Genomic DNA, 57,671 nt, shown 5'->3' with positions numbered 1-57,671 from the left:
ATTCGTCTACTAATTGGGTGCCACGCATCGTTGTAACCATCTCACGTACTTCCTTGAGAGCTGTGCTTGCCGTCTGTCTCAGATCATTCAGTTCAATTTCAGCTTGATCTGGATTCATGCGAAGCAGCCGTTTCGCCAAATCGGTTTTGAGACCGATTAGGGAGAGCTTTTGCCCAAGGGTATCATGCAGATCACGTGCGATCCGTTGGCGTTCTTCCATTTTGACCAGATCATCCAGACGTTTATTGGCATTCTCCAATTGGCCTTCCAGTTGTTCACGTTTATTTTTGTTATACGTACTTACCGGAAGAAGGATAGAGGCCATGAGACAGATGAAGACAAACGGGAATTGACTAAGCAGCAATGAGCTCTGATTGATAAAGCCGTAGTTAATCGTGAGAAAACTGGTTCCTAGATTCACCGAATATAGTGTAACGAATCCTGCTTTATTTTTAATATTTCCAATAAAGAAAGCAAGGAACAGAGAGAAGTAAGCATAGTCATAGGCAATGGTCATCGTAATGGAGATGGCAATTAGAAATCCGATCCACATGTAGACCTGCCAGCCCTTGGTGATGAAGGCGAGTAGGTAGCAAACAAAGAACACTAGGATGATGACAATGCCAGTAACCAAAGTCCACAATTTAGAATATTGGGAAATATAATAGAATGGTAGAATGAAGAAAACAAGCCATACATAGGGGTTTAATCCTGTATTTTTATAAAAGAGTTGCGACCACTTCTGAATGAAATTCTCCTCCTTGGAACTATAGGGACTGCTCAAACTCAATGATTATTTGAACAACGTCTATAGTGTACTCAAACTTAGCCTGACTGTAGCACGACTTCGGTCTGAATACAAGAAAACGAATCTGACAGAGTTAAGGCTTCTCTGTCAGACCCGCTTGGTTAGTTACACGAATCGGTGGTTGAACATAAGGCTTGCGGGGAAGGCTCTTGATCTGTCTGAAACTAATAAATTGTTTAGAATCTTCATCCCACAGGCGGAAACGCAAAGCAGCTAGACTTGAACGCAGGGTAATCGTCGTCGCTTTTTGCAAAGGTGGTGTTGAATTATGTGCCTCTTCAAGGTAATAGTTCGGGACACGAGGACTCAGATGATGCACATGGTGGAAACCGATGTTGCCACTGATCCATTGAAGCAATTTGGGCAGCTTGTAGTATGAGCTTCCTTCGACAGCAGCTTTGACATAACTCCACTCATCTTCATGCTCGAAGTATGTTTCTTCAAACTGATGTTGCACGTAGAACAACCAGATACCGAAGAAACCAGAGAAGAAGAAAACAGGTGTCTGCACCAGAACAAAAGCTTGCCAGCCAATCAACCAACACATGAATGCATAAAGACCAATGATCAGTACAGTTGTAAGGTGTGTATTGATGCGTTCTTTGCGTCTTGCTGCCTTACGATTAAATCGGTAAGCAACGAGGAACACATAGAAGGGACCAATGCCGAACATCACTAGTGGGTTACGATAAACACGATAGAACAGGCGAACCCAAGGGGAAGCAGCTTGATATTCCTCCACGGTCATAATCCATATATCTCCTACACCGCGCTTATCCAGATTACTGCTGGTAGCGTGATGAATGGCGTGCTCGTTCTTCCATTGCAGATAAGGTGTCAGGGTCAATACACCAGTAATCGTTCCCAAAATGTCATTGGCGCGTTTACTCTTAAAGAATGAACCATGGCAGCAGTCATGGAAAATGATAAACGTCCGGAGTACAAATCCCGAAGCTACAAGAGCGATCGGTAATGTCAGCCAGTAGGATACAGATAAGCTATAGTATGCTGCAGCCCACAGCAATAATAATGGGATCAACGTATTCATCATTTGTTGGATACTTAATTTGAGATTGTTTTTTTCATAAGGGGTGACTTCTTTTTTTAACGCCATTTCTTTCGTTCTGCTCATTAGCGAATGTCCTCCTTCAATCATTACAACTTATCGAGCACGAACTCGAACTTTAAGTTGCAACTCTCGGTTCCCTGTTAGATTCTGTTTGGGAAGCGTTTTTATTATTGTAAGAGAATCAGTTCGTGACGGTAAGTCATAAACGTCATGTGTCATAATGATAAATATCAAGGATCAACCATGACATTTATCATATACAGATACGCTGAAAACACGATGTATTGGGCGGAAGTAAGCACGATTTGTAAATCCTTTGTACAATTTGTGCAACAGTTTGTATTTTGTATACAAATTTTGGCGGTGACATGGTAGAATCTATTTTGGAGTAAATCATGACAACTTATGAGATTGGAAGTATAGGTTGAATTTTTGATGGATTGGATGGAGTGCATGATGAAAAAGAGAATAACGGATATTTTATTTATTATGGCTGGTGCATTTCTGTTTGCGCTGGCTGTTAACCTGTTTGTCATCCCCAATGATCTGGCTGAGGGCGGCGTAACAGGGATTACAATTATTTTGTATTATCTCTTTGAGTGGTCACCTGGCTTAATGAACTTACTACTTAATGGGGTATTATTAATTGTTGGTTATAAATTTCTGGATAGAACAACGACGATATATACGATTGTTGCCGTCGTATTTAACTCATTATTCCTACATTTAACAGAGAGCTGGACGATTGATTCACATGAGCTCTGGATTAATACGATTTTTGGTGGACTATTTGCCGGTCTAGGGATTGGATTAATTGTAAGAGTAGGAGGAACTACAGCAGGTACTGTAATATTAGCTCGTCTAGCTAATAAGTACTTGGACTGGAATATCAGTTACGGGTTATTATTCTTCGATCTAATTGTAGCGTTCTCGTCTTTCTTCATTATAGGACCACAAGGATTGATGTGCACGATCGTAATGCTCTTTGTAGGTACCAAAACGATGGAGTTTATTATTGAAGGTTTGAATCCGAAAAAAGCAGTCACGATTATATCGACCAAGCAGGATGCAATTGCGAAGCAAGTGATTGAGAAGATGGATCGTGGGGTTACCGTGTTGTCCGGCCATGGTTATTATACGAAAAACCCAAAAGAAATCTTGTACATTGTCATTAGCAAACAAGAGGTATCCATGTTGAAGAAAATCGTGCGTGCAGAGGACGAGATCGCTTTTATTACGATTCACGATGTACGTGACGTATTTGGTGAAGGGTTTATTGAATTGTCTAAGTCATAATAGGATAAATATGAAAAATATAAGAGCTGTGGTGACTATACACCGCAGCTTTTGCTATGCATAAAGTGAAATAAATAGTATAAAATCTCAGACTAAATACCTAACAAAACGCTGTACACACCCCAATCTCGATGCTATATTGAATACAATTAGTTAATAAACTTAACTAACTATGATAAGGGGGGGGTTCAAGTCGCTGGTACACCGCAATACATACGCAATCTGAACGAGAATCTGATTATTGATGCACTGATTGCTCATGGGATGTTGTCTAGAGCGGATATCAGCCGGCAGACCGGACTGAGTAAACCTACGGTATCGTCGGCAGTTGAACATCTAATTGCACGAAATCTCGTGTTGGAAACGGGAAGAGCGGATAATGCACAAGGACGCAAAGCCACGCTCATTCGTTTCAATGAACAAGCCTATTACATCTGCGGGGTTGATATTGGAGCTAGTCGAATTCGTATCGCTCTATCCAACCTGAATGGTGAACTCTTAGATTACCAAACCTATCCAATGTCTGTTCAGCAGTCAGAGTCTGGGCAAGGGGAACGCATACTCCAGACTCTTCGGAAACATTTGGATGAACTATTGAGACAGAATCATCTGAACTGGGACGAGATTCAATGTATAGGATTTGGTATTCCTGGTGTTGTCCTGCCTGGCTCAGGGGAGATCAGTCGAATTGTGGCTCCTCTAGCTGGGCTGGAACAAGCGTTGTCTCTAGAATCTCTATCTGCCGCTTTTCCCTGTGAAGTGATCTTGGATAATGACGTCAATCTAGCTGCGCTAGGAGAATACAGAGATGGGTCAGCATCTGATTCAGAACTATTTGTGTTTATTTCCCTTGGCGTGGGTACTGGTGCTGGCATTATGGTGAATGGTCAATTGCTGCGTGGCATGAGAGGGCTAACTGGAGAAGTAGCCGAGATGATGCAGGAGGGTCGAAGACTAGAGGACGTGCTGTCTGCTGGTGGTTTGATAGAGATGGCGGCCAATCTACTAAATGAAGCTCAGCTTCAGCATAACGACTCAAGAATCCTAGAGCTACGTAGCCAGCTGACTCCCGAGAAACTGTTTGAAGCTGCGCGTCTTGGTAACAGCTATGCAGTGGAGATTATCAGAAAGTACTGTCACATGCTGGCATTAGCGTTGCGAAATATCAGCGTGCTTCTTGCGCCACATTTAATTGTGCTTGGTGGAGGCATCGGAGGTAATGGAGATGTGTTGTTGCCTTACCTAGAAGAGATGATTAACAAACCATATCCTGCACAACCTGAACTAATCTGCTCCAAGCTTGGTGAACGGGCAGTTGTGACTGGAGCAGTGCATATCGCTTTGCAGCAAACGATGCTAAGGCTTCAACAAGAGACTGCAGAATGATTGACTGACAACAAGGATGAGAGGTAGGGACAGAGAATGAATATTTTTGACGGTAATACCCAAGGAAATAGACTCGAAGAACCTCTTCGCGCAACAGAGAGAGTACGTTCTCTTGATCAAACGGATGTATTAGATCGTTGGATCATAGGGATTGATATTGGTGGTACAAAAACATTGATGTTATTGTCATCGGAGAAACCGGGCAGTGAAGTACGGGAGCGGAAGGTTCCAACCTGTGCAACAGAGCAACCGGACGTGTTTTTCAAGTGGTTATTTGATGAAGTAGCAAAATTCTGTAGGGATAGTGGAATTGGAATAGAGCTGGTATCTGGAATAGGGATGGGTTTTCCTGGCGTTATCCTTGATGATGAAGGGATTCTGCGCAGTGCGCCAGCTTTCCAGTGGACAGAGCAAGATATTAGACCTGTGATTGCTGCATATTTTGCAGGCGAAGTTTATCTTGATAACGATGTGAACATGGCAGCTATGGGTGAATATGATCGCGGTGCAGCTCAGGGGCATCGACATTGTGTAATGGTGACGGTGGGGACAGGAATCGGTTCGGCGCTTATTCTTAACGGACAATTATATAGTGGACAAGACGGAGCTGCAGGAGAAATTGGACATTTTATTGTTGGAGACGAAGGAATTGATCGTCAGTACAAGGCATCTTCAGATACATTTGGTGCATTCGAGCTGAATACGTCAGGCACAGGCATTACGCAACAGGCAAGGCGTTATTTTACAGATGGACCTGGCAATACACACTCGTTACTTCATAGCCTTGCTGATGGAGACATAAGCCAGATTGAAGCTCGGCATGTGTTCAAAGCTGCTGAAGCGGGCGATGTTGCCGCTCTTGAGATTCTGGAGGTGCCATTACAATATATGGCGAGAGGGCTGGCTAATATCGTCGCATTACTTAATCCATCTATTATTGTTGTTGGCGGCGGTGTAGCTGCTTCGAATCCTGATTATTACCTAAATGAGGTTCGCAGTCGTCTAAGTCGATATACCGCGCTGGCTACAAAAATCGTTGTCGCTGAACTTGGCAATACGGCAGGAGCCAATGGTGCATTGGCAGCCATCCGTTTGAAAGTGCTACAGCGATAATGGATGAATCTACTAAATATGGATCGTAATGTTATTCTGTCATTGGAGTGGTCAGATAAACGTTCTTATATTGAACTTATATAGAAAGAGATGCCATTACAGGATTAAAGGATGGAGATCCGGATGAGAAGACATATGAAGGCATACAGAGAAAGAGAAAAAGCCGATTCCAATGAAGCAAGGCATGTATTATTGAAGCTGCAAGGTCTGTATTTGTTTATGGGGCTTGCTGGAGGGATATTTAATCCTTATATTAATCCTATTTTGGTTGCACAAGGCTTCTCTAGTAAAGAGACCGGATTTATTATGGCGTTCGGTACACTTATATCCATAATCCTCCAACCGATATGGGGGATTATGGTAGATAAGTTTAAAAAAACTCGCTTTGTATTAGTGCTAAGTTTGCTTGTTCCTGCGTTGTTAGCATATTTCTACAATATAGAAGTGTACATTATATTAATATTGATTTATACTTTATGCACTATATTTCAAGTGACTCAGATCCCTGTAGCTGACTCTTATGCAGTTACTGCGGCTAAGGCAGCCAATACTTCCTATGGTATGATTCGATTGTTTGGAAGTTTAGGTACAGGGCTTGGAGGATTCGCAGCCGGGATATATCTGTCCCAATTCTCCATTCATATGTTGTGGCTGCCTTTTCTAGTATTTAACGTGCTAAGTGCCGTTATGGCCAGCACACTTCCCCGGCAAACCAGTATTTCTTCTTCCTCGGTGACCTTCTCCGTAGGATTAGCAAGATTGTTGCGTAACCGAACATTCCTTCTATTTTTAATCGGCTGTTTCCTAGTGAATCAAACGTTAACGGCGTTTAACTCTTTCTTTGTCATTTCATTTCAAATGGCAGGCGGCTCTGTAGCGATGACAGGTACAGCACTGCTTCTGGCCTCTATAACGAATGTGCCCTCGATGCTCGTTGCTGCATTCATTCTCCGCAAATGGGGACATGAACGAACCATGCTTTTGGCTGCAGGCGCGTATATGCTTCGTTGGGGTATTCAATGGCTCTGGCCAACACCCGAAGTGATGATCGGCATTCAGGTTTTACATGGGCTATCTTTTGGATTCTTTTATATCGCAGCCGTTGAATATGTAGCTTCTGTTACAGGACGGGAAATGCAAGCGACGGGTCAAAGTTTATTTAATATGGTATTTGCAGGACTTGGTGGCATTGTAGGTAATATGTTAAATGGTTATTTATTGGATTCAGGTGGGCCTTCGCTCATGTATTTGGCTTGTACAATCAGCGCAGCGCTGGGAGCATTTATTTTGTTAATCGTTAGCAGGCAGGCAAGGACTCAGCAATCGTTGAACTGATGTAGAGGAAGAGAGCCCAACAATGGAGCAAAACCAACGGTTAGAAGCATGATCTACTTTTGTATTTAGAGCATGAAGTGGAAGGAGAGGATGCGTTTGAAAATACATCTGAAGCGGAACTGGTATTCTAAATGGTTATATTCGTATTTTCCTATTTTTTTGCTGACCATCTCCGTCTTAATTTTTCTCTCCTTCCTGATCGTTAATGAGCTCTCGCGCAACGAAACCAAAAAAGCCGATCTGATCTCAACCCGCTATATTGTGGATACATTGGAACGTCAACTTGGGGATATTGAACTTCGTTTACTTGAGGATATCGGCTCGAATAAACTATATAGTCGTTTTCTGGAAGCTGGACAAGGGCAACTATCAACTCAATATATTTACGACGCCGCAAGTGGACTAGCCAAAATGATGGATCAGCAGGATATGATTCAATCCATTTATCTATATCGCACATCTGATTCTCAGATTTTGACCGCAAGAGGTTTGGTTCGTGTGGAGGACTTCGAAGATCGTGCATATATCGAGCAATCGTTGAACAGCCGCCAAAATCTAAGCTGGAATCTGCCCCGAGATTATAAAGAACGTTCGTTTGATACGCCAACCCAGGTCATTAGCATGAATAAGTGGTTACCTCTGCCTTGGGGTGGTGAAGGTTTACTCGTTATTTCAGTGAAAATGTATGCCGTAGAGCGTCAGATTGAAACCATGACGAATGATAAATTATCTTTTATTCAGTTAAAAGATCCTAGTGAGCGCATCATCTATAAGACTCATTCAACAGATGGCTCTGTCGGTGACGTTTTGAATCGAGTTTCATCTGACAATCTTGGCTTGGTCTTTGAGAGTGGTATTCAATCTGGGCAATTGTATGCTTGGGTATCCTTAATCTCTTATGTGTGGATTGGCATCGGTGTGTTCACCATAGTTGGCTCTGTCGCTGGGATCATCTACATTACTCGCCGTAACTATAAACCTATTCAATTGATGATGAATCGTATTCAGGCATTGCAACCACGCGCAGAAGAAGATGAGGCGGCGCCTTCGGTCAAGGATGAATTGGCTCTGATTGATCGGGCATTGGAACATCTTATAGCTCAGACGGTGGATTATGAGAAACAGCATCATGAAAATCTGCTCATACATCGCAGGCAACTTCTCGTTGATCTGATGGAAGGCGAGCGAATGGATTCATTTCGCCAGAGGTTACGTCATCTGGGGCCACTTGATGAACGATTCATGGAACCAGCGAGCGTTGCCGTATTGATTGCCGAAATGAATAGCGAGGATCTGTCGTCGAATCAGAGCATATTGAAGCTCGCTATTATGAATGTCGTGGAGGAGTTGGTTCACAACGAGTCCAATTTAGGTGCGTGGGCAGAATGGTTTGGCAATCGTAGACTCGTTGTGGTCATTACCTCGGATGAAAGTGAAGGGTTAGACCGTGAGATGTTGATGGAGCTGGCGAAACAGCTGCATATGTGGATTGCGGAACACTTTCGCATTCGATTCACCTTTGGAATTGGGCGTACTGTTGCGGGATGGTCGCAGATTACGCAATCTTATGCGAGCGCGGATGCTGGTTTGCAACATCGACTTACTTTAGGGAAGGATGCAATCGTGTTAAGTGAGCAATTGCCAGATCGTGCGGAACTGCAATCCTACAAGTATTTGCAAATGCAGGCCGACATTGTTCGGGAATTCAGATTAACCGGTGATGGTTGGCGGGCAAAATTAGACGAAATGTTTATTGCCTTTAGTGAAGATCAAACCAAAGATAATGAGATTCGTATGATGATTCAAGCTCTGATTCAGATGTTATCCCGTGAATTTGGCGATTGGTCTGAACGATTACAGGGGCAGTTTAATGAGGAAGTCCTAAATACGCTGCGTAGTGATATTCAACAGGCTGATACGTTAGTTCATATCCGAGAAGTTTTACTAGGTTGGCTGAAAGAGCTTTATCGTAACTACGTGTCTGTGCATGAGACGAAAAGCCATCGAGCGATGATCAACGAGCTTCGAACCTATATTGAAGAACATTTTGATGATCCTGATCTGTCGCTTAAACATCTTAGTGATCGTTTTCAAATTTCCGGTAAGTATGCAAGTTATCTGTTCAAAGAAGAATTTGATATGAAATTTGTTGATTTTCTAATGAAGTTGAGAGTTGAAAAGGCATGTCGACTGTTAACTGCGTCTGATACAACCATTCAGGACATTGCTCAGCAAGTGGGATACGCAAATGCCATCTCATTCGGGAGAGTTTTCAAACGTATTACAGGGGTTACGCCTGGAGATTACCGCAAGCAGCATGGCAAACATGAAGATTAAGGCCTCTCAAACCTATGTTACCAATTCATTTACAAGATCATATACAAGAACAATTACAGAGGTTAAATTACAACGCAGTAAGAATTACTGGCAAAGCATATTTTAAGAACGGAGACCACGGTCATAGGTGGTCTTTTTTTGTCTAGATAAATGCAATTGTTCTAAACCGAATATGACGAAGGTAGAAAATATCAGGGATATATATAACATTTATATGTCATTAAATTGTATTATAAAGTAACATATACATTACAATAAACTCTAGAAAATTGTATAAACACAGGATTTCAGTTTATTTTCAGCGTAAATGAACATTTTGGAAGCGTTTGCTTACATTTGAAAATAGTTTATTGTGCTTTTCATAGTTTCGATGTAATAATTAGTGACATTCACAGGTGCAACAAAACGGGAGTGAACGTCGAAGCTGGCATGCTAATCCTGTGAATCTAATCAGAGTGTGTGCGAAAGGGGAAAGGTCAGATGAAGTTATTTCAAAAACGTTGGGGTAGAAAATCAAGTTCGGTTCTTGCAGTAGTCACAGCATTCTCTCTATTATTATCCGCGTGTTCGTCAGGCAGTGAATCTGCATCATCAACAGGTGGAACAGGCACGGGGGATAAATCAACGTTAAAAGTAGAAATATTTGACCGGGGTAACACACCTGCGGGTTACACAATCTCAGATAGTTATCTAACCCGTTTCATTCAAGAGAAGTTTGGCGATCCGAACAATATTGATGTTCAATTCGTTCCGGTTCCTCGCTCTGAAGAAGTACAGAAGCTTAATGTTCTCATGGCGAGTGGTTCAGAAGTTCCTGATATTGTATTCACGTACGATTCCGGGACATTTAATCGCTACGCTCAACAAGGTGGATTAACCGAGCTTACTGATCTAATTGACAAGAATGGCACGAATCTGAAAAAGCTTCTCGGGGATGAAACGCTGGCTTATGGTCAATACGATGGTCAGCAGTTCGCCGTTCCAGGCAAACGTCTAGTATTAGGTAAATATGCTTCATATGTCCGTCAGGACTGGTTAGACAAATTGGGTTTGCCTGCTCCACAAACGGCAGAAGAATTGCATACAACGTTGAAGGCATTTAAAGAAAAAGACCCAGGCAATATGGGATCAAGTCTGATTCCATTCGGGATGTCGATTGCCTCTGCGCAATATGAGCCGTTACTCTGGTCTTTCATTGAACCATTGTCCGAAGAGCAGAAGTATACGTTAACGCAACAACTTGGTTCTAATGATTATCCAACCTTGTTACCGGGTTTCAAAGAAGGTCTGCAATATATGAATACACTTTATAACGAAGGATTAATGAGTAAAGACTTCGGACTCGACAAAGACAAGAAGAAACTGTGGGAAGATGTATCGAACGGGAAAGTTGGTTTTTACTCTGAAGATGCAGGGGAAATTTATATCTCTGGTACTTACAAGAACCTGCAAACCAATCAGTCCGATGCTGTAATGACCCCAATCGATGCATTCCAAAACTCAGAAGGTAAATTTGCTAAACCGGCATATGCGCCCAATGCAATGTATGTCATGATTCCAAAATCAAGCCAAAATGCAGAAAATGCGATGAAGTATCTGGATTGGATGGCTTCAGGCAACAATCTGTTTGATCTGCAATTTGGTGTTGAAAATGAAAACTATGAACTCGTAGACGGTGTACCATTGATCAAAGACGACGCTTCACCAGAAATCTCCGGTCGTATCTACAATTCAGGTGATATTGCCATTATCGTTAACGGAAAGTATGTCGGAGATGACAAGAAAAATGAAGAAGCTTACGTTGTTCAGGTGGAATCGAAGTATCGTGATGATATGCGTAAGTCAGTGGCGATCTCGAACACAGATACGATTCAGCCTGTGCGTTTCCCTAAACCTATTGAAGCCGAAGCAAAGTATGGTAATGGACTAAGAGATAAGTTCCAAGAGTTTATTGTAAAAACAACCATTGCTAAGCCGGCCGATTTTGAAGCGACGTATGACAATATGATGAAGGATTATATGGCAAGTGGTGGTCAGGCTATTCTGGATGAGCGTACAGCAGCCTACAACGAGATGAAATAATTCGAGCAGATTACTGCTCCATCTAGATGAAGAATGACAGAGACAGGATCCGGAGAGCAGTAATCCCACAAGATGCTGACTTTCCGGAACATGTCTGACATGGGGGGAAGAGTTGATGAAGAACGGTACGTATCTCCGTAGAAACTGGCAATTGTATGCTTTGCTCCTGTTGCCCATGATTTACTTTATTGTTTTTAAATACGGGCCTATGTACGGAGTGCAGATCGCTTTTAAAGATTTTAACTTCTTTCAAGGTATTGCTGGCAGTGAGTGGATTGGTTTAGATGCATTTCGAGAAGTGTTCCAGAACCAGGATTTCTACGATGCTCTCCGTAATACCATCATGCTGAACTTTCTAGATCTCATTGTGTCTTTCCCGGCACCATTAATATTGGCGATTCTGCTCTTCGAATTAAAGAAGGCTTGGTTCAAAAAGATGGCTCAAACGTTGCTGTACATTCCGCACTTTATCTCCTGGGTTATTATTGGGGGGATCGTACTTCAAGTATTCGGTACACAGTCAGGGTTCATTAACAACGTGTTAATGAGCTTTGGACTGGATCCGCTACCGTTCTTGAGTGACAAAAACTACTGGCTCATCACGTACCTGGCGGTTGGGGTGTGGCAGAGTGCAGGCTGGGGAACCATTCTGTATTTAGCGTCCTTAACGGGAATTAATCGGGAACTGTTTGAAGCAGCGGAAGTGGACGGTGCGAGTCGTATACGCCGAATCTGGCATATCTCACTCCCTGGTATCAAAACAACCATTGTGACCCTGCTCATTATCAATGTTGGTAACATGATCTCTATCGGTTTTGATCGTCCATTCATTATTGGTAATGTAGCTGTACGGGAATATTCGGATGTACTCAGTACATTTGTATATCGTATTGGACTTCAGTCCGGTCAAGTGACTCTAGCGACTGCAGTAGGTTTGTTCCAAGCGATTGTCGGACTTGTCTTCATTCTGGGAGCTAACTATGCATCGAAGAAACTGACGGATGAGAGCATTATGTAACGAATGAGCAATTCAATTTATTGAATTGAGTGTGAAATTTCATTTTCTTATAGCTGAAGAGTAAGGGGTGGCAGGCATGTCTGAGAACACAGCCAATCGGATTTTTAACACGGTGAACGTTATTCTTATTATCATTGCGATGGTACTGTGTCTTGCGCCATTCATTCACATTATTGCCATCTCACTTAGTTCGAACCGGGCGATCGGTTCGGGGGAGGTTTCATTTTTCCCAAAAGAGTTATCCTTTGAGGCTTACACGAAAGTGTTTGCCGATACGTCGATGATTCGTTCTCTCCTATACACGATATGGTTAACGGTATTGACCACGGTGCTCAGTATGATTATGACGATTGCAGCGGCATACCCGCTTGCTAAGAGCAGTCTAAAAGGACGTAAGTGGTTCATGCTAGTCATCGTCGTTACTATGTTTTTCAGTGGCGGAATTATTCCAGAGTACATTCTGATTAAAAACCTTCACTTGCTGGATAGCACATGGGGACTGGTTCTACCGGGTCTGATTAGTCCATTTTATATGATTATCTTGATTACGTTCTTCAAAGGCATCCCGGAAAGTCTGGAGGAGGCTGCCCAGATCGATGGAAGTACACATTTTGGCACGCTGTTACGCATCATTTTACCTCTGTCCTTGCCGGTGATGGCAACGCTAAGTCTGTTCTATGCCGTAGGACGCTGGAATGGATTCCAGGATGCGCTGATGTATATTACCAAACCTGACCTGTTTCCACTGCAATTAAAAATGTATCAGATGATTCAGCAAAACCAAATTACTGAATTGATGCAGAACGAAGGCATAGGTTCCGTTAAAGTGCTTCCAGAAAGTCTGAAAGCAGCCAGCGTTATCTTCTCCACATTACCGATTTTGCTCGTCTACCCTTGGCTGCAACGGTACTTTATTAGTGGAGTTATGGTAGGGGCTGTAAAAGGCTAAATTCTTGAGGGGGATGCGCATTGAAGATGACAGAGCAAGTGTTAGAGCATATGACCAAAGCGCAGCAACATCTTGTGAATCAATCGATGAGTTACATGGATGGTCTATATATTGATGATGCCAAACTCATTCAAAGTTACGAGAACGCTGGAGAGCTCGACTCACGGGGAAGTGCCCATTACGCCTTGGGGCTCCTTCTTCGGAACCACGATGGGGATGTGCATCGTGCAGAGCATGTGATTCGAAGTGTGCTTGCTCTGCAATATGATGCTCCAGATGAAATATATCATGGGACATTTCGAACTCGCCCAGATGTGACAGATCCACCGAGGGGTAACTACAACTGGAAAGAGTTTGCGCCAGGGACTGCCTATTTTTTGGAGCGTACTTTTGAAAAAGTGTCAGCTGAGTTTATGGATGAACTGTGGAGCGATGAATCCATACTGAACAAATCCGCAGAGCGAAAACATGTGAAGAGATTGTTCCAATCCGCGATTGATCAGGTTTTGCCTCCTGTATGGAAAAGTTATGATCCCAATTGGCGTGAATTTATTGCCTGTGCTTTTGCTGTCATTCTTTCTGAATTCTCTCACAGGTTACCCCAGCAGCTAATAGAGCAAATGGAGTATGCAATGAAACTGGCTGTTGCCGCTTCAATGGATCGCCGTGAATCGGATGTCATTCCGATGAATACGAATATTGAACTGATGCATATCTTTATCACGCATTTCTACGGACATCGATTCAATGATGCAGATTGGATTGCCCATTCGGATCAGCAGGCTGAACGTATGTTGAATGAATTCATGGTCTATGAGAGCTTCGCTGAGTTCAATTCCACCACCTATTATGGCGTCGATCTCACAGTACTTCGGATGTGGAGAAGGTATGGAAGTGCTGCACGGTTTGTTGAAATTGGTCGTATTGTCGAAGCTGGGCTATGGAATAATATCGCTCTGTTCTACAACGCTAATTTGGAAAATCTGTCCGGTCCGTTCGCCCGGGCTTATGATATGGAGATGACAGCACACAGCTCGGTGGGCATGTTCATATATCTCCTATTAGGAGAAGAGTATATGCACTTGGCTGATGTTAACTGTGAAGTGGAGCATGGACCTTTAATTGCATTAGTAGGAGTAGATGCACCGATAGAGGTGATTCCTTTTTTGAAGGAACATCAAGGAAACCGACTTGTGCAGAAGCAATTTATTGAATTATGTGAACGCAATGAACCTGCATCGAATCGTAATCTGTGCACTGCAAAAGCGTGGATTGGTGAGAAGCGAATGATTGGTGCGATGTCGGGTAGTCGCAACACCAATGGACAGATGTTTCCTGCTACGATCCATTGGCAATCGGATCAGGGTCATCGATATGATCTACGATTAACGCGCCGTGAGGTCGGGGAGAGCTGGAATACACATCTCCGGGGAATCACATTTGAAGCTGATCTGACGGAAGATTCCTTAATGATTGAGGTTAGTTTAGAGACAGCGGATGAGATTGATATTTATTTTGAGATCAGAGGTTCATTCATAGGAAAAGACAACATTCAAGATCACCAATGGAGCTTGCCAGGTTTATTGTGTGCAGTGACGGCTGAAGCGCCTGCTCCATCGGTACTTATCTATCCAGATTATGCCGAAATCATCTATCGTTATGTACCAGGAGTTACTTCCAATAAAATGAAATTTGATTTGAAGTTGCAATAGCTAACTATTGCAACGGTGATCACTGTTCAGCTGAACGTTATGTAGTTGAATATGTACGAATGGTTAAATCACATCGATTGGAGGGCAACACATGTATACTGACAAACGGGAATACTCCTTCTCGACGTGCTGGAATATTAAGCGTCATGAGACAGGCTCAAGCATGATTGAGGAGATCAAGTCGATAGGCTTCAGACAAGTCGAGTTAAACTATAATGTTACGAATGATATGCTGCGGACGATTGAACCTATGATTGAGCGGGGAGAGATTGGTATCTCCAGTGTACACAATACGTTTCCTCATGTGGCTGATCCCGATTATGGCACGGATTCTGTACTCCTCGGCTTCGATGATGAACCTCGCCGGAAGCGAGCCATTGAATTATTGCTCCGTTCAGCTGAGTATGCACACCGTTATGGCGCACAGGCTGTCGTGGTTCATCCAGGGGAAGTTCCTTTTGCATATAACGTGGATGAAGAGCTCAAAAAAATCTATCATGAACAGGGGAAAGACTCTCCGGCGTACCAAGCTTTATGGCGAGACATGTTGGACAAGCGGGAAGCGGGTAGTGCTCATTATTTGAAACGAATACAAGAAAGTCTGGAAGAGGTATGTGAAATTTCTGAGCAACGTGGATATGGAGTGAATTTTGGAATTGAGACACGATCACGCTGTTATCAGATGCCGACTTTACAGGAAGCAGCTACCTTAATCAACAATATGAAGGGTGCACCGCTTGGACTCTGGTACGATATTGGTCATGGTATGATGATGGATCGTATGGGACTGTACGATAATGTGCGTGAAGCTAACGCATTGATCCATAACGTCGTTGGTGTGCATATCCATGAAACGGTTGGTTTGTCGGATCACTGGTGTCCATATGTACATAGTAACGATATGACATTCTTTGATTCATTTCTGGATATCATTGAACATTCACCGGTAAAAGTATATGAGCTCAAGTCCGCTTGCACACCGGAAGAGATTGACGCAAGTCATGAGTTAATTACGAATCGGATTGCACAGCGCCAAGCGGAGCGCAAGCTAGGGTAAGGCTTTTGGGTATATTATGCAAGCAGGCTATGGGTGAATTCGAGCTGGAATGCTCGAGAACCCATAGCCTTTTGTAATTCGTTGAAAATTGGAATAAACAATGAACTGAGATATTGTGTAGTTTATTTTGATATCAGGGCTTTACTCATATATCTGTTCTTCGAGTTTTGCAAAAGCAATCCCTGGGTCATCGGCCGAGTTATCAATGTACGTCACGGATTTAGCGGGAAGTGGCCATGCCACTTGTTTCCGCGCGAGGGAGGCTACAAAGGCATCCCAGTTGGCGAGTTTCCAATCATCTAACGGAGACTGCCTTGCGATAATTCGCTCGCGATATAATGCTTCATCCTTCAAATAAATATAAGCTACACGTACATCGGTATCCTGAAGAGAACGGCCGATCTTGGCAAGTTCCTGTTCGATCCAATCAGGTGTATCGGTTTCCTTCGTGAAGGGACCCACTACAACGCTGTCGATACCCAATTGCACATTATCCAGCACAGCATCCATCGTGATGCGGTACCCGAGATCCCGGCAGAGCCGCTTGTACTCAGGTGAGTCACGATCGGAAGGGTCGAGCCCTTGCAGTGTCATGATAGCTTCAGCGGCAGGACGAAGCAGAATATCCATATCGAAGAAAGCGGCTTTATATTTACGAGACAGCGTTTTGGCAAGTGTTGTCTTGCCACTCCCAGCTCCACCTAGGAAGAAAATGAGTTTGCTCACGGACGTTAGCCTCCTTGTAATCCATAACATATGTAATTAGTAGTTAGTAATTAGTAATTAGTTGTTAATGCCGTCTCTATGTTGCTGCTGATGCAGACTCGCCACCACAGACACATCAATTATTTTATCATAAAAGATGGGGTCAAAAGGATCCCCGGCATCTGAGATGAATCTGATCACATAATTATTGTAACCATTATCGTGATATTTTTGGAATACAGAGAAACTTGCTGAATCGCAAGGCTGAAACCAATTTACTATAGATGCTCTGTGTTCCGTCAAATAGAGTGGCTAAACCGTTAACGCCGTTATGACTTTACTGTGACATCGCCTAAACTTGTAGGAAACCAAATGTGACGGAGATCCACCCAGCCTTGGCTATTGAAGGATACACCGCGAACGGATGGTAGATAGGCTGTTTCTATCGGTTTTTCGGTTAAATGCATGAGGAGAGACTGCTCCTGTAAGAACTGTTCGATCTGATCTAAGCCTAACGTTCGATCTGATGGCTGTCTGGAAGAAATCACGTGGGACAGCATATTCCGCACCGTTTCCTTGCTTCGTTCATCCAGATGTTCGGATAAAGTGATGTAGAGGTCATATCTGCGCAACTCCACATCTCGATCCCGGATCAGAGAGAACAGAATGAGATCGGATTGGAGCCGCAAATCCCCCTTGAATTGTTCCATCGTTCCGGTGCGAATCGTACAGGTATATCCGTGACGCTCCAGAGCATTCGCTAAGCGAGCCGCATCTTCACGATACTGAGCAATGGTTGCGATCTGGAGCGTTTTTGGCTTGATAGGCTCAACTCTATCTTGTGAGTCATTAGCATGCTCTCGATTGGTTAATCCGTTCTTTAACTCATGCGAAGAGGTTGCGACAGTGCCTTCTTTGAAATATGAATTACTCTCGCTTGCAACACATGCTTGCACGTGAGCTCTTATCGTCGGATCGCTAAGCGGTCCGACTTTTTGCGTATTACAGGTAATTAATTTCCGCACCGTCACACCAGCGCTAATCTGGCTCCAGTCTGCTCCTGTAGAGGTTAGCGGGTTATGGACAAGATGGAAGAAGGGTGATTCCATTGCCGTATGTTCATTCCAATCCACAGGTGCACTCCACGGAATCTGCAAAATCTCAACCCGATCTAATTGAGCTCTGCCTTGAAAATAAGCCGGATGTGCGTCGAGTCTACACAAATGCTCATCCCACACACTAACTTTGAACGGGCCAGTTCCCACGGGCTTTAATGGCGGATAAGGCTCTTCTTTTACTACTGAATCGGATGAGTCAGACATGGGGTGTAGCCGTGGAGATACAATGGATGCCCGGCTAGTTGTGAGAAAATCGATAAACATCTCATGTGGTTTGGTAAGCCGGAAACATACTGTTAACGAGTCCCATGCCGCAATCGACAGGATGTGTTTGCTCACATCCTTGTATAAATTCCTCCGCTTCGTAGACTGTAATCTCTCGAATGTATAGACCACATCCTCAGCAGTGAGATATTGACCGTCATGGAAGCTCACGCCTTTACGCAAATAAAAAATCCAAGTCATACGATCCTCGCTTACATCCCAAGTGTGCGCTAAACAAGGTTGAATCTCTCCCGTTTCATTGCGTTGAACCAATCCATCAAATACATGGCTAGTAATGAAAGATTCAGCTAACAGATTAATATACATAGGGTCAAGAGCGTGGATTTGCTGTCTAATGGGCAGTCGCAAGGTGTCGATTCTTTCGTTATGGATTCCTTCTTCGGTATGATGTCCGGAATAACCTAGTAACCATTGATTTAGATGATGCTGCATTGTGACAGAGCTGGAGAATGCACCAATGTGCTCTGCCGCTTGCTGGAGTTCACGACGGTTCATCGCTTGCATCATGTATTCTGCCGCAATTTTCTCAGCCGGGACGAGCAAGGTTAGTGTGGATCTTCGCCCACGTCCACGCTGAGACATCCAATTAATCCAGTGGAGTCCAATCATTTTTTTGACAATTGTTAATGTGTTTCGGTGTGTGCAATCAAGCAATTCTCCGAGTTCTGCGAGGGTGACTTCATGTTCAGACAAGTGTCCCAATTGTTTATGTAAGAGCAGATATTGCTGATGTAACTTCAACGTAATTCATTCCCTCCTAAAAATAAGAACTTTTCCGATTCCATATTTCTATTTATCTTCTTATTTTATCATCTAGAATGAAATGTAGAAAGTTTAATGGAGGTTATTCCCATGATTAAGAAAATATTGGATTCACCCAATCGTGCGTTAATTACGCTATGTTCTGCGCTCTTGCTGGCTGTTGTGCATCAGTATCTATTCTTTGACAAAGGGGTAGGCGTATCCTATCCACTGTTCGTTGTGCTTTTCTATGGCTATATTTATGTATTTGCGAGGGATCGTGTAAGAGCATTTGGTTGGATAGATCTGTTCATCGCCAGTGTAGTGCTGCTGTTATCCCTGACATTTGCGTTATTCGATAACGAACTGTTTCATGCGCTCAATTTCCTGGCTGTGCCGGGATTAATCATCTTACATATGGCTTATCTGATTGGCCGGAAGCAGACAAAATGGTGGAAGATTAGTTTGATAGGCTTAGCTGTGGATCATCTGCTGCCTCAGTCTATACGACATTGGCCGACCATCGGAAGAACTCTGATGAAAAAAGGTGGACGCAAGCTGGCTAGCAAGCAGAAAGTTGTGGTTACCAAAGTATTCATTGGTCTAATCGTATCGCTGCCCATCCTGATCGTCGTAGTGGGGTTGCTAACCTCTGCCGATGGAATCTTTAATCAATACTTATCCGGAATTCCAACATGGCTGAATCAGTTAACGTTAGCACCTGGTCTACCGAGGATTATCTGGATCATTATTGCAAGTGTGTTCTTTTTCAGTTACGTATGGGGGTTTGTACAGCCGATGGTGTATGAGTCGGAGAGGCGGGAGAACGCTCATTGGAACAATCAGTCTGTAGCGCTTCCGCTCGCGCAGCGTGATGAAAAGGTTGGAGAGACTACAGATTCTGTGATAGTGAATACATCCAATGAAGAAACAACACCACATTCGAATCTTTCGAAACCTCATATCGTTGAACCGTTGCGACTAGATCCAATCATTATTGGAACCGTACTACTTGTCATTAACTGTGTGTATCTCTTATTTGTCTTTGTTCAATTCTCTTACCTCTTCGGAGCAGGTGTAGGTCATCTTCCTTCTGACTTATCTTATGCGGAGTATGCCAGAAGTGGATTTGTTGAGCTCGTTTTGGTGACAGGCATTAACTTCTTCATTCTCATTATTGCACTGCAATTTACACGTACAGGCGGCAAAATAAGCACGATCGTGCATCAGGTATTGCTCACATTGCTGATACTGTGTTCTGCTGTCATGCTATATTCGGCCTTCATGCGTCTTAGTCTCTATGAAGAGGCGTATGGGTATACGTATATCCGATTCCTTGTGCATGCGTTTATGATCTTCCTCGCACTACTGTTGTTGATCGCGGGCTTACGCATTCGGTACACAACCATCCCGTTAATCCGTTGTTATATCATACTGGGACTCACAGCGTACGTGATGATGAACTATGTCGGGATGGATAACCAGATTGCAGAACGTAACATCGAGCGTTATCACCAATCAGGTCAGATCGATGCAGATTATTTGGCTAATCTATCGGCAGATGCGGTGCCACAATTGAAGCAGTTTGCCGATGAGAGTTATCCGGAACTTCACGAGCTGCTGCTGTTGAACCAATCACAGTATTTATTAGAAGGGAACGACCGCTCGTGGTCTTCTTTTAACGTATCAAGAACCATCGCTTCACGTGAATTAGCAGAGCTTCGGAAGCAGTAAAATAAGGCAATAGTTATTTCCGATCCAGTACATGCAAATTCAATATGTAAGTGTTATAATATAAAAATAAACTTATAAAGGGGGTGAATCCCTTGTTTGAATTACATGAGTTTTTACCTTACATTTTCTCCATCGGGCTTATTTTCACAGTAAGTTATGCATATATTGCACATTTACACTGTGGCATGACCGAGTATTGGATCGAAGATCGAGCTGGTGGCGGACTAGATCCCATTCTTCCAGCACTTTCTCTGCATAGTCAATACAGAACAGAAGATCTAAGTCGCATGGTCAGACGAAGAGAAGCGCCAGATGAAGATGAACCAGATTGTATGTCCTCGTTGATTGAACGTCGTACAAATCAACGAGGAGGATATATATGGATCAACAATCAAACAAGGGATTCACTTTTACATCGGGCAAGGGACGGACGTATGGGCTGATTGCGATTTTGTTCGCAGTCATGTTATTGGCCGGATGTAGCAACAATGTATCGGAGATTAATTCATCGACACCGGGATTTTTTAATCACTATATCGTGTTCCCGCTGTCTTACCTGATTCAACACATCGCAACGGTCTTTAATGGGAGCTACGGAGTTGCCATTATCGCGATTACACTAATCATTCGATTAGCCTTATTGCCTCTGATGATGCGTCAAGCGAAGTCTCAACAAGGCACACGTGTTATCATGAACGCCATGAAGCCAGAGCTTGATGCGATTAAGAAGAAGTATGAGGGCAAGAATGATGCGGCGGATCGTCAGAAGTTATCTCAGGAGACGATGGAGTTATACAAGAAGCATAAGTTCAATCCACTGAATATTGGCTGTCTGCCACTTCTGATCCAGTTGCCGATTCTGTCAGGGATATACACGGCAATTCGGCTCACGCCGGAACTGTCGTCACATTCCTTCTTGTGGTTTAAGCTTGGTGCACCAGACTATGTACTTGCAGTTGTTGTGGCGGTCATTTATCTCATTCAAGCGAAGGTATCTCAAGCCAATATGGCACCTGAACAGCGTAAGCAGTTCGCTATTATGGGTTACCTCTCGCCGGTGATGATGGCGTTCTTCTCCTTATCAGCACCTGCTGCAATGCCGCTGTATTGGACGGTCGGTGGTTCGTTCTTGGTATTACAAACGTTATTGTTCCGCAAGCTGTATCCAGTTGAACATCCGCAGGAGGCACCCGTTGCTTCGGTGAAGAACGTTCATAACAAAAAGGGGAAAGCGACCAAAACCGTTAAACCCGCGAAACCAGCAAAATCATAAATGATGGGGCATGAAGCCCAATGCGTGACTAGAAAGAAGCCTATTCCAAGAGCGGAGTAGGCTTCTTCTTATTTTAATTTATTTGATCATCGCTCAGATGAAAACGGGAAACGAAAAACCAGATTAGCTCACGTCGTGAATAGACCCCTGTTTTCGCAAAGATAGATTTTAGATGATCCTGTACGGTATACGCCGAGATGACCATCGCTGCAGCAATTTCTTTGGAGGAATAACTGCGAAGAACATAGCCGAGCAGCTCTCGTTCGCGATGAGATAATCCGTGACTGTCCGCGAGTAGGGGGAGTAAATCCTGCGGCATCGCTTGTTCCAACCGAATAGCAATCTGTCCAGAGCCGTCTAGTGTGTGCATACGACTAGCATGGAGTACAAGATACCGACCATCCAACAGTTGGATACAGACCTTGGACTGCGAGGTGTAGACTGCACTAGGTTCAGAATTCGGATTGGGACTAGATTGACGAAGCAGTCGACTTAGTAAATGAGAACTGACAGCGCGGACTGGACGGGGGATCACATCATCCTCTAATTGCTCCAATACACGTAATTGTGTAAGCCAATGTTCGGCAGCATCATTAAGTGACAACAATTGAAATGCATCTGATACTACCATAATCCCCGGTTCTTGAGGGCTCCCGCTTAGGATCTCATCCATAAGGCTCTGCTGAGTCTTACGAAGCATTCGTGCAAGAGAGGCTGTCCATTCTTGCAAAAGTACTCGTTCTTCTTCCGTAAATGGAGCAGTTTCCGTCCTACGATATAAGGTTAGGTATCCCCAGCAAGCACCATCACAAATTAAAACAGCACGTAACTCATCACTGAATCCCGCCGGTTTCAGAATCGTTTCGTAGCGTGCGCTTCGTTCCGTTGTTTCATCTAAAGCAGCGCGAAGACTGGCAGTATGCTTACCTAAACGAATCATGTCCGCATATTTATGGAGGTCTTCCTCTGTATATTCATTCAAGAAAAGACGATCATGTATGGCCTCGATACCATCTTCCGTCACGGCACCTGTTGAGAGAAGGGTATAAGGATCAACCGTTGTGAAGCAGTATGCATCATAAGGGATCCGAGTTTTAATATGTTGGAGAGCAGCCTCGCGGTAAGTGCGAGAGGTCCAGGATTCTTTTTCAAGATAGGTGATGGATTGCTCTGCGCGTCCAGTATGTATGTTCATTCTTGTTGCTCCTTTCCCCTAAGAATCCCAATGTTCTGGGATAGGAGTGCGTGGATCACGCTTCTATAATAAAAGTATATCAGTTAACGCCATATTTAACACGGGAACGAAGACGACAGACTCACAATGTGATGAAGCGAACCTAAGGCTCCTCAGATGAGAGGCTACTTCAAAAGCATGCGTTTCTCCTAAACACGCATTGTCAGTAGGCTGTGGCGAATGCAGTGATGTTCTTCGTTTGTTAATTTATAAATTTACAACAAGGAGTGGAAGCACATATGAGAGAAAAAGATGATCCACAACGAATGAGCTGGGATACAGCGGACGAGAACCGTTACGAACAATCGATAGCGATGAAAATTCCAGGCTATGCACACATGCATGATCTAATGGAACGGTTACTTGCTTCATCGCTAATCAATCAACCAAACGCTAGATTGCTTGTTGTTGGGGCTGGCGGAGGGAAAGAGGTGACATTGCTTGGAAGTCGTCATGCTGAATGGTCTTTTACAGGTGTAGATCTATCAGAACCGATGCTTCAACTTGCTGCAAAGCGGGTCGCTGAATTGAATTTGGAAACTAGAGTAGAGCTTCGTATGACATCGGTTGAAGCGATGTCGGAAGAGGAGGTGTATGATGGCGCGACCTGTATGTTAATGCTTCATTTTGTTCAGGGCTTGGAAGCGAAAAAGCGGTTGCTGCATAGTCTTGCAGCTAAACTCAAGCCTGAATCACCACTCCTTATTGCTGCCGTTAATGCTGACCTGCATTCACCAGCCTATACAACGATAATGAAAGCTTGGCGAGAGCATATGCTTCACGTTGGAATAACAGTGGACGAGTGGGAGCGATTCGCTGATTCCTTGGGGCGAGAGTCTGATCCTATATCATCTGAGGTGATGGTTCAGTTGCTGAAGGAATGCGGGTTTGCCGATATTACACGCTATTTTGGGTCTTTCTGGGTGGAGGGTTATTATGCAAGAGGCATCTAAGGTTGAAACGGTTAAGGATCAAATCTGGGTAGTAGGTGGGTATGGACAGGTTGGTCAGATGATATGTATTCAGTTAGGGAAAACGTTTCCTGGAAAAGTGTGGGCTGTGGGTCCGAGGTTGAATCGTGCTGAGGAATTCAGCCAATCTACGAATGGAAGTGTGCTCCCGCTCCAGCTTGATGTAAGAAAGCATATTGATCCAGTGATGTTATCTACGGTTAAGCTTGTAGTGATGTGTGTGGATCAGATGGATACTCGTTTTGTCGAAGCGTGTGCTGAGGCCGGAACAGATTATATCGATATTACAGCGAAATACGATTTCTTGGCACAGGTGGAGCGATTACATGAACATATGCAAACTACACAAGCGACGGCGATGTTAAGTGTTGGGTTATCTCCAGGAGTGACCAACCTACTCGTTCGTGAAGCTGTAGATGGTATGGATGAGACGGAGGAAGTCGATATTACGGTGATGTTAGGCCTTGGAGAAAAACATGGAAAAGCCGCGGTGGAGTGGACGGTAGATCAGATGAATACAACATATCAGGTTACCCAGAAGGGAAAGTATGCGGAGGTAGCCAGCTTTGATGATGGCAGATGGATTGATTTTGGAGAGCAACTTGGACGCAGAAAAGCGTATCGATTCAACTTCTCCGATCAGCATGTCGTAGCACGTACATTACAGATTCCAACGGTTTCTACCCGGCTGTGTCTGGACTCTCGTTGGATTACAAGAGCGATGTCGGTTGCGAAGCGTGTAGGGATATTTCGCTTGTTACGTATTTCATGGATTCGTAATGCTACGGTTAAGGCATTTGGTCTGATTCCAGGCGGTGAAGAGATGTATGCTGTTAAGGTAGACGCAAAAGGATGGAAGAAAGGAAAACCTATTGTAATCGAGCAGTTTATTGTTGGACAGCGCGAAGCGGATGTGACGGCAGCGGTTGCAGCAGCTACGGCGGAAAAGATGTATCGAGAAGAGCTTCCAAGCGGCGTCTTTCATATTGAGCAGTCGTTCTCTATTCATGATATCCAGCGAGTACTTCATACCCCCCTCCAGATTACAACGAAGATTAATTAAGCATAGAGGCTGATTTTGCTCAACCCCTTCGACTTCTGTTATCATAACTTCATGATGATGCGAGGACGGAGGGAGATCATGAGCACGATTGCTGTATTGCCTTATTACAAAATACAGAGAGAATTGACGGGTCTCGCACAGGAAATCGTATCCAGTGACCGTTCGATGATCCTATACGCGGACAAGATTGTAACTCAGTATCGAGAGTTTAGAATAACAGAAGTGTTCGACATGTCCTTTCGCAGAATGGGGAATGAGGGTGGTTTCTTTTATCTGCATACAAGCACCGGGGTTTATCCATATATGGTCAAAATTGATCCCAAGCCCTTCATTCAGAAATTTCGGACAATGACTTCTCAGCGATTAACATAAGCAAGTGTCTATCGACATACTTTCACAGAAGACAGTTTCACATAAGACAGCAAAGCGAGGACTCGTCTATGGCTTCTCGTACTCCATTTCACGCTTGACCTTCACGTTACGTTAAGGCTTATCCTCAGTTTGGAAGAAAGAAACCAAACCAAGAGGAGCTGTGAATAGAATGAGTATATTAATTCAGCAAGCGATGATTATGACGATGAACGATAACGATGCCCCCTTTAAGGGGGATATTCGTGTTGAAGGAGACCGGATCGTGGAGATTGCGACTCACATTGAGAGTCAACCGGGAGATGAAGTGATTCATGGGAAAGACATGCTCGCTATGCCTGGCCTAATTAATGCGCATCAACATTCCCCAATGAGTTTATTGCGAGGTTTCTCGGATGATCTGAAGCTTATGGACTGGTTAGATCGCAAAATGCTGCCTGCAGAGGCTAATATGACGCCAGAAGATATTTACTGGGGGGCACAGTTGTCCCATGCTGAGATGATAAGATCAGGCACGACGACGTATGCTGATATGTATGTACACATGAATGAAATAGCAGAGGCTGTGACGTTAACCGGGATGCGAGCTTCGTTAACTCGTGGCATGGTCTTTATGGAAGATGATGGTGGGCGCAGGTTACAGGAAGCTATTGATCTTGTACAGCGTTGGTCGGGTATGGCAGAGGGACGAATTACAACGATGTACGGACCGCACTCCCCTTATACCTGTGCACCGGAACCGCTGCGGGATGTGATCGCCATGGCGGAGAAGGAAAATGTCCCCATCCACATTCATCTGGCTGAGACAAGAGAAGAAGTGATCAAGATTCAGGAACGATACGGGGTGACACCGACAGAATATCTTGAGAATCTAGGGATGTTCGAACAAGCTCATGTGCTGCTAGCTCATGCTGTTCATCTGGATCGGCAAGATGTTGAACGTTTAAAAGGAATGCGCGGAGGGGTATCTCATAACCCGGTAAGTAATCTGAAGCTCGGCTGTGGCATTGCCCCTATTACCGAGATGATGGCGCAAGGGATTCAAGTTGGACTTGGCACGGATGGGGCAGGAAGTGCAACAACGGTCGACATGTTCGAGGAGATCAAGGCAGCAACCTGGCTGCAAAAACTGGATTATGGTGATCCTACGCGTTTACCAGCACGAAAGGTGCTGCAGATGGCTACCCGTGGGAGTGCAGGATTGTTAAATCTTCAAGAGCAGGTGGGCGTATTGGAAGTAGGACGTAAAGCGGATATCATTCTAATTGATCTGTCAAAACCACATCTTCAGCCTGTGCATAATCTGGAGTCTCTAGTAGCCTACAGTGTGAATGGTGCAGATGTAGATACAACCATGGTGAACGGTAAAATCTTGATGAAGGGCAGAGAGCTGCTTACGATTGATGAAGAATTACTATTTCACGAAACTCGTACACGCGCTAAACGGATTGTTGAAGGCATCTAAAAGATCTACTGGAAAAATAAATTATTGGAAATAAAAACCTTTTATAGCATTTGAATTATAAATTATGCGTCACGAACTTAATGTTCGTGGCGCTTTTTGTCGTTATTACTTGGAAAATGAAGAAATTTGATGTTCAGAATTGGTCCAGAATTGCTCACTATACTGAGCATATAGTTGTTCAAAATTGAAGTTTAATCAAGGAGGAACATGGACGTGAAGGGGAAAACAGACAAAAAACAACTTGCTCCGTTGATGAGAAAGAGCATGCTAACTGTGCTCGGATTGAGTATAGCTTTACCGCTGGGTGGATCACTTCCTCAGGCTACTGCTGATGCTGGTGGAAACGGAATCATTATTTCTCAACCGGTTCTAAACGATGATATTAGCTGGCTTAATACATCATCTAAAGTTTTGAATAATACGGACTATATCATGAACAATATTCCCATCAATGTTATCAATAATGAAGTTATTTCTATTGATCTGTCTAGTCATTTTCCAGATGATTTGTTTAGCAACATAAGCGTTTCTACCGAAGACTCACATGTAGCAAGAGTATTTGAATCCTCTGGTAATTTAATTGTGGAGCCCTTACAGGACGGTGTGATCACGATTTCACTAAATGCAAATTATATTGAATCAGAAGAAACAGTAACAGATCAAATTAAGCTGTATATCAGTAAAAAAGGCGATGCCAATGATGATGGAAAGGTTAACTCAACCGATGCAGCACAAATTCTCTCTCACATTCGTAATGAGATATACAGACGTTCTTATAACCATGTCGAGTTGAATCGGATGGATGTTAACCGAGATGGAAAAGTAAAAACAGATGATGCACATGCATTGATGCAAGGTTACACGAAGCAGGAGCTTGGTGCAAAAGATAACCATTATATCCTTACATTCCAGCAGATTGAAGATGGGCCATATGCACTTCATGCTAAACTTTCAGGTGATCTGAAAGTAGGAAGCACAGTAACTGCAAACTATGAATATTGGGATTTAGAGAATAGTGATGCTGAGGAGTATGGTACAGCGTTTCAGTGGTATTGGACGGATGATCAGGGAGTAGAGCATGCGATTGCTGAAGCTACATCGAGAGCGTATCTGATTGGACCAGAAGATGAAGGCAGACAACTTTCGTTAAAAATCACCCCTAGGTCGAATTATGGTGTAGTCGGAAAGCCTGTGACCGTAACGGCATCTACTACGGTAAGTAAGCCTAAGTCAAGCGTTAAAGTGCAAAGTTTATCGCCTGGAGATGGTGCGGAAGGTGTGAGCACCGTTGGAAAAATAGAGGTGACGTTTGACAAGATGATATATAGTGATCAATCTCAAATTGGATTCGAAATTAAAGATGCAACAACAGGTGATGTAGTAGCAAGCTATAACTCTTCCGAAGAGTATGAGATATCTGGGAATAAGTTGATTATTACCCTAAAGAACTTGTCTCCTTACACAAAATATTCAGTAGAAATTCCTGGAGACTTTCTATCCTTTGACAACGGAGATGGTCAACTTGTTGACGGTCCGACGATCGGGATGGGATCAGGCAAGGAACCATGGACGTTTAGAACGTGGGCACCAAGCTAAACAGACTATACATTTCTTTCAATTCATAAAATCATTACGGAGGTTATCATATGGGTCAACCGAAAAAAAAGCGTGTTAGATTCAAAAGAACAATGTCTAGTTTGATCGCTTTATCGCTCCTATCCTCACTCGCATTGCCGAGTATCGCGGGAGCAGCACCATCAGAGACGTTCAAGATTCAAATTGATAGTGTCAGTGTACAAGCAGGACAATCCGTTCATGTGCCTGTAACTTTGAAAAAACCAGAACGTAATGAGGTAACCAGCTACAATATGCAGGTTGACTATGATTCAACCGCTTTGGAAATTGTTCGCATCACCCCGAAATATGGGAAGACGGAATACCCTGGCTGTGCGGAAAATACAGAAGGCTGCTTCCAGTATCATTTCGATAATGAATCCGGTTGGGTTCGTATTATCTGGGCAGATTTTACGGCTGGAGATCACAACATTTCATCTGAACAGCAACTATTTGATATTGAGTTTAAGGCGAAGAGTAATGCCACTTCAGGTGTCAAACAGCTCACCATTCAAAATGACTCCGAACATTGGAACTTCAGTAACTCAATCTATCAACAACCTGCTGAATGGTCTGGCGGAGCAATTACGATTACAGGTGGAAGTTCCTCTGGTGGTGGGAATTCGGGCACGAACCCGTCTACTCCACCTACATCCTCTACAGGTGGAACACCTTCTACAAGTACAACTTCGCCGGCGGCTACAACACCTTCTGCAACTCCAGCAGTAACCAAAGGCGTAGATATTTATGTCAATGGACAGAAACAGGAGCAGTCAGCAACGGCTTCCACATCGACCATTGGCAATCAGGTGACGACTACCGTGAAGGTGGATAATGAGAAGGTTATTACTCAAATCGGCAGTGGCCTAAGATCGGTCATGCTCCCAATTACCGGCACAGGTGCGGACAAAGTAGTTGGTGAACTGAATGGTAAACTGGTGAAAGCGATGGATGGAAAAGATGCTGAGCTTATTCTCCAAACGGATTTTGGTACGTACACACTTCCGGCTAACCAGCTGCAAATTGATCGACTTGCGTCTGAGCTGGGAGCGGGTTCTTCGCTAGAGAATATCGTAATTCAGCTGACGGTTTCCAAGAGCTCTGATACAACCAAAGCCACTGTGGAAGCTGCTGCAGCCAAACAAAGTAACACTAGTATCGTTGGTTCACCTATCGATTTTGAAGTTAGAGCAACTGTAGGTGAGAAGCAATTTCAAGTAAATCAGTTCGACACGTATGTTGAACGTACGATTACACTACCAGATGATATTGACCCTACCAAAATCACGACAGGTGTGGTGCTTCTATCTGACGGAAGTGTGCTACATGTACCTACCAAAGTAAGGAATACAGACGGTCACTACTCGGCTGTTATTAACAGTCTGACCAATAGCACATACGCATTAGTTTATCATCAGGCAACGTTCGATGATATCGTATCACATTGGAGTCGTAACGATGTGGAGGATCTTGCTTCCCGTATGATTATCCAAGGGACAAGCGAAGGCACTTTTGCGCCAGATCGCAGCATTACACGTGCAGAGTTCACGGCAGTTCTTCTGCGTAGTCTTGGACTACATACTCCAAAAGGAACGGAATCAATTGCATTCTCGGATGTTTCAGACAGTAGTTGGTATGCGGATGAAGTGAAGACGGCGGTTTCCTATGGTCTAGTGAACGGTTATTCAGATGATAGCTTCCGTCCAAGTGGTGTGATTACACGTGCAGAAGCGTTAACGATTATATCCCGTGCCATGAATCTAGTGGAACTGGAGCAAGCTTCTTCATCTGAGACGGCTGCTCTGTTGAATTCCTATTCCGATGGAAATAACGTACAGACATGGGCTGCAGATCCGGTGGCATCAGCTATTAAACAAGGCTTGGTAGAGGGCAGTGACGGCAAATTAATGGCGAATTCATCCATTAGTCGTTCTCAAACCGTAGCTATTGTCAAACGTCTCTTGAGCAAGGCAGGACTTATCTAAGTAAGAGGATATATTCAATATACTTGATGGAATCCAAAAAGAGTGCTCGTCCCGATAGGGGCGAGGCTTTTTTTGTTCCGATGTAGCAAAGATCCGCAGTTACACAGATACACAGTTGCTCAATCATATTGCGTTTGTCGAAGCAGCAGGACATCTGATAATATAGAGTAGATGAATCCATTTCACAACTCGCTTACGTAATTTGTATGGAAAGAGATAGATAGAATCATTCCCCATAATATCTAGCCCTAATGTATGTGAATAGTTGAACATAACAATACTTATATATTCTTATTTGATAATCTATTGAAGAATGGAGCCGTCCGATGAAATATCGCAATATGGAAGATTGTATTAACGATCTGGAACAGCATGGACATCTGATTCGTGTAAAAGAAGAGGTTGATCCGGATCTAGAGATGGCAGCGATTCATATGAAAGTGTTTGAAGCTCAAGGCCCTGCGTTGTTATTTGAACGGGTAAAAGGTTCTAAATTCCGGGCACTTTCCAACCTGTTCGGCAATATGGAACGAAGTAAATTTCTATTCCGTGAAACGCTTGAAGGTGTACAACGTGTCATGGAGGTGCGGGGAGATCCGATGAAAGCACTGAAAAGACCTTTTGCCCATGTAGGGACAGGTCTTGCTGCCTGGCAGGCTTTGCCTAAGCAAAAATCGATTAGCTTGCCGGTGTCTGCTCAGGAAATTCAAATTTCGGATTTGCCCTTGATTAAGCACTGGCCGATGGATGGAGGCGCATTCGTAACACTGCCTCAAGTGTATTCGGAAGATCCGGACAAACCAGGCATTATGAACTCCAACTTAGGGATGTACCGCGTACAGCTTAGTGGTAATGACTATGAAATGAACAAGGAGATCGGTTTGCATTACCAGATTCATCGGGGAATTGGAGTGCATCAGGCGAAAGCAGTCAAAAAGGGTGAGCCGTTAAAAGTTAGTATTTTCATCGGTGGACCGCCTGCTCATACCTTGTCTGCTGTAATGCCGCTACCGGAAGGACTCAGTGAGATGACCTTTGCCGGACTGCTTGCCGGACGTCGGTTCCGGTATAGTTATAAGGATGGTTATTGCATCAGTAACGATGCTGATTTTGTTATTACAGGAGATATTTATCCTGGGGAAACGAAACCGGAAGGTCCCTTCGGTGACCATCTCGGATACTACAGTCTTACACATGAATTCCCGCTAATGAGAGTGCACAAGGTGTATGCCAAACCTAATGCCATTTGGCCATTTACTGTCGTTGGTCGTCCACCGCAGGAGGATACGGCATTTGGTGACTTGATCCACGAAATAACAGGTGATGCGATCAAGCAAGAGATTCCAGGTGTGAAAGAAGTCCATGCCGTCGATGCTGCGGGTGTGCACCCGCTCTTGTTTGCGATCGGAAGCGAACGTTATACACCGTACCAAGTGGTCAAGCAACCAACAGAGCTACTAACCATCGCTAACCGCATTTTGGGTACAGGACAGCTTAGTTTAGCGAAGTATCTATTTATTACAGCCGAGGATCAACAACCATTGAGTACTCATCGAGAGGTTGAATTCCTGACTTATATCTTAGAGCGATTAAATCTGAAACGAGATATCCATTTCTATACGAATACAACGATTGATACACTCGATTACTCGGGTACAGGTTTGAATAGCGGAAGCAAGGTTGTTTTTGCAGCTTATGGAGATCCTGTCAGAGAGTTGTGCAAAGAAGTGCCTGAGTCATTGAAGTCAATCCGTGGTTATGAAAATCCTCAATTGGTCATGCCGGGAATTGTGTCCATGCAAACGTCGCCGTTCGTAAGTTATGAAGATACTGCGCAGGAAATGAACGCATTTACGGCAATGCTGAAGGAAAAAGGGGATATGTCTTCGACTCCGATGATTATTCTGTGCGACGATAGCACATTCATCAGCGAGAACCTCAGTAATTTCTTATGGGCAACATTTACTCGCAGCAATCCATCCCATGATATGTATGGGGTTAACAGCGGCTATGAGAACAAGCATTGGGGTTGTGACCAGATTATTATTGATGCACGTGTGAAGCCACATCAAGCTCCGCCACTTATTGCCGATCCAGCAGTAGAGAAGAGAATAGAACGTTTATTTGCCAAAGGTGGAAGCCTGGCTTCCATTAAAATTTAATCCACTTGATTCAACTTCAGAAGCAGTCCAACGTCTTCATTTGGGCTGCTTTCACATACATAAATGGCGCTTAACTTTATAAAGTCAATTCGCTGTGAATGAGCATTTTTATCGCAATGCGCATGAGAATAAAGTCTTAGTTATGCGTGTTTTCCGTTGTGATTAAGGTCATAAGAACTATGGATAAAATGGTCAAAAAATTCGATATAAAGAAGTAGAGGGATTTTTGGAACCCATGTTATGTGGGAGCCATTGACTATAAATGAAACATTCAGGGGGAATACCGAGTTGAGAATCCATATTATGAACCTGCAAGACGGGGATCGTCTAACTGCTGACACGTTTAGCGATGCAGGATTACACGTTTTGGGTCAAGGGACTGTACTAAAAAGTGAGGATATTACCTTGCTGATGCAGCACCGTGTGGACTATGTGGATATCGAACCACGCGAGGAAGAAATTACAGAAGCTGAATTTTTTGCAGCCGCTGCGGTACATTCGACTAGAATGAATGGAGACATACCTCCCGAAGAAGAAATGAAATCGCAATTTGTGCAAACCGTACATAATTATCAATCTGCTTTTCTTGAGGCACTCACTGTGGGTAAATTTAATGCCACGATGGTAGACGATGCGCTACAGCCAATGGTTGAGGGGTTGGATGAGCAGAAGGACGTCGTTCACTTGCTGATGATGCTGGAGCGGGACGATGTAAATAACTACACACATTCCATTCAAGTTGGACTATTGTCCTTCTATATGGCTACCTGGTTGGGATACTCTCCGAAGGAGTGTTATCAAATTAGTCGCGGGGGATACCTGCACGATATTGGAAAATGCAAAGTATCTCATCGCATCCGAAATAAAACGGAACCTTTAACACCAGATGAGCAGTTAGAGTATCAGCGTCATACCATCTACGGGCATGATATTATTAAGAGCTCTATGAGAGACGAGGCAACGGCTCTTGTTGCGCTCCAGCATCATGAACGTGAAGATGGCTCAGGATATCCAATGCAGATCAAGAAAGATGAGATACATCCCTATACCCAAATCGTCTCGGTGGCTGATGTTTACATCAGTATGAGATCTGGGGATTTCGGAAGTAGCAATCCGAACTTGATCAACAATCTGCGCGATATTTATTCCATGGGCTTTGGTAAATTAAATGAGAAGCCAGTTCAGGCGTTAATGCAGCATCTGCTGCCTAACTTCATTGGTAAACAAGTGTTACTTAGCAATGGAGAGAAGGGGGTTATTGTTATGAATAATCCGTCTGATATCTTCAAGCCATTAATTAAAGTAGAATCAGAGCAGTACCGCGATCTGTCCAAGGAGCGCAGTCTCTCGATTGACGACTTAATTATTAATAGCTAGTTTCAGCAAATTAGGAATTTTATATGAGTAGTGAAAGAGTCTCCTGTTATAACGGGAGGCTTTTTTGGCATCATTTATAATGTATTACATTGTTCTTCCAATCAATGAACGGTATACTTGCCGAGAACCCTATGATTCTATCAAACAAGCTCAGCCGGATTCATGCTATGATTGTGAACATGCAAAAGGGGAGATTTACTTGATTCAAGTTGTAACAGAAATAACCATTGACGCGCCAATCGAACGATGCTTCGATGCTGCTCGTGACATTGAGTTACATACACAGACTGTATGGAAGCACACCAGTGAACAAGCGGTTTCGGGGGTGACTACAGGTCTTATTGGGGATGGAGATACGGTAACCTTCGAAGCAACACATCTAGGAGTGCGTCAAAGACTGACCTCTCAGATCGCTGAGTATGAGCGTCCCTATCGGTTTGTTGACCAGATGCTGAACGGGGCTTTCAAAAGCATGCGTCATGAACATAGCTTCACCCAGTTGGATCATCAGACTACAATTATGGTCGACACGCTTACATTTGAAGCGCCTCTTGGTGTATTGGGTTGGATGGCTGAACGAATTGTTTTGAAACGATATATGACGGCATTCTTAGAGAGTCGAAATCAGAAGTTGAAGACCATTGTAGAGTCAGGCTATGAAAGACCTGCTTATAATGACCAGCGTGTGAATATGAATATAGAAATAGATAAAAATGACTAAGGAGCGATTTCTAATGGAAAATGGATATTTTGTCGGCTGGGGAACACTTGCCTTGATTAATGCCGGACTTGCACAAGGGAAAAACAGAAGTGGTTTAAACTGGTTTCTGCTTTCCCTATTGCTTGGTCCGTTAGCAACGTTATTCCTCGTATTATCAAGTAAATATTAGACGTCGAGTAATCAGATCAAGATAAAGCTTGTTAACTCTTATCTTTGAGGATTTTGTCGTGTTACTAGACGATCCCACAGCCAGAATACAAGAGCAGCGGCGCTCACCCCTGCACCTAACCAGCATACACCAATCCAGCCCGTTAAGGCGTATATTTGAGTAGAAGCAATGGAGCCCATGGCACTGCCAACGGAATAAAAGATCATATACGCAGCAGTTAAACGGCTCTGTGCTTCAGGGCGTACTGCGTAGATCAGACTTTGATTGGTTACATGTACGGCTTGCACGGATAAATCTAATAGAACAACACCTAGGATTAGATACCATAACGATTGATGGATATAGCTAATAGGTAGCCAGGATGCAAGCAAAATAAGTAACGAGATTCCAGTGGTCTTTTGTCCAAGACCTCGGTCGGCGAGCTGACCAGCCCGCGTAGCTGCAAGTGCACCGGCTACACCCGCAAGCCCGAATGCGCCAATCGCCGTATGAGAGAGGTTGAACGGTGAATCGCTTAGAGGCAAAACCATGGAAGTCCACAATATACTAAAGGCTGTGAAAATAAGCATGGCAAGCACTCCGCGTACACGCAAGATACGCATTTCACGATACAATTGAAGCACAGACAACAGCAGCGTGCTATAGCGAAGTGAAGTTTTAGCGGGTTGGTGTTTGGGCATCATGAAGCTCAGAGCAACCACTCCCAGTAAAGTTAAACTGGCAGAGACGAGATAGACCGATCGCCACCCGAGCCAATCGTTTAAACCGCCGGCAACCGTTCTAGCTAACAGAATACCAATAACAATTCCGCTCGTAACCAAACCTACAATGTAACCGCGCTCCGAAGGGGCGGCAAGGGAGGCAGCAGAGGCAACGAGAGTTTGTGTAACGACAGCCAGCAGACCAACGATGGCTAGGCCAATAAATAAAACAGAGCTTGATCCAGCTGTTCCAACAACAACTAAAGCGAGGATAGATAGGGACATTTGCATGATGATTAGTTTTCGTCGATTCAGAAGATCTCCTAAAGGCACCAGCAACAATAAATCTATGGCATAACAGATTTGCGTCACAGTGACCACGATGCCTATGGCAGAAGTGGAGATGTGAAACTCTTGAGCCATGGAATCAAGTAAAGGCTGAGCATAGTAGATGTTTGCGACCGCAAGTCCGCTGCATAATGCAAATAATAAAGCGACCATTCGGGAGATACCGGATGGTTGTTGTTTTTGTGATGCAAGCTGCATCGGTTGAGCTGAGGTATTCATAAAAGACTCCTTTTCGAGAGAGTAGAGTATGTAATCAATATAATGTACCGATAGATACAGAATAATTACGTAAAACATACTCCATATTTTAGAAGGAAGTCAATGATTTATTATTTAACTGTGGTTCAACTGTAGTTTAAATTAGAAAATTGAATAACGTAGTTTGACATCAACTACACCGCAAGATATATTTTAATTTGTACCTATCGATATAAAAAGAGGTGTTGAAATGGCAAGACAGCGGGAATTTGATCTTGATCGAGCACTCGACGCTGCAATGCATATTTTTTGGGATAAAGGATACGAGGCTGCGTCACTTCGTGACCTTACAACAGGCATGGGGATTCAGCGTCCGAGCTTGTATGCAGCGTTTGGAGATAAGAAGGAATTGTTTGAATCGACATTACGCAGGTATACGACCATGCACGCAGCCAAAGTTCGAGCGATGCTCCAACAAGAAGAGAGTGTTATTAAGGCGTTTCGGAAACTTTTTGAGCATATTGGGGCTGAGGGAGATGTTAAGGATCCTCGGCATGGTTGCTTTTGCATTAATACGATGGTTGAACTCGCGCCTCATGATCCGAAGTTTGCAGTTCTGACACGTGAGCACCAGATGTATCTGGCTGTCCTTTTTCAGGAATTGATTGAGCGCGGTCAGCATTCCGGGGAGATCTCCAATCATCTACATGCAACTTCCATTGCACAGTCACTCGTTGTGTCGATGATTGGGCTGACCGTCATGATGAAATCGGCACCCGAGCGTTCATTTGTCGAGCAAAGTATTGAGGCTACGTTATTATGTCTGAAGAATAACGAGGTCTGACACTGAAAAGGGTTAAAGGGTTAGTGGAAGGGATATTCCGATGTCTTATGCAGCAATTAACCGAAACTACACCCAAAAATGGAATAATATGAAACCTTATGTATAAATAAACGTAAATATATATATAGACTCGGTTTACTTGTCAAACGATTCAAGAGAGCAATTACATACCAGAGGGAGTGATAAGATGCAGGTGGTCTGGCAACGAAGTTTTCTTGTTGCGTATTATTTGATCTGGGTTCTAGCACTTGCTACAGGCAAAATAGGCTTACTATCATTTATATTAACGACATTTTTCATACTTGCTTTCTATGCAATAGTTGTTTCATTATCTACTACTGACCAATTTGAAGTAGATCAGTTTGTATACAAATTACGTGCACTGATCCAAGTGACGGTAGCCGTAATCCTGACAAGCCTGCTCGTTAAATTAATATTCCTGTTCGTGTGAGAGTCGGAAGCATATTCCGACTCTTTGTTCTGTGGTTATCTTGTGGAGGACTCAGTCGAACGAATCATGGCAAGACTGGATTCTCGCACGATTAGACGTGGTTCAAATTGAATATGTTCATATTCCTCGGTATTGCGATCTCGAATTCGCTTTAACAACAATTCAGTCGCAAGTCTAGCAACTTCTTCACCCATAATGGAAACAGAACTAATCTGCGGTGACGTCACTGTAGTCCATTGGTTATTATCTATACCTACAACAGCAACATCCTCTGGTACACGTACTCCTAGCTCTTTGAACCGATTAACAAGCCCAATGGCAACCATGTCATTAATGGCATACACCGCATCCGGCATATGAGTTAATCCATAGAAATAGTCTGCCGCATTGGCTCCTGTGTTCAAAGAAAAATCTTCTCCGAAGTATACGAGTGAGATATCGACTTGCCCAAGTGCTTGTTCGTAAGCTCGATAACGCTCCTCAATAATATCTTTGGGTGCTCCGGCATATGCAATTCGTGTCCGACCAATCTTGATCAGATGCTCCATCACGAGTTTTCCTTCTGGCTTGGACAGTGAGACGATATCTGCTTTCATACCTGGTTCGAGCTTTTTGCCGTAATTAATCAGAGAAATAGGCAGTGGAGCCTTATCAATGAGATTAGGCAAGGTTTTGGGATAGGCGAGTGGCATGAAAATAAGACCATCAACATGTAACTTTTTGATCGTACGAATCGTTTCAAGCTCTGTACGTGCATTGCCTGCGGTATTAATCTGAACGACATGGTAGCCGTGCTGTTTCGCTGTCTGTTCAACCGACCAGGAAATTTCAGGAATGATCGCGTTGCGAATATCAGGTACCACCAGTGCGATCTGATTCGTCTGTCGAATCTTCAGGCTCTGTGCAGACGTATTCGGAACAAATCCTAATTCTTCAATGGCTTGCATGATCCGATCTCTCGTCTTGCTACTGATGCCTTCGGAATTGTTAATAGCTCTGGAGACCGTAGCGATGCCTACCCCTGCATGTTCAGCGACATCCTTGATCGTAACTTTTTGATCTTTACCCATGATGATATGACCTCACTTTAATTACCGGAAACGATTCCTGATATATGATCAACATACATTATATTTTTCCCTACGTTATGATTATATCACTTGAACATATGTTGTAATACATAAAAATCATAAAATCGACATATTTCTGGGGAATTATGTTTGACAGCGTATTTAAACTGTGACATATTTAACTACGGAAACGTTTCCGGTTTTAATTTAAACATTATCATCTAGGAGATGAAGAAAATGAAAGCATTGCGCTGGCATGGTGTCAAAGATTTACGCCTCGAAAATATTGAAGAACCACGTCCTAACCGAGGACAGGTTAAAATAAAAGTGGAATGGTGCGGTATTTGTGGCAGTGATCTGCACGAATATACAGCGGGGCCTATTTTTATTCCGGCTCAAGCACCGCATCCGCTAACAGGGGAACAAGCTCCTATCGTTATGGGACATGAGTTCTCAGGACAAGTTGTTGAAGTGGGTGAAGGAGTATCCCGTTTCCAAGCAGGAGATCGGGTAGTGGTTGAACCAATCTATGCATGTGGTCATTGTGAAGCGTGTAACCAAGGCAGATATAACCTTTGTGATCAAATGGGCTTCCTGGGTCTTGCAGGTGGGGGTGGAGGTTTCTCCGAATATGTAACTGCTGCTGAGAATATGGTGCATCCCATTCCAGATGCGATCTCGTATGAGCAAGGGGCTCTCGTAGAACCTTCTGCTGTTGCGCTGCATGCTGTTCGTCAGAGTAAACTAAAGGTCGGGGATACTGCCGCTGTATTCGGAGCAGGTCCGATTGGGCTATTAGTGATTGAAGCTCTGAAGGCGTCCGGTGCCTCGGATATATATGTAGTGGAATTGTCAGCAGAACGCAAGGCCAAAGCCGCTGAGCTCGGAGCGATTGTCATTGATCCTACGGAGTACAATGTAGTGGACGAGATTCATTCACGTACAGCAGGTGGGGTCCACGTAGCGTACGAAGTAACGGGAGTTCCGAAGGTACTTCAACAAGCTATGGACACAACCCGAATTGGCGGCGAATTGATGATCGTTAGTATTTTTGAACAGGAAGCACCAATTCAGCCTAATTCTATTGTAATGAAAGAACGCACAGTGAACGGTATAATTGGATACCGTGATGTATTCCCGGCGGTTATCAGTCTGATGGAGAAGGGCTTCTTCCCAGCGGATAAACTGGTTACCAAACGGATTTCACTTGATGAAGTCGTTGATCATGGCTTTGAAGCTTTATTAAAAGAGAAGAATCAGGTGAAAATTCTAGTCAAAGCTGAATAGTTTAGAGATCATTTATGTTTGTAATATTCTGATCATCGGAATAACTTTAAGTAGCATTTATAAAAATATCAATACCTGCCTACAGTAGCAATTGGTATCCATTCATAAACAGCTATCGCTGAGTACAATAAATATGATTTTTCTCAATGTTACGGATATACGAAGTATGGACAACCCATTTAATCATGTGGTTGTCTATTTTTTTGCACAAAACGGGCGAAATTTGTTGCGTAGGTGTATACTTCAACATAATATACAAAGATACATTTTGTATCATCACAAATTGAAGATATTTAAAATGAAGGAGGAAGAGGATATGCAGAGTGGAACGAAGTGGACAGCTCTTATTCTGTCTGTCGTAGCTGGAGTGGGTGGTTTCATTATCGGTAGCACTAAATTGAAAAATAATACTTCTGCAAGTGTACAGCCAAGAGCTGAACGTGCCGTTACCAATGCAACGAATAGAACCACAGCTGCTGTAATGTCGACAGATGTAACCGCTGTGGTTGAATCCCTAGGTAAACCGTTCAAGAAAGCACCGTATGCTAACAACGTCTGGGATCTTCAGCTCTATAGGGGAAAGATCTATATGGGACATGGAAACAGCAGTAACGTAGGGGTAGCCCCTAACGCTGGCCCGATCCCTGTCATCTATTATGATACGATAACTTCAACCTTCCAGACGCAGACGGTGAGTAGTAGTAATCCGGGGATTCTACCTACGACAAAAATGTTCGTAGACGAAGAACAGATTGATATATACAAAGTTCTCGATGGTAAGCTGTATATCCCTGGTAATGATTCGGATGGAGAGAGCTGGGGGCTAGGTAACTTCTATCGATTAGACGGCGAGATCTGGACTAAATACCGTAATCTACCGCTTGGTGTACATGTATATGATCTAGCTTCGTACAGAGGTAAAATGTTTGCTGCCTTAGGTACAGAGGATAAACCGACGGTTCTTATTTCCCATGACCAAGGAGAGAGCTGGCAACATTACGGAACAATTAATACGTATGGGTATAGAGCATATACGTTGTTTCAGATAGGCGGTAAGTTATATGCCTCGGGCATGATGTATCCGGCGAACAATATATGGGGAGATAGAACTTATATTCTAGAGATTAATACGAACCTTCAAAAGAAAGATACTGTTATTTGGGGAAGTAGAATGTTGCCTGGTCTAACGTATCAGATTGGAACCACCCCCTACAACCGAATAGGGAAGAATGTAAATTTCGATAACAAATTGTTATATATTGCAGGGCAGGTCTTCAATGACGGACAATTGACGCCAAGATCATTAAATGTCATGACAGCCATTAATCAAGCACGACGTGTCATTTTGCCGGATACGGCTGCACTGCCAACTGACGTACTCGCGCGTGATGGCAAAGCTTATGTGCTGACGTATACTAGACAAAACTTGAACTATATTAATCGTGTATATGAGACGACCGATCTGGTGACATGGACAGAACTTCTTTCTTTTGAACAGGATACGTATGCAAGGTCGTTTGAGGAGAGCGAAGGAGACTTTTACTTCGGCCTCGGGACTGATCCGGACGTGCTATCTGCTTCTTCAGGTAAATTGCTTAGAGTGAGACGCGACAATATTGCTAGCAATTCTAATTAAATCATCTTGAGGGATATTATGGATTATATAATATGCTTCATCCACATTATTGGTTACGGGAGAACAGCCGATAATCCAAACGCCGAGCAGGTGTATTACAGCAGATCTACTTTTGAAGAGTCAATTGCTGTGAAATCTGCTCTATTTTTTATTTCAAAAGACAGCAAGCAACAAGCATTCGAGTGAAAAATAATAAAATCCGACAAACGAAACAAACCCAAAAAAGAGGATTTACAACCCCCTATAGTAATAATTTCAACATATGAAAAATTCACAATAGAAAACCGTATTCTCCCCGCACCTACTTTCCTGCCTCATCTCTCTTCGCACACGCGCATTGAAAAATACAAAGAAGTACCACACCTCATCTGGTATGCCAAGCTTTTTTTGTGGTAAGTCGTTCTTAGACAACCTCTTTGACTTGTTAGCAAGATTTCCGTGCACGTTATTTTGAAAATGGTACACCTTATGATAAGGTTATGCCTGGAAAGCAATGCAGTACATACCACTTATCTAGGGAGGATGAACATCCTTGAATCACAGTAAATTACACTCCAATACCATATTCACACAGATAGGCAAACGATATATGTTACTCCTAATCATCAGCTTATGTGTACTATTAACTGCATGCGGACAAACGAAGACATCGGAACCATCGCAAGATTCGAATGTGGAAACTAGTGATAACGCGTCACCTTCGCCTGAAGCAAATGGCAATCCGAATAATGGAGAGCAAAATGGAGCCGACTCGGACACAAGTGAGGATACACAGAAAGAGTCAGACCAGACGACTCCACCGCAGGAGCAGGATGAATTAGACCCGGTGAAGGAACAGCTCAGTCAACTATCATTAGAAGAGAAGATTGGGCAGATGATTCTTGCAGGGGTGCAGGGTACGGAGCTTGATGACCAAGGCAAGAAAATGATCTCTGAACAAAAAGTAGGCGGCATTATATTCTATGCCAATAACGTTACAACGATTGATGCCACCGCTCAATTTATACAGTCCATTAAGGAGGCCAACCGTTCCAATCCAGTACCGATCTTCTTGAGTGTGGATCAGGAGGGTGGCAAAGTGAGTCGTATGCCCGACTCTGTGGAGTCTATTCCTTCCAATCGGACAGTTGGAGATACCAATCAGTCCAAACTGGCAGAAACGATGGGTCAGTTATTAGCGAGACAAGTAAAACTCGTTGGCTTTAATCTTGATTTTGCTCCAGTGCTTGATGTGAACAGTAACCCAAAGAACCCGGTTATCGGTGATCGTAGCTTCGGTAGTTCTGCTAATCTTGTAGCTAAGATGGGTGTGGCGGAGATGAAGGGGCTGCGCAGTGAAGGTGTGATTCCCGTGGTGAAGCATTTCCCTGGTCATGGGGATACGTCCGTGGATTCTCATCTGGATCTGCCGGTGGTGAACAAAACGTTAAAACAACTTGCAGAGCTTGAATGGATTCCATTCCAAGCGGCCGTGAAAGAACAAGCTGAAGCTGTTATGGTCGCTCATATTTTGTTCCCTAAGCTTGATCCAGATCACCCAGCTTCCTTGTCAGATGTCATCATCGGTGAACACTTGCGAGGCAAATTCGGCTATGATGGAGTAGTCATCACAGACGATCTCAGCATGGGTGCGATTGCCAAGAATTATAAGCTGAACGAAGCTGCAATAACGACGGTACAGGCCGGAAGCGATATATTACTTGTAGCTCATAGTTATGAGAGTGCCAAAACGATCTTTGATACACTTTTGAATGCAGTACGAAATGGTAAAATCTCAGAGTCCAGAATTGATGAGAGTGTATATCGGATTCTATCACTGAAGCAACACTATAAACTTTCGGATGAGCAGCAAGCTTCAGGCAATCTAAAGCAATTGAATGCAGATATCAAGGCCTGGCGCAATCAGGTCAATCTGCAAAAGTGAAGCTAAGCTTACATTAGACAAGGAAAGGGCAGTGATCACAATAAGCCCTTTCCTATTCATAATTTGATTACTGGTTAGAGGTGATGCCCAATATGTATACGGTATTAATAATTGAAGATGATCCCAAAATCGCCGGTCTGCTGAAATCTCATATTGAGCGCTATGGAGATAGGGCAGTCATCGCTGAGGATTTCGAACAGGTGCTCCCGCAGTTTGAGCTGCTTCAACCTCATATTGTCCTAATGGATATTAACTTGCCGAGCTATGATGGATATTACTGGTGTCGGCAGATCCGTTCGCTCTCTACGTGTCCGATCCTGTTTATCTCTGCGCGGAGTGGCAAGATGGATCAGGTGATGGCACTAGAGAATGGTGCTGACGATTATATTACGAAGCCATTCGAGCATGAGATTGTAATGGCTAAGATTCGAAGCCAGCTTCGACGGGTGTATGGGGATTACGCTACACGCCATGAGGAACGCAAAGTGGAGTTGCACGGTTTAACGATTTTCTTAGAAAGCATGGAGATGCAGTTAGGTGAACAGAAGGTACAATTGACGAAGAAGGAGACGATATTGCTCGAAACGTTATTGCGCCGTAGTCCAAAATTAGTCAGCAGAGAGACGATCTTGGAGAAGCTATGGGACGATTCCTTCGTAGATGATAATACGCTTAGCGTTAATGTTACCCGTGTACGGAAGCGATTGAATGAGCTTGGCATTACGGATGCGTTGGAAACGGTACGTGGGTCGGGTTATCGGCTGAATAGTAATTGGAAAGACATCGCACAACCATGAAATTATTTATTAAAGAACATATTGCGTTAACCTGTTGGGTAGTGGGGATGTTACTCACTGTGGTGGCGGTATTCTGGTACGATGGTTATGATCACTGGTTGACCGCAGCATATGCCGTATTTCTTGGTCTCATCGTGTACATTGGTTATTTAACGTATCGTTATATGTCTCATCGTGCATTTTACGCGCGGTTGTCTCATCAGATGAATTCGTTAAAAGAGTTCACTCCACTATCTGAATCGGTACCTTTGTCAGAAGCTTTGGCCAAACTGCTGGATTCACAATATAGTCATTACCATACGGATTTGCACCGAATGGAAAAGCGTAAGCAGGAATACTTAACATTTATGAACCAATGGATTCATCAGATGAAAACTCCGTTGTCTGTCATTGAATTAACGATCCAGGATCACGAGGATGATGATCCACGTCTCAGAAGTATTCGGGAGGAAGCGGATCAGATGAGGCGTAGTCTGGAAAATGTCCTGTACGTTGCACGTCTGGAAACATTTGAACAGGATTTTACAGTAGAACCGGTATCGCTTAAAGCGGCGGGGGAAGCCGCGATTCACGAGCTGAAGCGTTTCTTCATTCGCAATCATGTCTATCCGGAATTAGAGATTGATCCTTCGATCGTGGTACAATCTGATGCCAAATGGATACGGTTCGTTCTTGTCCAGCTATTATCCAATGCGATTCAATATTCCACGGGCAATGGGCAGAAGATATATGTACGGTCTTATGAGAGCGAACGTGCAATTATTCTTGAAGTACAAGATCATGGAGTGGGTATCCCCACCGCAGATCTTAAGCGTGTATTCCAGCCTTTCTTTACAGGAGAGAATGGCCGACATTTCAAAGAATCCACGGGTATGGGGTTATATATCGTGAAGGAAGTGCTGACTCAGATGAATCATCAGATTGAGTTGCAGTCTGTTCAAGGCGAAGGTACAACGGTGAAAATTATATTTAATACGTGAAGTGAAATGAAAAGACGTCAGAAACTCGATGAGAGGGAACGGCGTCTTTCTCTGTTTTATTTTTCTGAATGAGAAGATATTGAACCGTAACCTTACATTATTGTCATGTAGATGAAAGGTTAAGCCATAGGAGAAAAACAGTGATTCAGATAGACTGAATGTATAAGTTGAAGGAATGAGCTAAGGAATGGAATGAACATTCAACATGCTTAATCCAACGTAATGAGATGCAGGTTAAGAGGAGAGGTTATCTGATGGAAATATGTTCAGTGCAACAGATTAGCAAAATTTATAAAGGAATTGTCTCACATGAAGCATTGTCAGGTATCGATTTAAGTATTCAAGAAGGCGAGTTTGTAGGCATCATGGGGCCATCGGGTAGTGGGAAAACAACGCTGCTGAACATGATCTCCACGATTGATCATCCTACATCAGGGGAGCTTCGGATCGCAGGGCAGAACCCGTTTCAACTGGGGCACGACGAGCTTGCTTTGTTTAGGCGCAGACAGTTGGGATTTGTTTTTCAATCCTTTAATTTATTGAACACCCTAACCGTGAAGGAGAATATTGTATTGCCACTCACGCTGGATGGCTTTGCGCTTCATGAGATGAATGAACGAGTGGAACGACTTGCAGAGAAGCTGGGGATTACGGCGATTCTGGACAAGCGCACATATGAAATCTCAGGTGGTCAAGCGCAACGGACGGCCATTGCACGAGCGCTAATCCATGCACCCAAACTGATTCTGGCTGATGAACCGACAGGGAATTTAGATTCTAAGGCTGCGCGAGACGTGATGGAAATGTTAGAGCAGCGCAATCGGGAGGATCAAGCGACGATGCTGCTGGTTACTCATGATGCGGTGGCGGCGAGCTACTGCAGTCGGGTTGTATTTATCAAAGACGGCAAGTTGTACAACGAAATACATTACGGCGATAATCGAGCGGCTTTTTACCAAAAGATTATTAATGTTTTATCCCTAATGGGAGGGTCAGGACATGAATTTTCGCCAGTTCGCTATTAATAATGTCGTTCGGAACAAAAGAATCTATCTGGCTCATTTCTTGAGCAGTACATTCTCTGTCATGATCTTTTTTATCTATGCCTTGTTATTATTTCACCCCGATCTAAGTGAGGGGTTGAAGGGCTCAAGTGAAACAGTCACATCACTTGCCAATCAAGGTTTTGTTATTGCTGAGTTCATTATATTTATCTTCTCGTTTCTTTTCTTGTTGTACTCCGTTGGTTCATTTCTCAAAACACGCAAAAAGGAATTTGGTATTTTCCTGATCCTGGGCATGACGCGCAAGCAGATGAATCGACTTTTATTTATGGAAAACATGTGTATCGGCCTTGCCGCCATCATCACAGGAATTGGATTAGGACTCATCTTCGGCAAGTTGATTTTACTGATCTGTAGCTCTATGTTAGCTGTGGAAAATGGTTTGCGTTTCTATTTACCCTTGAAAGGTATGGCACTTACGATGGGGGCATTTCTATTGCTGTTCGTGGTCATTGCCTTATCTTCATCGCTGCTTATTCGCAAAGGGACACTGATTGACCTTGTCAAATCAGAGGAAAAACCAAAACCAGAACCGAAAGCTTCTCGCATGCTGGCATGGTTGTCCGTGGCTTTGATGGGTGGAGGCTATGCGGGCGTGTTCACTTTTGTATGGGGGTCGTATTCGTTTCCGATACTGTTTGGAAGTGTCCTATTCGTTATTGTAGGTACGTACTTGCTGTTTACCCAACTTAGTGTGTATACCATTCGGGCACTCAAACGCAATCAACGTCTATTTTTCCGCAAAACGAATTTACTTTTCCTATCCGAGCTTACCTATCGGATGAAAGATAATGCCATTATGTTCTTTATGGTGAGTGTCATCTCAGCTTCGTCCTTCACAGGCATTGGAACCATGTTAGCTATTGCAGATCCGGGTCTGTCATCCATGACGAATCCATATGCATTCACATATATGAATTCATGGGATACCGATGTGGCTGAGAAGCAGCTTAATCAGATTGAGGAGTCATTAATTGAACATGAAGTACCTTATGTCAGAGGTAGCTATGAAACCCTTTATGAGAATAATAACGGCAATCTGATTAAATTAAGTCAATACAATCATCTAGCCAAGGCACTTGGTTACGAAGAGCGAACACTGAAGCAGGATGAGGCATTTCTAACGCCAGGCAATCTAACGGAGCGTAAAAAGTTACGCGCACAGATTGATCAAGGCTTCTCACCAACGGAAATGAAACTGGAAGTGGAAGACCAGCGCGAGCAGGTTCAATTAGTTGCCCCGGGTACCGAAATCGTGATTCCTGTAGAGTATGAAATGAGTCTGTATGTCGTTTCCGATGAGCTGTTTAACAAGGTTAAGCTGGCCTATTTTGAAGAAGCGAATCTGGATGAAACGTTCTACTCTAACCGCACAACCCAGTTTGTCGTTACCGATTGGATGGGCACACGTAGCTTCGCGCCGGAACTCATTGAATCCATTAGATCAGAGCCGCTGGAGCACGGTTACTTCTCGGTTAGCGCTCTTGTTGTAGATTGGCTGAATTCGAAGCAGACGAATGGGATCATTCTTATTCTGAGCGGCTTGATCGGCATCGTCTTCTTTACTTTTGCTGCAAGCTTCACGTATTTCCGCTTATATGCAGATCTGGAGCGAGATGAAGAGCAATATCGTATGATTGGCAAAATGGGATTGAGTCGCCCGGAGCTTCGTCGAATGGTTACACGTCAACTCTTACTAATGTTTTTCCTGCCAATTCTGGTTGCAATCATTCACAGCTCCGTCGCTTTTATTGCACTGCAACAATTGGTCGATTTCTCCGTGATGGGGTATACACTTCGAATTTTCTTGGTGTTCACTTCCATGCAAGTTCTATACTTTGTACTTGTCCGCTGGCGTTATCTACGCAACATGTATACAAAGTTGGCCTAGGGCGAATGTCTTAAATCTCGCTTATGGACATCTTTTATCGCCTAATGTATGACGACACATATGTAACATCTTCACAACCAACACCAGACCTGCGTTTGGTGTTGGTTGACTTTCATGAGCAAAGCGAAGTACTATTTTGTTAGATACATAATGTATCATTCGAAGAGGGATTCAAACAGTTCCTTTTGAAGGAGGATTTAGCTTGAGCATAACCATGTCTCGTGGACAAGCTTACATACACCGACTCAATGATGAACGTAACGTATGGTTAGATGGTGATCGAATTCATGTTACCAACCATCCTGCGTTCCAAGGTACATTACAGACCATTGAGGGTCTGTTCAATCTAGCGGATGAACCAGAATCAAGAGATACCGTAGCATATTGGGACGAGCACATCGGTGGTTATGTGCATCGAGCTTTTCAAGTGCCGCGTTATGGGGGAGACCTCGAACACCGTGCCGGTGCATTTCGGTTGTGGTCTGAACGGACGTATGGCGTCATGAGTCGATTATCCGATTATGCACGCTCACGTCTAACGGGGTGGTACGCAACTCGCGAGGTTATGGGGAATCATGATACCTATTACGCGGACAAAATATCCAAGTATTACGAAGAAGCGAAACGCCATGACCTGTTCCTGACGATTGTGCAGCGTGATCCACAGATGAATCGTTCTTTACCGATAGGTGAAGATGAGGATGCGATGCTACGCATTGTAAGAAAGAACGAAGAGGGAGTTGTGATCCGGGGTGCGAAGATGATTGCGACTGCGGCTCCGTATGCTGACGATATTCTTATTTATCCTGTACAACGTATTCCCGGAGATAAGCCAGAGCTTGCTCACATGATGATTGTGCCTTTGAACAGCCCCGGCTTGCACGTATTATGCAGAGAATCGTTCGCTGCGACAGATCAACAGTCTTCACAGCCATTAAGTCATCAATATGATGAGATGGATGCGGTCCTATTTTTTGAAGATGTGCTGGTTCCTTGGGAACGTGTGTTACTCCACCATAATCCAGAAGCGGTATGGCAGATTCGTTGCAATGTAGCTTCCTCCAGTCTAGCCTACCATCAAAGTGTCATTCGTCTGTATTCCAAACTAGAGTTCGTTACAGCCATCACCTCCTCCATTGCCCAAGAAATTGGTGTAGACTCCTTCCTTAATGTGCAAGAGCAATTGGGAGAAATGATCAGCCAGATGCAAACGATTGAGGGATTAATTATTGCTGCGGAAACCAAAGCCAAGCCAGATAGGTACGGTAATTGGCTCCCTGAATTTAAGTATATTGAAACTGCAAGGAACTTGGGCAATCGTTATTATCCACGCTCCATCGAAATTTTGAAAACGATCGCCGCAGGTGGACTTATTCAGATTCCATCTGGAATGCCAGGTACGAACAAACCCTTGGAGCATATGATTCATCAGTATTTAGGTGGTGTGACAATATCTGCACAGGAGAAAACAATGCTCTTTCAACTGGCTTGGGAGCTTACGGGAAGTCCACTGGGTGCCAGACATGATCTATATGAGCGCTTCTATGCAGGTGATCCACTCCGCAACCGAGCGAATCAGTATATACAATACGACAAGCAGCACTTGGTAGATCGGGTTAAGCCTTGGCTGAAAGCATAATATAACGTCCTAACTTGTGACTTTGCTTACGATATCGTTTGAAGCAGGTCACATCGTAGAGTATAATTCAACCGCCTGGGTTTACGAAACCTGGGCGTTTTATTTAGATTATCTTTAGAAAGGGTTTAGGTTGTATTAAGAGACGTAGGTTATAGTAGGTATAACTAAAAAATCTCTATATAAACATTTACACGCGAACGGAGAGGACAGAAATAACATGAAGAAGCGAAGCGTTCGCCTGAAAGCTTTCTGAAAGAAAGCTACGTCGAAAGCATAAGCTATCCCCGGATTTTCCCTTTTATAAAAGGGAATCAAAAAAATCTGGGGATAACAGCGATCGGAATGTTGTTCTGTCATCGCAGTGGTCAGTGTAAATATTCTAACTTAACACTGAAATGAGAGGGAACGTATGAGGTACACATTGTTGATTGCAGATGACGAACCCGAAATTGTGGAACTGCTTCAGCTGTATTTGGAGAAGGATTACGACATTCTAACCGCTGCCAATGGAGAGGAAGCATTGCAGTGCATACAATCCACCCCAATTGACCTGGTTATTTTGGACATTATGATGCCTGTAATGGATGGTCTTCAGTTGATCAAACAGATCCGGGCTACGTATCATATGCCAGTGTTATTTTTGTCTGCGAAGAGTCAGGATCATGATAAAATTTTGGGACTTGGACTAGGGGCTGATGATTACATATCCAAACCATTCAACCCACTTGAGATTGTCGCTAGAGTAGAGGCTTTGTTAAGACGGGTCAACCAATTCGATGCAATGGAAGTCTCGGCACCTCAAGAGGCAACCCGCACGCTTGGTGAGCTATCGCTTGATCGTTCCAAATGTATGCTGTATCGCTCGGGACGACCTGTGACATTGACCTCAACAGAATACAAAATTGTGGATTTACTGTTAGAACAACCGGGCAGAGTATTTACCCGCAAAAAAATCTACGAAGCTGTGTGGGGGGATTATTATGCTCATGAAGACAGTACCATTATGGTACATATCAGCAACATTCGGGAGAAGATTGAGCGTGATTCCAGACAACCTGAATATTTAAAAACGATAAGGGGATTAGGATACAAAATTGAAGCGCCTATGGAAAACTAGAGAAAAGAGACCGTTGCATACGTCCCTGACACTGGACTTTCTGTTATTTAACTTCTTTTTGCTGTTACTCGTACTGGTTGTATATATTATCGTATCCCTTGATGTCGTTGATTTTCGCATCTCTGACCATATCGTCGATCCCGATCTGAATGTAGAAGCACATGTGTATGTGGCTGAACTGGAGAAGGCAAGAAATCAGGAAGGTACGGGGCTTACATCCAATATCGAAACGCAGCGACTGGAGGATAGCGGTGGATGGTTAGAGATTTTGAATGCAGATCGCTCCGTTGTAAGTTCAGTCGGCAGTAAAAAGGACGCCATTAACCAGTACACGGAGTCCGAATTATTTGCCAAGTTAGAAAATCGCAGCGACCAGCCCTATTATTATTCCATTTCCCCGTTCGTTGCAGAGGGAGAAGCTAAATACCTTTTACTCAAACTTCCACGGGATCTGGTGAGCATTCGGATGAATGATAACCAACTGATTACGAATCTGAAGCATCCCTTGCCATTTTACATCTTGGTAGGTATTGGACTTCTGCTAGTACTAACGATTGTATACAGTTATTGGGTCGCCAAGCGAATTAAGAAACCACTTCGAGTGTTATCACTGGGGCTTACCCAAATGATTCGGGGGAATTACAGTACGCGTATGTCCATCTCTGCCGAGAAGGAGTTTGTGCAGATTGGTGAGACCTTTAACTTCATGGCAGATGTGATTGAGAAGACGTCAGCCGAGAAACGTTACGCGGAAGAGAGCAAGCAGCGACTCATTGTGGATCTATCGCATGATCTCAAGACACCGATTACGTCTATTCAAGGTTATGCTCAGGCGCTGGTCGAGGGTCGAGTTGGGGATGCAGAGAGACAGCAACGGTATCTAGGCTACATTCATAATAAATCTGTACAAGTTGCACGGATGATCCAAAATATGCTGGAACTGCTTAAGGTAGATTCACCCGACTTCCATATGAGCATCAAGCAGCGGGAAATTGGAGAATTTGTGCGAGAGGTCATGGCCGATACGTATGGAGAAATAGAACAAAACCAGTTTGCGCTACATGTTCTTGTGCCAGATGAAGAGATCTATGCCAGATATGATCCGGAGCTGTTATCCCGTGTCATTCAGAACTTGATTACCAATGCACTTGCATATAATCCAAGAGGTACAGAATTACGCGTAGAGCTGATCCCACAGGAAACGTATGTGTCCATTGAAGTCGCTGATACCGGGGTAGGTATACCTCAGGAATTATGGGCAACGATATTTGATCCTTTTGTTCGAGGGGATGCAGCGAGATCGGGAACGGGTGGAACTGGACTCGGGCTCGCTATAGCCAAACGGAATACAGAGAAAATGGGAGGCCATCTCACGTTGTCTCAGCGCGGACGGGAAACAACCATCTTCACCATTGTTATGCCAAAATAAAAAGAGAAGAAGCCGATCTGCATGCGATTTCCGCGTCGCATACAGATTGCTTCTAGAAGGCTAACCATAGACATGTACATTAGAAATGGGAATCTGGAGGGGACATATTGTTTAAAGTAAAAAACTCATTTGCACGATTTAGCATTGGATTAGCTCTTGTGCTGATCAACATCTATCTATTATCTAAAGTGAGCTTCATATTCCAGCCATTAGTTACGATGATTACAGTCATTACTGTGCCGATGATGCTTTCGGTGTTCTTTTATTATCTACTGAGGCCTTTGGTTAATTATATGGAGAGAAAGAAGCTTAACCGAACGGCCAGTATCCTGCTGATCTATCTGATCTTTGGCATCTTGCTTGTGCTGTTTGTTGTGGGGTTATGGCCATCCTTGCGTCAGCAATTGATCAATCTAGTGGAAAATGCGCCAAACCTGCTTAATTCACTAAGTGTTCAGCTCAAAGCATTAGAACAAAACGGTGTAATTACGACCTTGTTCCCGGATAATTCAACGCCGTTCTCTCAAATTACCGAATATATCAATAAAGGATTCAACTTCGTGACGGACTACGTTAGTGGTCTCATCTCACTTATCTCCAGTTTTGCAATTATCCTGTTCACCTTCCCGATCATTTTGTTCTACATGCTGAAACAAGGAGAGAAGTTTGGTCGTATCATCGCGTCGATTGTGCCCAAGCGTTTTCAGAAGGACAGTCGTGAAGTGGTGCTGGAGATTGATCAGGCGCTCAGTGGATTTATCGTAGGACGAGTGCTTGTAAACCTGGCATTAGGTGTATTAATGTATATAGGTTTTCTAATCATCGGTTTACCGTACGCACTGTTGTTGACCGTCATTGCTGTCATTATGAACTTTGTTCCATTTATCGGTGCGATCGTATCTTCGATCCCTATTGTGATTATGGGGCTCGTCGTATCGCCTTCAGTGGCGATCTGGTCACTCATTATTATTCTTGTGGCGCAGCAGATTCAAGATAATCTAGTTGCTCCGTATGTATTCGGCAAAAAGCTGGATATTCACCCGCTCACAACCATTATCTTGGTGCTCGGTGCGGGGGACTTGGGCGGAATTATAGCTATTCTCATCATTATTCCGTTCTATATGATTCTTAAAATCTTGTTGGTACGTATCTACAATTTGTTCTTTAAGGAAAAGTGGCAAAATGCCTAGTGAGTTTTCAGACACGAACTAATCCAAATTCATAAGAATGGAGCGATCCACATGACTGAAATCGTACCTGTAACTTATCATGAACCTGAATATATTAAACCTCAGCCAGCTCTGATTGGCGCAGTTCATATTGCTACGGATGTTGTATCCAAAATTGTAGGCATAGCTGCACAGACAACCGTGGGAATATCGTCCATGTCTTCAGGCTTAACGGAAGGTATTGCAAAGAGTATTAGTGGCAAGAGCCTGCAAAAAGGAATTGATGTGATTGTAAAAGAAGAGCGTGCATCGATTCAATTAAGAATTATTTTGCAATATGGTTGCCGTATGCATGAGGTCTGCCGTGAATTGCAGCACAATGTGCAGCAGGCTGTAGAGAATTTCACAGGAATATTCGTTGATGAAATTAAGGTTCATGTGGTGGGTGTATCCATGCAGGAACAGCAGGTTTAAACGAGGTATAATCTTGATTGGGTAACCATTAGATATCATCTGAGATTAAATTTCGAGGATTCGGTCCAATAAGAGAAACAGCACATTCCCTTTAACTATGAAGTGGGGAAGGTGCTGTTTTTTGTTTGCGATACTGAGTTGGAGATTGTCCCATGACCTTCTTGAACATCTTGGAGAAGAGCAATTGATCCAGATATCCGACGGACCGTGCAATGTCACCAATGCTTAGACTGGGATCAAGCGTCAGTTCTGCTGCTCTACGCATGCGGTAATTTACGAGGTAGGACTGAATGCTGCTTCCGATCAGATCTTTGAAGAGTGAGCACAGGTAACTTCGTTGTAGCCCAACATGTGAGGCAATAGCTTGAACCGTGATCGCATTGGCATAGTTCATCTCAATAAAATCAATGACCTGCGTAACATACGTATCCTTCGTATAGTCCTGCATCATAGGATGAGTGGTTTCACTAGCTTGATCTATCAGCACAGCAAAGTATTGGTATAACAAGCCGGTCATACTAATTTCCCAGCCTTTATGTGTATTTCTAGAACTAATCATGCGATGCAGACACGAGCGCAGTTCATCATCATTATGAAGTTCGAAGATCGGACACTGTTCAGACAGGCAAGCTTGTTGTAATAAAGAAACGACATTGCTCCCTTGAAAAGCCACCCAGCTATATTCCCATGGTTCATCTTGGTCAGCTGCATAATGAACAACAGAATGAGGCACGATGAGAAATCCTTGTCCTTTGTGTAATTTGAAGGTTTGCCCTCCGACCTGGAAAGTGCCTTTGCCATTCAAAATGTAATGAATTTTGTAGTAATCACGCATCGCTGGGCCAAAACTGTGCCCTGGTGTGCAAGGCTCGGTGCCATAATGGAGCAGCTGCAGCTCCTGAAATTGGTTGTTCTTGAACATATACGTAATCACTTGAGGTCACTCCTGTTCCGAAGACTATATCTTGCATTTTAACATATTCGATTGCGATATGTACGCATAATTGTTTTGTTTAACATAACATCTGATAATGATATAACAATCATTTTGCCATACGTAGGTAGTGAAATGCCATATGGTTTTCAGTAGTGATTGTCTAAGATAAGAGGGTGATCAACAATAACGCATAAGCAGAAATGAGAGATATGAATGCCCTATACTGCAAATAGTGAACGATACAACGAAATGAATTATGTCCGCTCCGGTAAATCCGGAATCAAGCTGCCTCAGATCGCACTAGGATTATGGCAAAATTTTGGCGGTAATCGCACCATGGATGTTCAGACAGAAATGATCCTTCGTGCCTTCGATCTGGGCATTAATCATTTTGATCTGGCCAACAATTATGGACCACCTCCGGGGTCAGCAGAGGAGAACTTTGGTGTCATTTACAAAAAGCATCTGTGTCCTTACCGGGATGAACTGCTGATCTCAAGCAAGGCTGGATATCATATGTGGGAAGGTCCTTACGGCGAATGGGGTTCTCGCAAAAACTTAATTGCTAGCCTCGATCAAAGTCTCAGCAGAATGGGACTTGATTATGTCGATATTTTCTACCACCACCGTCCAGACCCTGAGACACCACTGGAAGAAACGATGGCTGCTCTCGATCATATTGTAAGACAAGGCAAAGCATTATACGTGGGCTTGTCCAACTACAATGCTGAGCAGACGCAAGAAGCCGTTACGATTCTTCGTCGTTTGGGCACGCCATGTCTGGTTCACCAGCCAAACTATTCCATGCTGAATCGCTGGATTGAAGATGGACTTCAGGATGTGTTGGACGAACAAGGTGTGGGTTCAATTGCGTTCTGCCCTCTTGGCCGCGGACAGTTAACGAATAAGTATGTTGAGAAGATTATTGCGGAACGGGCTAACCCAACAGGGAATTTGAAAGTAGAGGCTTATACCGACGAACGGATTGCCAAGTTCGAAGCGCTTCAAGCTGTTGCTGAACGTAGAGGACAGACGATATCCCAGCTTTCACTAAACTGGATTCTACGTGGCAACCGTGTGACCTCAGCTCTGATCGGTGCAAGCCGCGTGTCACAGATCGAAGAGAACGTAGCAGCTCTTAAGGCACCGGAATTAACAACAGAAGAGCTGAACGAGATCGATCGCATCTTGGACGGTATTGGAAATTATCCTTGGTAATGAGATTATGAAATGGAATAATGAAATGCGATAGTGAAATGAAAATTCGAGAGCGTCTTCCAGTGTATAGGAAGGCGCTTTTGAGTTAATAGACATTCGAGTAGAGTATACATTGTGCGTAATGTTAATAATGATTGATTAACAGCCTTGAAGACAGGCTGTTATTTTTTATTTTTTTAATGAATTCAGTTCATAGCACCTGGTCCTAGGATTTGAGGTATAATGTATAGATGCTTTACATTTTGAAACATGAAGGAGAGGCTCCATTTGAACTTTGAACAGTGGATTTCGCCTGAAAGCTATAACCTGACATCCGAGATGGAGAATCACCCGTCAGATCGGATTGCACTTAGATGGCTCAGCGATCATCAAGAGTTGGAAGAGATCACATACGGTGATTTATTTAAGCAGGCCAACCGTCTTGCTGGTGGATTACGTGACTTAGGACTGGAGAAGGGCGATCGGGTGCTGGTCATGGTACCACGCCGTATTATTGCCTATGTTATTTACATTGCTTGCCTGAAGCTTGGCATTGCTGTGATCCCTTCTTCCGAGATGCTACGAGCGAAGGATTTGGAATATCGTCTGCGGCACTCTGAAGCCCGTGCAGTTATTGTGTGGTCTGAGACAACAGCAGAAGTGGAGAAGATGAATTCAGATCTGCCATCACTCGCACACCGGATCGTTGCATCACCTCATGGTGACACTGGCGTACCGGCCGAAGGCTGGGTGAACGTGGAGCAATTAATGCAAGGTCAATCGGATGAGATGGCTGCGGTAGAAACACATCGTGATGATATCGCGATTCTTGCGTATACCTCAGGAACAACCGGTAATCCCAAAGGAGTTGTACATAGCCATGGTTGGGGATATGCTCACCTGCGGATCGCTTCTTCATTGTGGCTGGATATTCAGCCATCAGATACCGTATGGGCAACGGCAGCACCTGGATGGCAAAAATGGATCTGGAGTCCGTTCCTCTCTGTACTCGGAAGGGGTGCAACAGGGCTGGTCTACAATGGGTCATTCCATCCCAAGCGTTACCTACAACTCATGCAGGAGCATGAGATCAGTGTGCTCTGTTGTACACCGACGGAATATCGACTAATGGCAAAAACAGATGATCTGGGACACTATGACTTGTCCAAGCTCAGTAGTGCCGTATCTGCTGGTGAGCCGCTTAATCAGGAAGTTATTGAAATATTCCAACGTCATTTCAATCTCACGATTCGAGACGGCTATGGACAGACGGAAAGTACGTTGCTTATTGGAAGCTTAAGTGGTGCGCCTATTCGAATTGGATCCATGGGTCAATCCATCACACCAGGTCTGATTGAAATTATAGATGA

47 protein-coding genes (2 of these 47 running past the window's edge) are annotated in these 57,671 nt (G+C 43.7%); 39 read left to right on the top strand and 8 right to left on the bottom strand.

The window, feature by feature from the left end; genetic code table 11:
* Both M3636_RS09975 and desA read right to left on the bottom strand, forming a co-directional pair.
* Positions 1 to 748, bottom strand: the 5' portion of a protein-coding gene (locus M3636_RS09975) for a sensor histidine kinase (RefSeq protein ID WP_128104498.1). Its footprint begins 398 nt before the window's first position; only the first 748 of its 1,146 coding nucleotides appear in the window; the start codon lies at positions 746 to 748; its stop codon lies off the left edge, out of view.
* 133 nt (positions 749 to 881) lie between these two features.
* On the bottom strand, positions 882 to 1,940 hold the full coding sequence (gene desA, locus M3636_RS09970; RefSeq protein ID WP_128102468.1) for a Delta(5) desaturase DesA: 1,059 nt from the start codon (positions 1,938 to 1,940) through the stop codon (positions 882 to 884).
* A gap of 393 nt (positions 1,941 to 2,333) precedes the next feature.
* Here desA and M3636_RS09965 point away from each other — a divergent pair, with 393 nt between their 5' ends.
* From M3636_RS09965 to M3636_RS09920, 10 genes are all read left to right on the top strand, one after another.
* The gene (locus M3636_RS09965; protein WP_128104497.1) at positions 2,334 to 3,173 is read left to right on the top strand and encodes a YitT family protein; all 840 of its coding nucleotides are present in this window, start codon (positions 2,334 to 2,336) and stop codon (positions 3,171 to 3,173) included.
* 156 nt (positions 3,174 to 3,329) lie between these two features.
* Positions 3,330 to 4,559 carry an ROK family transcriptional regulator gene (locus M3636_RS09960; RefSeq protein ID WP_353056289.1) on the top strand — a complete coding sequence of 410 codons (1,230 nt, stop codon included), beginning with the start codon at positions 3,330 to 3,332 and terminating at the stop codon, positions 4,557 to 4,559.
* Between the two features lie 36 nt (positions 4,560 to 4,595).
* Entirely contained in the window at positions 4,596 to 5,672 is a 1,077-nt protein-coding gene (locus M3636_RS09955; RefSeq protein ID WP_251382330.1) for an ROK family protein, read from the top strand.
* A gap of 123 nt (positions 5,673 to 5,795) precedes the next feature.
* Positions 5,796 to 7,007, top strand: a complete 1,212-nt coding sequence (locus M3636_RS09950; protein WP_251382328.1) for an MFS transporter — start codon at positions 5,796 to 5,798, stop codon at positions 7,005 to 7,007.
* A gap of 96 nt (positions 7,008 to 7,103) precedes the next feature.
* A complete protein-coding gene (locus tag M3636_RS09945; protein ID WP_251382326.1) occupies positions 7,104 to 9,344 on the top strand; it encodes a helix-turn-helix domain-containing protein in 2,241 nt (746 codons plus the stop codon).
* Between the two features lie 480 nt (positions 9,345 to 9,824).
* Positions 9,825 to 11,426 carry an extracellular solute-binding protein gene (locus tag M3636_RS09940; RefSeq protein ID WP_251382324.1) on the top strand — a complete coding sequence of 534 codons (1,602 nt, stop codon included), beginning with the start codon at positions 9,825 to 9,827 and terminating at the stop codon, positions 11,424 to 11,426.
* Between the two features lie 115 nt (positions 11,427 to 11,541).
* A complete protein-coding gene (locus tag M3636_RS09935) occupies positions 11,542 to 12,444 on the top strand; it encodes an ABC transporter permease (RefSeq protein ID WP_145409480.1) in 903 nt (300 codons plus the stop codon).
* Between the two features lie 76 nt (positions 12,445 to 12,520).
* The gene (locus tag M3636_RS09930; protein WP_251382322.1) at positions 12,521 to 13,393 is read left to right on the top strand and encodes a carbohydrate ABC transporter permease; all 873 of its coding nucleotides are present in this window, start codon (positions 12,521 to 12,523) and stop codon (positions 13,391 to 13,393) included.
* 26 nt (positions 13,394 to 13,419) lie between these two features.
* Entirely contained in the window at positions 13,420 to 15,105 is a 1,686-nt protein-coding gene (locus M3636_RS09925; RefSeq protein ID WP_251382517.1) for a hypothetical protein, read from the top strand.
* 91 nt (positions 15,106 to 15,196) lie between these two features.
* Complete coding sequence (locus M3636_RS09920) at positions 15,197 to 16,162, top strand: sugar phosphate isomerase/epimerase family protein (RefSeq protein WP_251382321.1); 966 nt, start codon at positions 15,197 to 15,199, stop codon at positions 16,160 to 16,162.
* Between the two features lie 141 nt (positions 16,163 to 16,303).
* Here M3636_RS09920 and M3636_RS09915 read toward each other — a convergent pair whose 3' ends face one another.
* The gene (locus M3636_RS09915) at positions 16,304 to 16,888 is read right to left on the bottom strand and encodes a P-loop nucleotide/nucleoside kinase family protein (protein WP_128102461.1); all 585 of its coding nucleotides are present in this window, start codon (positions 16,886 to 16,888) and stop codon (positions 16,304 to 16,306) included.
* A gap of 308 nt (positions 16,889 to 17,196) precedes the next feature.
* Entirely contained in the window at positions 17,197 to 19,011 is a 1,815-nt protein-coding gene (locus M3636_RS09910; RefSeq protein WP_251382320.1) for an ABC transporter substrate-binding protein, read from the bottom strand.
* A 111-nt stretch (positions 19,012 to 19,122) separates the two neighbouring features.
* Here M3636_RS09910 and M3636_RS09905 point away from each other — a divergent pair, with 111 nt between their 5' ends.
* From M3636_RS09905 to yidC, 3 genes are all read left to right on the top strand, one after another.
* Positions 19,123 to 20,745, top strand: coding sequence for a DUF4153 domain-containing protein (locus M3636_RS09905; RefSeq protein ID WP_251382319.1), 1,623 nt, complete (start codon positions 19,123 to 19,125; stop codon positions 20,743 to 20,745).
* A 92-nt stretch (positions 20,746 to 20,837) separates the two neighbouring features.
* Positions 20,838 to 21,188, top strand: coding sequence for a hypothetical protein (locus M3636_RS09900; RefSeq protein ID WP_128102458.1), 351 nt, complete (start codon positions 20,838 to 20,840; stop codon positions 21,186 to 21,188).
* Positions 21,125 to 22,018 carry a membrane protein insertase YidC gene (gene yidC, locus M3636_RS09895; RefSeq protein WP_128102457.1) on the top strand — a complete coding sequence of 298 codons (894 nt, stop codon included), beginning with the start codon at positions 21,125 to 21,127 and terminating at the stop codon, positions 22,016 to 22,018. The genes M3636_RS09900 and yidC overlap by 64 nt, the downstream gene beginning before the upstream one ends.
* 73 nt (positions 22,019 to 22,091) lie before the next feature.
* On the opposite strand, the gene M3636_RS09890 is transcribed toward yidC, so the two are convergent.
* Entirely contained in the window at positions 22,092 to 23,213 is a 1,122-nt protein-coding gene (locus M3636_RS09890) for a helix-turn-helix transcriptional regulator (protein ID WP_128102456.1), read from the bottom strand.
* 278 nt (positions 23,214 to 23,491) lie between these two features.
* On the opposite strand from M3636_RS09890, the gene M3636_RS09885 reads away from it, so the two are divergent.
* From M3636_RS09885 to M3636_RS09840, 10 genes are all read left to right on the top strand, one after another.
* Positions 23,492 to 24,205, top strand: coding sequence for a class I SAM-dependent methyltransferase (locus M3636_RS09885; protein ID WP_128102455.1), 714 nt, complete (start codon positions 23,492 to 23,494; stop codon positions 24,203 to 24,205).
* Positions 24,189 to 25,286: a saccharopine dehydrogenase family protein gene (locus M3636_RS09880; protein ID WP_251382318.1), complete on the top strand. Its 1,098-nt coding sequence runs from the start codon at positions 24,189 to 24,191 to the stop codon at positions 25,284 to 25,286. The genes M3636_RS09885 and M3636_RS09880 overlap by 17 nt, the downstream gene beginning before the upstream one ends.
* 78 nt (positions 25,287 to 25,364) lie before the next feature.
* Entirely contained in the window at positions 25,365 to 25,658 is a 294-nt protein-coding gene (locus M3636_RS09875) for a hypothetical protein (protein ID WP_128102453.1), read from the top strand.
* A 169-nt stretch (positions 25,659 to 25,827) separates the two neighbouring features.
* Positions 25,828 to 27,120 carry an amidohydrolase gene (locus M3636_RS09870; RefSeq protein ID WP_251382316.1) on the top strand — a complete coding sequence of 431 codons (1,293 nt, stop codon included), beginning with the start codon at positions 25,828 to 25,830 and terminating at the stop codon, positions 27,118 to 27,120.
* A gap of 213 nt (positions 27,121 to 27,333) precedes the next feature.
* Positions 27,334 to 28,716 (top strand): Ig-like domain-containing protein, encoded by a 1,383-nt coding sequence (locus M3636_RS09865; protein WP_251382315.1) that lies wholly within the window; start codon positions 27,334 to 27,336, stop codon positions 28,714 to 28,716.
* Between the two features lie 50 nt (positions 28,717 to 28,766).
* Entirely contained in the window at positions 28,767 to 30,719 is a 1,953-nt protein-coding gene (locus tag M3636_RS09860) for an S-layer homology domain-containing protein (protein ID WP_128102450.1), read from the top strand.
* 326 nt (positions 30,720 to 31,045) lie between these two features.
* Positions 31,046 to 32,881 (top strand): UbiD family decarboxylase, encoded by a 1,836-nt coding sequence (locus M3636_RS09855; RefSeq protein ID WP_251382314.1) that lies wholly within the window; start codon positions 31,046 to 31,048, stop codon positions 32,879 to 32,881.
* Between the two features lie 288 nt (positions 32,882 to 33,169).
* On the top strand, positions 33,170 to 34,258 hold the full coding sequence (locus M3636_RS09850; RefSeq protein ID WP_145048497.1) for an HD-GYP domain-containing protein: 1,089 nt from the start codon (positions 33,170 to 33,172) through the stop codon (positions 34,256 to 34,258).
* Positions 34,259 to 34,457: 199 nt separating this feature from the next.
* Positions 34,458 to 34,979: an SRPBCC family protein gene (locus M3636_RS09845; RefSeq protein WP_251382313.1), complete on the top strand. Its 522-nt coding sequence runs from the start codon at positions 34,458 to 34,460 to the stop codon at positions 34,977 to 34,979.
* A 13-nt stretch (positions 34,980 to 34,992) separates the two neighbouring features.
* The gene (locus tag M3636_RS09840) at positions 34,993 to 35,148 is read left to right on the top strand and encodes a hypothetical protein (RefSeq protein WP_186380949.1); all 156 of its coding nucleotides are present in this window, start codon (positions 34,993 to 34,995) and stop codon (positions 35,146 to 35,148) included.
* A 38-nt stretch (positions 35,149 to 35,186) separates the two neighbouring features.
* On the opposite strand, the gene M3636_RS09835 is transcribed toward M3636_RS09840, so the two are convergent.
* A complete protein-coding gene (locus M3636_RS09835) occupies positions 35,187 to 36,416 on the bottom strand; it encodes an MFS transporter (RefSeq protein WP_251382312.1) in 1,230 nt (409 codons plus the stop codon).
* A 229-nt stretch (positions 36,417 to 36,645) separates the two neighbouring features.
* Here M3636_RS09835 and M3636_RS09830 point away from each other — a divergent pair, with 229 nt between their 5' ends.
* Positions 36,646 to 37,239 carry a TetR/AcrR family transcriptional regulator gene (locus M3636_RS09830; protein ID WP_251382310.1) on the top strand — a complete coding sequence of 198 codons (594 nt, stop codon included), beginning with the start codon at positions 36,646 to 36,648 and terminating at the stop codon, positions 37,237 to 37,239.
* A 187-nt stretch (positions 37,240 to 37,426) separates the two neighbouring features.
* Complete coding sequence (locus M3636_RS09825; protein WP_251382309.1) at positions 37,427 to 37,690, top strand: hypothetical protein; 264 nt, start codon at positions 37,427 to 37,429, stop codon at positions 37,688 to 37,690.
* A 35-nt stretch (positions 37,691 to 37,725) separates the two neighbouring features.
* Here the strand turns inward: M3636_RS09825 and M3636_RS09820 are convergent, their stop codons facing one another.
* Positions 37,726 to 38,760: a LacI family DNA-binding transcriptional regulator gene (locus tag M3636_RS09820; protein ID WP_251382308.1), complete on the bottom strand. Its 1,035-nt coding sequence runs from the start codon at positions 38,758 to 38,760 to the stop codon at positions 37,726 to 37,728.
* A gap of 237 nt (positions 38,761 to 38,997) precedes the next feature.
* Here M3636_RS09820 and M3636_RS09815 point away from each other — a divergent pair, with 237 nt between their 5' ends.
* The 12 genes from M3636_RS09815 to M3636_RS09760 all read left to right on the top strand — a co-directional run bounded on the left by M3636_RS09815 (position 38,998) and on the right by M3636_RS09760 (position 54,167).
* Positions 38,998 to 40,047, top strand: coding sequence for a 2,3-butanediol dehydrogenase (locus tag M3636_RS09815; RefSeq protein WP_251382307.1), 1,050 nt, complete (start codon positions 38,998 to 39,000; stop codon positions 40,045 to 40,047).
* A gap of 316 nt (positions 40,048 to 40,363) precedes the next feature.
* A complete protein-coding gene (locus M3636_RS09810; protein WP_145410931.1) occupies positions 40,364 to 41,683 on the top strand; it encodes a hypothetical protein in 1,320 nt (439 codons plus the stop codon).
* A gap of 532 nt (positions 41,684 to 42,215) precedes the next feature.
* Positions 42,216 to 43,607, top strand: coding sequence for a beta-N-acetylhexosaminidase (gene nagZ, locus M3636_RS09805; RefSeq protein ID WP_251382306.1), 1,392 nt, complete (start codon positions 42,216 to 42,218; stop codon positions 43,605 to 43,607).
* Positions 43,608 to 43,699: 92 nt separating this feature from the next.
* Positions 43,700 to 44,404 carry a response regulator transcription factor gene (locus M3636_RS09800; RefSeq protein WP_128102443.1) on the top strand — a complete coding sequence of 235 codons (705 nt, stop codon included), beginning with the start codon at positions 43,700 to 43,702 and terminating at the stop codon, positions 44,402 to 44,404.
* Complete coding sequence (locus M3636_RS09795; RefSeq protein ID WP_251382305.1) at positions 44,401 to 45,384, top strand: sensor histidine kinase; 984 nt, start codon at positions 44,401 to 44,403, stop codon at positions 45,382 to 45,384. The genes M3636_RS09800 and M3636_RS09795 overlap by 4 nt, the downstream gene beginning before the upstream one ends.
* A 254-nt stretch (positions 45,385 to 45,638) precedes the next feature.
* Positions 45,639 to 46,409 carry an ABC transporter ATP-binding protein gene (locus tag M3636_RS09790; RefSeq protein ID WP_251382304.1) on the top strand — a complete coding sequence of 257 codons (771 nt, stop codon included), beginning with the start codon at positions 45,639 to 45,641 and terminating at the stop codon, positions 46,407 to 46,409.
* A complete protein-coding gene (locus M3636_RS09785) occupies positions 46,384 to 48,339 on the top strand; it encodes an FtsX-like permease family protein (protein WP_251382303.1) in 1,956 nt (651 codons plus the stop codon). Before M3636_RS09790 ends, M3636_RS09785 begins: the two co-directional genes overlap by 26 nt.
* Positions 48,340 to 48,553: 214 nt before the next feature.
* Positions 48,554 to 49,978 (top strand): 4-hydroxyphenylacetate 3-hydroxylase family protein, encoded by a 1,425-nt coding sequence (locus M3636_RS09780; protein WP_251382516.1) that lies wholly within the window; start codon positions 48,554 to 48,556, stop codon positions 49,976 to 49,978.
* Between the two features lie 409 nt (positions 49,979 to 50,387).
* Positions 50,388 to 51,095, top strand: coding sequence for a response regulator transcription factor (locus M3636_RS09775; RefSeq protein ID WP_145410936.1), 708 nt, complete (start codon positions 50,388 to 50,390; stop codon positions 51,093 to 51,095).
* A gap of 13 nt (positions 51,096 to 51,108) precedes the next feature.
* Positions 51,109 to 52,524 carry a sensor histidine kinase gene (locus M3636_RS09770; RefSeq protein ID WP_251382302.1) on the top strand — a complete coding sequence of 472 codons (1,416 nt, stop codon included), beginning with the start codon at positions 51,109 to 51,111 and terminating at the stop codon, positions 52,522 to 52,524.
* Between the two features lie 107 nt (positions 52,525 to 52,631).
* Positions 52,632 to 53,714, top strand: a complete 1,083-nt coding sequence (locus M3636_RS09765; RefSeq protein WP_251382301.1) for an AI-2E family transporter — start codon at positions 52,632 to 52,634, stop codon at positions 53,712 to 53,714.
* Between the two features lie 51 nt (positions 53,715 to 53,765).
* A complete protein-coding gene (locus M3636_RS09760; protein WP_251382300.1) occupies positions 53,766 to 54,167 on the top strand; it encodes an Asp23/Gls24 family envelope stress response protein in 402 nt (133 codons plus the stop codon).
* A 91-nt stretch (positions 54,168 to 54,258) separates the two neighbouring features.
* On the opposite strand, the gene M3636_RS09755 is transcribed toward M3636_RS09760, so the two are convergent.
* Positions 54,259 to 55,101, bottom strand: a complete 843-nt coding sequence (locus M3636_RS09755; protein ID WP_251382299.1) for an AraC family ligand binding domain-containing protein — start codon at positions 55,099 to 55,101, stop codon at positions 54,259 to 54,261.
* A 216-nt stretch (positions 55,102 to 55,317) separates the two neighbouring features.
* On the opposite strand from M3636_RS09755, the gene M3636_RS09750 reads away from it, so the two are divergent.
* Positions 55,318 to 56,322 (top strand): aldo/keto reductase, encoded by a 1,005-nt coding sequence (locus tag M3636_RS09750; RefSeq protein ID WP_251382298.1) that lies wholly within the window; start codon positions 55,318 to 55,320, stop codon positions 56,320 to 56,322.
* 249 nt (positions 56,323 to 56,571) lie between these two features.
* Positions 56,572 to 57,671, top strand: the 5' portion of a protein-coding gene (locus M3636_RS09745) for an acetate--CoA ligase (RefSeq protein WP_251382297.1). The gene runs 511 nt beyond the window's last position; only the first 1,100 of its 1,611 coding nucleotides appear in the window; it begins with the start codon at positions 56,572 to 56,574; its stop codon lies off the right edge, out of view.

It is taken from the genome of Paenibacillus sp. MER 99-2, from assembly GCF_023714095.1.
Taxonomy (GTDB): Bacteria; Bacillota; Bacilli; order Paenibacillales; family Paenibacillaceae; genus Paenibacillus.
The sequence above is the reverse complement of the archived record's forward strand: the minus strand, read 5'-3'. Positions and strand labels throughout refer to the sequence as shown.

Excerpts from the sequence above, each read along its gene's own strand:
- desA (WP_128102468.1), bottom strand. The coding sequence starts at position 1,940 with ATGAGCAGAACGAAAGAAATGGCGTTAAAAAAAGAAGTCACCCCTTAT.
- M3636_RS09965 (WP_128104497.1), top strand. The coding sequence starts at position 2,334 with ATGAAAAAGAGAATAACGGATATTTTATTTATTATGGCTGGTGCATTT.
- M3636_RS09955 (WP_251382330.1), top strand. The coding sequence starts at position 4,596 with ATGAATATTTTTGACGGTAATACCCAAGGAAATAGACTCGAAGAACCT.
- M3636_RS09950 (WP_251382328.1), top strand. The coding sequence starts at position 5,796 with ATGAGAAGACATATGAAGGCATACAGAGAAAGAGAAAAAGCCGATTCC.
- M3636_RS09940 (WP_251382324.1), top strand. The coding sequence starts at position 9,825 with ATGAAGTTATTTCAAAAACGTTGGGGTAGAAAATCAAGTTCGGTTCTT.
- M3636_RS09935 (WP_145409480.1), top strand. The coding sequence starts at position 11,542 with ATGAAGAACGGTACGTATCTCCGTAGAAACTGGCAATTGTATGCTTTG.
- M3636_RS09930 (WP_251382322.1), top strand. The coding sequence starts at position 12,521 with ATGTCTGAGAACACAGCCAATCGGATTTTTAACACGGTGAACGTTATT.
- M3636_RS09925 (WP_251382517.1), top strand. The coding sequence starts at position 13,420 with ATGACAGAGCAAGTGTTAGAGCATATGACCAAAGCGCAGCAACATCTT.
- M3636_RS09920 (WP_251382321.1), top strand. The coding sequence starts at position 15,197 with ATGTATACTGACAAACGGGAATACTCCTTCTCGACGTGCTGGAATATT.
- M3636_RS09905 (WP_251382319.1), top strand. The coding sequence starts at position 19,123 with ATGATTAAGAAAATATTGGATTCACCCAATCGTGCGTTAATTACGCTA.
- yidC (WP_128102457.1), top strand. The coding sequence starts at position 21,125 with ATGGATCAACAATCAAACAAGGGATTCACTTTTACATCGGGCAAGGGA.
- M3636_RS09890 (WP_128102456.1), bottom strand. The coding sequence starts at position 23,213 with ATGAACATACATACTGGACGCGCAGAGCAATCCATCACCTATCTTGAA.
- M3636_RS09885 (WP_128102455.1), top strand. The coding sequence starts at position 23,492 with ATGAGAGAAAAAGATGATCCACAACGAATGAGCTGGGATACAGCGGAC.
- M3636_RS09880 (WP_251382318.1), top strand. The coding sequence starts at position 24,189 with ATGCAAGAGGCATCTAAGGTTGAAACGGTTAAGGATCAAATCTGGGTA.
- M3636_RS09875 (WP_128102453.1), top strand. The coding sequence starts at position 25,365 with ATGAGCACGATTGCTGTATTGCCTTATTACAAAATACAGAGAGAATTG.
- M3636_RS09870 (WP_251382316.1), top strand. The coding sequence starts at position 25,828 with ATGAGTATATTAATTCAGCAAGCGATGATTATGACGATGAACGATAAC.
- M3636_RS09860 (WP_128102450.1), top strand. The coding sequence starts at position 28,767 with ATGGGTCAACCGAAAAAAAAGCGTGTTAGATTCAAAAGAACAATGTCT.
- M3636_RS09855 (WP_251382314.1), top strand. The coding sequence starts at position 31,046 with ATGAAATATCGCAATATGGAAGATTGTATTAACGATCTGGAACAGCAT.
- M3636_RS09840 (WP_186380949.1), top strand. The coding sequence starts at position 34,993 with ATGGAAAATGGATATTTTGTCGGCTGGGGAACACTTGCCTTGATTAAT.
- M3636_RS09835 (WP_251382312.1), bottom strand. The coding sequence starts at position 36,416 with ATGAATACCTCAGCTCAACCGATGCAGCTTGCATCACAAAAACAACAA.
- M3636_RS09830 (WP_251382310.1), top strand. The coding sequence starts at position 36,646 with ATGGCAAGACAGCGGGAATTTGATCTTGATCGAGCACTCGACGCTGCA.
- M3636_RS09825 (WP_251382309.1), top strand. The coding sequence starts at position 37,427 with ATGCAGGTGGTCTGGCAACGAAGTTTTCTTGTTGCGTATTATTTGATC.
- M3636_RS09820 (WP_251382308.1), bottom strand. The coding sequence starts at position 38,760 with ATGGGTAAAGATCAAAAAGTTACGATCAAGGATGTCGCTGAACATGCA.
- M3636_RS09815 (WP_251382307.1), top strand. The coding sequence starts at position 38,998 with ATGAAAGCATTGCGCTGGCATGGTGTCAAAGATTTACGCCTCGAAAAT.
- M3636_RS09810 (WP_145410931.1), top strand. The coding sequence starts at position 40,364 with ATGCAGAGTGGAACGAAGTGGACAGCTCTTATTCTGTCTGTCGTAGCT.
- M3636_RS09800 (WP_128102443.1), top strand. The coding sequence starts at position 43,700 with ATGTATACGGTATTAATAATTGAAGATGATCCCAAAATCGCCGGTCTG.
- M3636_RS09795 (WP_251382305.1), top strand. The coding sequence starts at position 44,401 with ATGAAATTATTTATTAAAGAACATATTGCGTTAACCTGTTGGGTAGTG.
- M3636_RS09790 (WP_251382304.1), top strand. The coding sequence starts at position 45,639 with ATGGAAATATGTTCAGTGCAACAGATTAGCAAAATTTATAAAGGAATT.
- M3636_RS09785 (WP_251382303.1), top strand. The coding sequence starts at position 46,384 with ATGAATTTTCGCCAGTTCGCTATTAATAATGTCGTTCGGAACAAAAGA.
- M3636_RS09780 (WP_251382516.1), top strand. The coding sequence starts at position 48,554 with ATGTCTCGTGGACAAGCTTACATACACCGACTCAATGATGAACGTAAC.
- M3636_RS09775 (WP_145410936.1), top strand. The coding sequence starts at position 50,388 with ATGAGGTACACATTGTTGATTGCAGATGACGAACCCGAAATTGTGGAA.
- M3636_RS09760 (WP_251382300.1), top strand. The coding sequence starts at position 53,766 with ATGACTGAAATCGTACCTGTAACTTATCATGAACCTGAATATATTAAA.
- M3636_RS09750 (WP_251382298.1), top strand. The coding sequence starts at position 55,318 with ATGCCCTATACTGCAAATAGTGAACGATACAACGAAATGAATTATGTC.